This window comes from Paenibacillus ginsengihumi DSM 21568, assembly GCF_000380965.1.
Classification (GTDB): Bacteria; Bacillota; Bacilli; order Paenibacillales; family NBRC-103111; genus Paenibacillus_G; species Paenibacillus_G ginsengihumi.
In genome coordinates this window covers 57,404-115,074 of sequence record NZ_KB905554.1, presented here as the reverse complement: position 1 = coordinate 115,074, position 57,671 = coordinate 57,404, and the positions used below count along the sequence as shown (strand labels likewise).

At 59.4% G+C, this 57,671-nt stretch carries 49 protein-coding genes (2 of these 49 running past the window's edge); 10 read left to right on the top strand and 39 right to left on the bottom strand.

Features of this window, described 5'->3' with window-relative positions; translation table 11 throughout:
- Positions 1-194: the 5' end (the start) of a hypothetical protein gene (locus tag F591_RS0105950; RefSeq protein WP_019533675.1), read on the bottom strand. Its footprint begins 265 nt before the window's first position; 194 of the gene's 459 nt are visible here — the first part of the coding sequence; the start codon lies at positions 192-194; its stop codon lies off the left edge, out of view.
- Positions 195-581: 387 nt separating this feature from the next.
- Between F591_RS0105950 and F591_RS0105945 the strand changes: the two genes are divergently transcribed.
- The 5 genes from F591_RS0105945 (at position 582) to F591_RS0105925 (ending at position 3,474) form a co-directional block, all read left to right on the top strand.
- Positions 582-959, top strand: a complete 378-nt coding sequence (locus F591_RS0105945; protein ID WP_019533674.1) for a YhjD family protein — start codon at positions 582-584, stop codon at positions 957-959.
- Positions 956-2,200, top strand: a complete 1,245-nt coding sequence (locus tag F591_RS0105940; protein ID WP_019533673.1) for a DNA polymerase IV — start codon at positions 956-958, stop codon at positions 2,198-2,200. Before F591_RS0105945 ends, F591_RS0105940 begins: the two co-directional genes overlap by 4 nt.
- Positions 2,197-2,532, top strand: a complete 336-nt coding sequence (locus F591_RS0105935; RefSeq protein WP_019533672.1) for a YolD-like family protein — start codon at positions 2,197-2,199, stop codon at positions 2,530-2,532. The genes F591_RS0105940 and F591_RS0105935 overlap by 4 nt, the downstream gene beginning before the upstream one ends.
- A 78-nt stretch (positions 2,533-2,610) precedes the next feature.
- Positions 2,611-2,871, top strand: coding sequence for a hypothetical protein (locus F591_RS27480; RefSeq protein ID WP_019533671.1), 261 nt, complete (start codon positions 2,611-2,613; stop codon positions 2,869-2,871).
- Positions 2,872-2,967: 96 nt separating this feature from the next.
- The gene (locus F591_RS0105925) at positions 2,968-3,474 is read left to right on the top strand and encodes a Crp/Fnr family transcriptional regulator (protein ID WP_019533670.1); all 507 of its coding nucleotides are present in this window, start codon (positions 2,968-2,970) and stop codon (positions 3,472-3,474) included.
- Positions 3,475-3,647: 173 nt separating this feature from the next.
- On the opposite strand, the gene hmpA is transcribed toward F591_RS0105925, so the two are convergent.
- The 6 genes from hmpA to F591_RS0105895 all read right to left on the bottom strand — a co-directional run bounded on the left by hmpA (position 3,648) and on the right by F591_RS0105895 (position 10,573).
- Positions 3,648-4,889 (bottom strand): NO-inducible flavohemoprotein, encoded by a 1,242-nt coding sequence (gene hmpA, locus F591_RS0105920; protein ID WP_019533669.1) that lies wholly within the window; start codon positions 4,887-4,889, stop codon positions 3,648-3,650.
- Between the two features lie 165 nt (positions 4,890-5,054).
- The gene (locus tag F591_RS0105915) at positions 5,055-5,342 is read right to left on the bottom strand and encodes a stage VI sporulation protein F (RefSeq protein ID WP_019533668.1); all 288 of its coding nucleotides are present in this window, start codon (positions 5,340-5,342) and stop codon (positions 5,055-5,057) included.
- A gap of 97 nt (positions 5,343-5,439) precedes the next feature.
- On the bottom strand, positions 5,440-7,488 hold the full coding sequence (recG, locus tag F591_RS0105910; protein ID WP_019533667.1) for an ATP-dependent DNA helicase RecG: 2,049 nt from the start codon (positions 7,486-7,488) through the stop codon (positions 5,440-5,442).
- Between the two features lie 10 nt (positions 7,489-7,498).
- The gene (locus tag F591_RS0105905) at positions 7,499-8,350 is read right to left on the bottom strand and encodes a DegV family protein (protein WP_019533666.1); all 852 of its coding nucleotides are present in this window, start codon (positions 8,348-8,350) and stop codon (positions 7,499-7,501) included.
- 10 nt (positions 8,351-8,360) lie between these two features.
- Positions 8,361-10,148: a DAK2 domain-containing protein gene (locus tag F591_RS0105900; protein WP_040741149.1), complete on the bottom strand. Its 1,788-nt coding sequence runs from the start codon at positions 10,146-10,148 to the stop codon at positions 8,361-8,363.
- Positions 10,149-10,210: 62 nt separating this feature from the next.
- On the bottom strand, positions 10,211-10,573 hold the full coding sequence (locus tag F591_RS0105895) for an Asp23/Gls24 family envelope stress response protein (protein ID WP_019533664.1): 363 nt from the start codon (positions 10,571-10,573) through the stop codon (positions 10,211-10,213).
- Positions 10,574-10,782: 209 nt separating this feature from the next.
- Here F591_RS0105895 and rpmB point away from each other — a divergent pair, with 209 nt between their 5' ends.
- A complete protein-coding gene (gene rpmB, locus F591_RS0105890; RefSeq protein WP_019533663.1) occupies positions 10,783-10,971 on the top strand; it encodes a 50S ribosomal protein L28 in 189 nt (62 codons plus the stop codon).
- A gap of 73 nt (positions 10,972-11,044) precedes the next feature.
- Here the strand turns inward: rpmB and spoVM are convergent, their stop codons facing one another.
- From spoVM to F591_RS0105775, 22 genes are all read right to left on the bottom strand, one after another.
- Positions 11,045-11,128: a stage V sporulation protein SpoVM gene (gene spoVM, locus F591_RS27475; protein ID WP_019533662.1), complete on the bottom strand. Its 84-nt coding sequence runs from the start codon at positions 11,126-11,128 to the stop codon at positions 11,045-11,047.
- Between the two features lie 245 nt (positions 11,129-11,373).
- A complete protein-coding gene (locus F591_RS0105880; protein ID WP_019533661.1) occupies positions 11,374-11,622 on the bottom strand; it encodes a hypothetical protein in 249 nt (82 codons plus the stop codon).
- Positions 11,623-11,635: 13 nt separating this feature from the next.
- A complete protein-coding gene (gene rpe, locus F591_RS0105875) occupies positions 11,636-12,295 on the bottom strand; it encodes a ribulose-phosphate 3-epimerase (protein WP_019533660.1) in 660 nt (219 codons plus the stop codon).
- 2 nt (positions 12,296-12,297) lie between these two features.
- Positions 12,298-13,212, bottom strand: a complete 915-nt coding sequence (rsgA, locus tag F591_RS0105870; RefSeq protein ID WP_019533659.1) for a ribosome small subunit-dependent GTPase A — start codon at positions 13,210-13,212, stop codon at positions 12,298-12,300.
- Positions 13,213-13,234: 22 nt separating this feature from the next.
- Positions 13,235-15,388 (bottom strand): Stk1 family PASTA domain-containing Ser/Thr kinase, encoded by a 2,154-nt coding sequence (pknB, locus tag F591_RS0105865; protein WP_019533658.1) that lies wholly within the window; start codon positions 15,386-15,388, stop codon positions 13,235-13,237.
- A 6-nt stretch (positions 15,389-15,394) separates the two neighbouring features.
- Positions 15,395-16,165: a Stp1/IreP family PP2C-type Ser/Thr phosphatase gene (locus F591_RS0105860; protein WP_019533657.1), complete on the bottom strand. Its 771-nt coding sequence runs from the start codon at positions 16,163-16,165 to the stop codon at positions 15,395-15,397.
- An 8-nt stretch (positions 16,166-16,173) separates the two neighbouring features.
- Entirely contained in the window at positions 16,174-17,238 is a 1,065-nt protein-coding gene (rlmN, locus tag F591_RS0105855) for a dual-specificity RNA methyltransferase RlmN (RefSeq protein WP_019533656.1), read from the bottom strand.
- Positions 17,239-17,302: 64 nt separating this feature from the next.
- The gene (gene rsmB, locus F591_RS0105850) at positions 17,303-18,700 is read right to left on the bottom strand and encodes a 16S rRNA (cytosine(967)-C(5))-methyltransferase RsmB (RefSeq protein WP_019533655.1); all 1,398 of its coding nucleotides are present in this window, start codon (positions 18,698-18,700) and stop codon (positions 17,303-17,305) included.
- Positions 18,697-19,641, bottom strand: coding sequence for a methionyl-tRNA formyltransferase (fmt, locus tag F591_RS0105845; protein ID WP_019533654.1), 945 nt, complete (start codon positions 19,639-19,641; stop codon positions 18,697-18,699). Before fmt ends, rsmB begins: the two co-directional genes overlap by 4 nt.
- Positions 19,638-20,129 (bottom strand): peptide deformylase, encoded by a 492-nt coding sequence (def, locus tag F591_RS0105840; protein ID WP_019533653.1) that lies wholly within the window; start codon positions 20,127-20,129, stop codon positions 19,638-19,640. Before def ends, fmt begins: the two co-directional genes overlap by 4 nt.
- A 51-nt stretch (positions 20,130-20,180) precedes the next feature.
- On the bottom strand, positions 20,181-22,712 hold the full coding sequence (gene priA / locus F591_RS0105835) for a primosomal protein N' (RefSeq protein ID WP_019533652.1): 2,532 nt from the start codon (positions 22,710-22,712) through the stop codon (positions 20,181-20,183).
- A 1-nt stretch (position 22,713) separates the two neighbouring features.
- A complete protein-coding gene (gene coaBC, locus F591_RS0105830) occupies positions 22,714-23,919 on the bottom strand; it encodes a bifunctional phosphopantothenoylcysteine decarboxylase/phosphopantothenate--cysteine ligase CoaBC (protein ID WP_019533651.1) in 1,206 nt (401 codons plus the stop codon).
- Between the two features lie 642 nt (positions 23,920-24,561).
- The gene (gene rpoZ / locus F591_RS0105825; RefSeq protein WP_026326400.1) at positions 24,562-24,777 is read right to left on the bottom strand and encodes a DNA-directed RNA polymerase subunit omega; all 216 of its coding nucleotides are present in this window, start codon (positions 24,775-24,777) and stop codon (positions 24,562-24,564) included.
- 1 nt (position 24,778) lies between these two features.
- The gene (gene gmk / locus F591_RS0105820) at positions 24,779-25,417 is read right to left on the bottom strand and encodes a guanylate kinase (protein ID WP_019533649.1); all 639 of its coding nucleotides are present in this window, start codon (positions 25,415-25,417) and stop codon (positions 24,779-24,781) included.
- Entirely contained in the window at positions 25,407-25,667 is a 261-nt protein-coding gene (gene remA / locus F591_RS0105815) for an extracellular matrix/biofilm regulator RemA (protein ID WP_009672664.1), read from the bottom strand. The genes gmk and remA overlap by 11 nt, the downstream gene beginning before the upstream one ends.
- 66 nt (positions 25,668-25,733) lie before the next feature.
- A complete protein-coding gene (locus F591_RS0105810) occupies positions 25,734-26,612 on the bottom strand; it encodes a YicC/YloC family endoribonuclease (RefSeq protein WP_026326399.1) in 879 nt (292 codons plus the stop codon).
- 24 nt (positions 26,613-26,636) lie between these two features.
- Positions 26,637-28,544 (bottom strand): bifunctional homocysteine S-methyltransferase/methylenetetrahydrofolate reductase, encoded by a 1,908-nt coding sequence (locus F591_RS0105805; RefSeq protein WP_019533647.1) that lies wholly within the window; start codon positions 28,542-28,544, stop codon positions 26,637-26,639.
- A 31-nt stretch (positions 28,545-28,575) separates the two neighbouring features.
- Positions 28,576-29,412 (bottom strand): diaminopimelate epimerase, encoded by an 837-nt coding sequence (dapF, locus tag F591_RS0105800; protein WP_019533646.1) that lies wholly within the window; start codon positions 29,410-29,412, stop codon positions 28,576-28,578.
- A gap of 1,143 nt (positions 29,413-30,555) precedes the next feature.
- Complete coding sequence (locus tag F591_RS0105790) at positions 30,556-32,592, bottom strand: beta-galactosidase (protein ID WP_019533644.1); 2,037 nt, start codon at positions 32,590-32,592, stop codon at positions 30,556-30,558.
- Positions 32,593-33,009: 417 nt separating this feature from the next.
- Positions 33,010-34,302, bottom strand: coding sequence for an ABC transporter substrate-binding protein (locus F591_RS0105785; RefSeq protein WP_019533643.1), 1,293 nt, complete (start codon positions 34,300-34,302; stop codon positions 33,010-33,012).
- Between the two features lie 55 nt (positions 34,303-34,357).
- Entirely contained in the window at positions 34,358-35,155 is a 798-nt protein-coding gene (locus tag F591_RS0105780; RefSeq protein WP_245580987.1) for a carbohydrate ABC transporter permease, read from the bottom strand.
- A gap of 54 nt (positions 35,156-35,209) precedes the next feature.
- Positions 35,210-36,112 carry a carbohydrate ABC transporter permease gene (locus F591_RS0105775; protein ID WP_040741146.1) on the bottom strand — a complete coding sequence of 301 codons (903 nt, stop codon included), beginning with the start codon at positions 36,110-36,112 and terminating at the stop codon, positions 35,210-35,212.
- A gap of 297 nt (positions 36,113-36,409) precedes the next feature.
- Between F591_RS0105775 and F591_RS0105770 the strand changes: the two genes are divergently transcribed.
- Together F591_RS0105770 and F591_RS0105765 are read left to right on the top strand one after the other, a co-directional pair.
- Entirely contained in the window at positions 36,410-38,128 is a 1,719-nt protein-coding gene (locus tag F591_RS0105770; protein ID WP_245580984.1) for a cache domain-containing sensor histidine kinase, read from the top strand.
- Positions 38,109-39,734, top strand: coding sequence for a response regulator transcription factor (locus F591_RS0105765; protein ID WP_019533639.1), 1,626 nt, complete (start codon positions 38,109-38,111; stop codon positions 39,732-39,734). Before F591_RS0105770 ends, F591_RS0105765 begins: the two co-directional genes overlap by 20 nt.
- Before the next feature lie 139 nt (positions 39,735-39,873).
- Here the strand turns inward: F591_RS0105765 and F591_RS0105760 are convergent, their stop codons facing one another.
- The 6 genes from F591_RS0105760 to yicI all read right to left on the bottom strand — a co-directional run bounded on the left by F591_RS0105760 (position 39,874) and on the right by yicI (position 49,387).
- The gene (locus F591_RS0105760) at positions 39,874-41,547 is read right to left on the bottom strand and encodes an ABC transporter substrate-binding protein (RefSeq protein WP_019533638.1); all 1,674 of its coding nucleotides are present in this window, start codon (positions 41,545-41,547) and stop codon (positions 39,874-39,876) included.
- A gap of 71 nt (positions 41,548-41,618) precedes the next feature.
- Positions 41,619-42,527 carry a carbohydrate ABC transporter permease gene (locus tag F591_RS0105755; protein WP_019533637.1) on the bottom strand — a complete coding sequence of 303 codons (909 nt, stop codon included), beginning with the start codon at positions 42,525-42,527 and terminating at the stop codon, positions 41,619-41,621.
- Between the two features lie 16 nt (positions 42,528-42,543).
- Positions 42,544-43,461: an ABC transporter permease gene (locus F591_RS0105750; RefSeq protein ID WP_245580986.1), complete on the bottom strand. Its 918-nt coding sequence runs from the start codon at positions 43,459-43,461 to the stop codon at positions 42,544-42,546.
- A gap of 145 nt (positions 43,462-43,606) precedes the next feature.
- The gene (locus F591_RS0105745) at positions 43,607-45,169 is read right to left on the bottom strand and encodes a response regulator transcription factor (protein WP_019533635.1); all 1,563 of its coding nucleotides are present in this window, start codon (positions 45,167-45,169) and stop codon (positions 43,607-43,609) included.
- Positions 45,166-46,953, bottom strand: a complete 1,788-nt coding sequence (locus tag F591_RS0105740) for a cache domain-containing sensor histidine kinase (protein WP_019533634.1) — start codon at positions 46,951-46,953, stop codon at positions 45,166-45,168. The genes F591_RS0105745 and F591_RS0105740 overlap by 4 nt, the downstream gene beginning before the upstream one ends.
- Positions 46,954-47,059: 106 nt before the next feature.
- Positions 47,060-49,387: an alpha-xylosidase gene (gene yicI, locus F591_RS0105735; RefSeq protein WP_019533633.1), complete on the bottom strand. Its 2,328-nt coding sequence runs from the start codon at positions 49,385-49,387 to the stop codon at positions 47,060-47,062.
- 156 nt (positions 49,388-49,543) lie between these two features.
- On the opposite strand from yicI, the gene F591_RS0105730 reads away from it, so the two are divergent.
- Complete coding sequence (locus F591_RS0105730) at positions 49,544-50,452, top strand: AraC family transcriptional regulator (RefSeq protein ID WP_019533632.1); 909 nt, start codon at positions 49,544-49,546, stop codon at positions 50,450-50,452.
- Here the strand turns inward: F591_RS0105730 and F591_RS0105725 are convergent.
- Complete coding sequence (locus F591_RS0105725) at positions 50,449-53,238, bottom strand: calcium-translocating P-type ATPase, SERCA-type (RefSeq protein WP_019533631.1); 2,790 nt, start codon at positions 53,236-53,238, stop codon at positions 50,449-50,451. The two genes, F591_RS0105730 and F591_RS0105725, sit on opposite strands and share 4 nt — an antisense overlap.
- 230 nt (positions 53,239-53,468) lie before the next feature.
- Between F591_RS0105725 and F591_RS0105720 the strand changes: the two genes are divergently transcribed.
- Entirely contained in the window at positions 53,469-55,244 is a 1,776-nt protein-coding gene (locus F591_RS0105720) for an Rqc2 family fibronectin-binding protein (protein ID WP_019533630.1), read from the top strand.
- A 283-nt stretch (positions 55,245-55,527) separates the two neighbouring features.
- On the opposite strand, the gene galU is transcribed toward F591_RS0105720, so the two are convergent.
- The 3 genes in view from galU to F591_RS0105705 are tightly spaced (at most 2 nt apart) and all read right to left on the bottom strand, a layout consistent with a single transcriptional unit that may run on beyond the window.
- Complete coding sequence (galU, locus tag F591_RS0105715; RefSeq protein WP_026326396.1) at positions 55,528-56,406, bottom strand: UTP--glucose-1-phosphate uridylyltransferase GalU; 879 nt, start codon at positions 56,404-56,406, stop codon at positions 55,528-55,530.
- A gap of 2 nt (positions 56,407-56,408) precedes the next feature.
- The gene (locus tag F591_RS0105710; protein ID WP_019533628.1) at positions 56,409-57,299 is read right to left on the bottom strand and encodes a PHP domain-containing protein; all 891 of its coding nucleotides are present in this window, start codon (positions 57,297-57,299) and stop codon (positions 56,409-56,411) included.
- Positions 57,290-57,671: the end of a selenium metabolism-associated LysR family transcriptional regulator gene (locus F591_RS0105705; RefSeq protein ID WP_019533627.1), read on the bottom strand. The gene runs 530 nt beyond the window's last position; 382 of the gene's 912 nt are visible here — the last part of the coding sequence; its start codon lies beyond the right edge, outside the window; it ends in the stop codon at positions 57,290-57,292. Before F591_RS0105705 ends, F591_RS0105710 begins: the two co-directional genes overlap by 10 nt.

Genomic DNA, 57,671 nt, shown 5'->3' with positions numbered 1-57,671 from the left:
GCTTCGCGGACGTAGATGACATAGCAGCCGGTCTCCACCGCCGCGGACGTTTTCTCGAACACTTGGCCTTCTTTCACGAAATAATCGCATGCCAAACGCAGAGCCGCCTCGTCGCGCCCGATTCCGTCATAATAGTACAGAATCGGAAATTCGGCAACCCCTTCCGCATATAACCGATATTCCAATCGAGCCAAACCCACAACTCCTCTCATCGACGATGTACATTAATACGCGCGAGCGGCGAATTGGCTCCTAGGCTGATCGGCCTATTTTTGCCCTGAGCTGCCGGGACGAAGGGCGAGGAAAAATTTTCCCCCTCTTGAAATGCGAATATTTGTTCTGTATGCTAAATAAACTAGAACATATGTTCCTATTTATTCATCCTGCTGCCCGCACCGTCAGGCAAAAAGCGGCCGGTTACCGGAAGAGCCGCCGCGCGATTACGGCCCATGGAAAAAGATTCGCATCGTGTTCGGGCACTCGAGTATGGAGCAGCCACATCCATGGAGCAGCATTTTCGTCTATTATGCTCCATGCTGCGGGAAAGTGCCGAATGAGGAGTTAGGCGGGAGGCTGATTGCATGGCACAGGCACCCTTGGAGACGGAAGGCGACCTCCAATTGATCAAAGAGTACATTTTGCTCCCTATGCTTTTGGACGTGCTGGAAAGGGATATTCAAGCATTAGGGACAGTAAAGCTCAAGATGGACGTTGTATATGTAAAGGCCTTGCGGTCTGCGCAAAATGTAATTACGGCAGACATTGCGCTGCTTCGGAAACGAATGCGCGGCAGAGGAATAAAGGTGTACGAGCAGCAGCGAACCGAATGGGGCATTGAGGCCCGTTATTTGTGCCGGGGCTATCATCACAGCTTCTCGATGCTTTGGGGGTTGGTGAAAGCGGAGCTTAGTCAATATTTGAGCAAATATCTCAACGTCGACTTAAGGAGCAGCCTATGAGAAGCAATCGCCAAGGTCGAATCGTCATGCTGGCGGATTGTCAATCCTTTTACGCCAGCGTTGAAAAAGCCGCCCATCCCGAGTATGAAGATCAACCTGTTGTTGTGGCGGGAGACCCGGCCCGTCGCTCCGGGATCGTCCTCGCCGCGTGCCCCCTGGCCAAGCAGCATGGTGTTACTGCAGCAGAGAGGCTTGGAGAGGCGCTTGCCAAATGTCCTGATCTGGTGGTCATTCGTCCTCGCATGGAGGAATATATCAAGGTATCCTTGCAAATTACGAAAATTTATCAATCCTACACCGACTTGGTAGAGCCGTACAGCATCGATGAACAGTATTTGGATGTCACGGGAAGTTTACAGCTTTTTGGCGGTCCTCATGAGATTGCGAAGAGCATTCAGGATAAAGTCATGAAAGAAACGGGCGTTCGGGTACGCATTGGAATTAGCGAAAACAAGGTGCTCGCCAAAATGGCATGCGATAATTTCGCCAAACGCAATCATTCGGGCATTTCCCATCTGCCTGTGGAAAAGCTGCCAGCCATGCTTTGGCCGCTGCCGATTCATCAGATGTTTATGGTGGGGTCCCGGATGTGCCGGCATTTAACGAGCATGGGGATTTATACGATTGGCCAGCTGGCTCAAACTCCCCTGGCCAAATTAAGAGCCAAGTGGGGGGTGAACGGCGAAGTGCTGTGGCTCATTGCCAACGGCAAGGATCATTCCCCGGTAACTCCAGGCACGCACGATTTGCAAAAAGCGATCGGCCATCAGATGACTCTTCCATTCGATTACCGGGAGCTTGACGACATCATGGTTCCCCTGTTAGAGCTCGCCGAGTTAGTATGTCAGCGAACCCGAATGAAAGGCTATATGGGCTCGGTCGTTTCCGTAGCTTGTCAAGGAGCCGACTTTGACCGCCCTTCCGGCTTCTACAGACAAATGAAATTACCCGACCCGACGAATCTGACGGATGAGGTTTTCCACGCCGCGAAAAAACTGTTTAAACGACATTGGGATGGGCTGCCCATTCGCAAAATCGGGGTCACTTTAAGTCAATTGGTCAGCGATCGGGAATATCAGCTCACTTTATTCGATAACCGCGAAGTCAAGTTAGCGCTGGAAAGAACGACTGACCGAATCAAGGAGAAATACGGAAACGCCGCGATCATGCGCGCCTCTTCTTTAAAAGCTGCGGGCCAGGCGCGGGATCGGGCGCAAAAAATTGGAGGACATTATAAATGAGTAAAAAGCTGCAAGGAAACGGTCTGTTCGAATCGTCCAGAATGATGCTTCCGGAGCATAAGGAGGCTTACATTCGGCACCAGCAAAATTTGCGAAAAAACGCGCGGCCGCAATTGGATGATCAGGAGATGGAACGCATATCCATGCTCCTTTCTGAATCGATGCTTTGCAAAAAAGAAGTGGAATTGGCATTATTCAAGGAATTTGAAATCTCCAGATTAACAGGAATCATAACAAAAATCGATCGGCAGCGAAAAAGCGTCAGGCTTGCCCAGGAAAATGATTATGTATGGGTGCAGGTAGCGGATATTATGGATGCTGCGCTGAAATAATTTCATAGCGAAACATCGAGCCAAGCGATGCCGCGCCGCAAGCTCACGCTGCACGCTGCCTTTAAGAAGTATTCCATTATGGGCATTATTGTGATCGGTTCAATCGCATTGACGATTTTGATGTTGATCGCTTTATTGGTTTTTATCGGAAATCGAATGTCGAACAAGTTAAGTGCCAATAAGAAGAAATGGTGGCTCATTGCTCATGTAATTTTTGTTATGGCGTACTTTGCCGGATTGCTGGGAGAACTTGTAATGGCCGTTTCGACTACGCTTGCCCATTTTGAAGAGCATATTTACGCAGCCCATTGTATATCTTGTTCTTCGACAATTTCCTGATTATACCTGGCGGCTTCGGTTGTTTAATAACGGGAATTTGGCTTGCCGTCCGCACTAACTGGGGACTTGTCAAATCAGGAAAGGTGACCTTCAGCTATGCGCCTGAATAAAGGCGAAATTTTGTTCCGGCAAGGGGAGACCGGACCGCTGTACCGCGTCAGCAGCGGACTCCTTAAAATACTCCGGGTGCACGAGGACGGCAATCCGATCCTCGTCAACATCATCGTTCCGGGAGAGGTGATTCCGCACCATTCGCTCATCTCTCCCAAGGAATACCACGGCACGGCCGTAGCGCTCGTCGCCTGCGAGATCGAAACGATACCGTCCCGCGAATGGTACGCGGAGCTGGAGGGCAACGCGGCCAAATGCCGGGAGGTTGCCCTGCTGCTGCAGAGCAAGCTCCGCATGATGCAGAAGCGCATCGACCAGCTGACCCAGATGACGCCGGCCGCCAAGCTGGACAAGCTCGAGCGATGGTTCGAGACCTACATCTCCCCCGCCTCGCTGACGGAGGTGCTGACGCAGGAAGAGATCGGCCAGCTGATCGGCCTGCGCCGCGAGACGGTCAACCGGCTGCTGCGCGAGCGGAAGCAGGCTCGGTAGCGCAAGCGGCAGGCTGGCCGAACTGGCGCAAAGCCTCGGCGGCCGCCCGCCATGCCCCGCCAATGTTCAGCGCCGAAAGCGAAAAGAACCTCCTTACCGCAATCAAAGCGGCAAGGAGGTTCTTGCATCGATGCGTCGCAGCGGATAAGCCGCCGGCCATACCCTCGGCTTCGTCAGCGCCGGACCGCCTGCTCTTCTTCCAGAAGCTGGCCTTGGGGGCCGAAAAATTCGTAGCGAATATCATTCTCCCGCACGCCCAGGGCGAGAAGCTGCCGATACATGGCGGCCATGAACGGAGTCGGGCCGCACAAGTAGACCCGGACGTCTGCCTGCGGCACGACGCTCCGCAGCCACTCTGCATCGATCAAGCCTTCCTTATCGTAACCGCCGGCAGCGCGATCCTCCTCGGTCGGCGACGAATAAGCGTAGTAGACGCGAACATTCGGGCACCGGGCAGCAACTTCGTTCACCTGCTCCTTCAGAGCGTGCACGCTGCCGCGCAGTGCTGCGTGAATGAACGTGATCGAGCGGTCCGAAGGCTGCTCCGCGAGCGTGTTCAGCATGCTGACCAGCGGGGTGAGTCCGACTCCGCCGCTCAGCAGAACGATCGGGCGATCGTCTTCGGCGTCGAGCGTAAAATCGCCGGCCGGAGCGCTGAGCTGAAGAACGTCCCCTTCGCGGACCGATGTATGCAAATATGTGGACACTTTGCCTGCCGGCTTGCCGTCAGCGGCATCCTCGCGCTTGACCGTAATCCGGTAATAAGGACGCCCGGGCGCATCGGACAGGCTATATTGGCGAATATGCGTATATTGCTCGCCGGGCATCTCCGGCTTGACGCTCACATATTGGCCGGGAACGAACCGCGCCAGCGGACCGCCGTCCTGCGGCACCAGATAGAACGAAGTGATCGTCTCGCTTTCCCGCTCCTTGCGCTGCACCACGAACGGGCGGAAGTCCGCCCAGCCACCTTCCTGCTGCTCGGCTTGTCTGTACATCTCGGCTTCGACCGAAATAAAGACGTCCGCAATGACGCCGTACGATTCGGCCCAAGCCTGGATGATCTCGTCCGTCGCGGCATCGCCGAGCACTTCCTTGATCGCCGCAAGCAGATTTTCGCCGACAATCGGGTACTGCTCCGGCCGGATGCCGAGGCTGCGGTGCTTATGAGCGATCTGTCTGACGGCAGGAAGGATCGCCTCCAGGTTGTCGATATGCGCCGCGGCGGCATAGACCGCTCCCGCCAGCGCCTCGGGCTGGCGGCCGCGATGCTGGTTGGCATGGTTGAATATGTTCAGAAGCTCCGGATGATTGGTGAACAAACGCTTATAAAAGCATTTCGTAATCGCCGTGCCGTGCTCGGCAAGCACCGGCACCGTCGATTTGATCACGGCGATCGTCCTCTCGTTCAGCATACGTCATTCACACCTTTCGGGTTGTTATAAACCCAGTATACAGGCGGGGATACGCATGCTTTGTGATTTCGATCACACGAAATAAGAACAGATCATGACATCAGCGCTTTCCGACCAAAGACAACCGCCGATTCGCCGCGTGCCCCCCATCTCCCGCTTTCCGAGTTAGCGGAACATGCCCCACAGCTTGATCAAATGAAACGTGTTGTTCGGGTCGATCTTTTGCGAAATGACAAAGCTGACCAGATGCTCCTTCTGCTGCGGCGTCATCGATTCGCCCAGCAGGGAACTCAGCTGGTCGACGAAACGGCGCACCTTGGTCCGGTCCTGCAGATCGTACTTGGTCACGCCTTTCATCATCATTTTGACTCTTTCCTTGACCGCCGGATTTTTCAGTTTGAATTTGATCCGCTCTACCTGGACCGGATCGAAGCCGTATTTCACATAACTCATGCCAGGCACCTCCGCTCGTCTTGCCGATTGGACTTACTGTAGTCATACAGTAAAGTCTATGACGAAGGGCTCGGACATGTGTACCTATTTTATGGGATTAGTCCAACAGCTCGTTATCGAAAATGTGCTCCCGCTGCAGGAACTCCCGCAGCGGCGCATAGACGGGCGCCGTCCAGAAATCGGGCCGCTGCACCAGCTCCGCCGCGTCGTCGCGGGCAAGCTCCATCTGCTCGAAGTCGGCGGCCGGGTCCGCCAGCTTGAATTCGGGCAAGCCGCTCTGCTTCGTTCCGAAGAAATCGCCGGGCCCCCGCAGCTCCAGATCGCGGCGGGCGATCTCGAAGCCGTCGTTCGTCTCGGTCATCGCCTTCATCCGCTCCTTGCCCGTCTCGCTTTTCGGATCGGCGATCAGCACGCAGTAGGATTGATGCTCGCCGCGGCCTACCCGGCCGCGCAGCTGGTGCAGCTGCGACAAACCGAACCGGTCGGCGTCATAGACGACCATCAGCGTCGCGTTCGGCACGTCGACGCCGACCTCGATGACGGTCGTCGAGACGAGCACGTGCAGCCTTCCTTCGCTGAAATCGCGCATCACCTCGTCCTTCTCGGACGGATGCATCCGGCCGTGAAGCAGGCCGACGCGGCATTCCGGAAGGGCGAATTGCAGCTGGGCATGCACGTCGATCGCGTTCTGCACGTCCAGCTTGTCTGATTCCTCGATCAGCGGGCAAATGACGTACGCCTGACGCCCGGCCGCCGTCTCCCGGCGGATGAAGCCGATCACGCGGTCCAGCATGCTGTGGGCGACCGCATACGTCTTGATCGGCTTGCGTCCTTGCGGCAGCTCGCGCAGCGTCGAGACGTCCATATCGCCGAAGGCGGTGATGGCCAACGTCCGCGGGATCGGCGTCGCCGTCATCGTCAGCACGTCCGGGTTCATCCCTTTGCGCCGCAGGACGCTGCGCTGCTGCACGCCGAAGCGATGCTGCTCGTCGGTGACGACGAGACCGAGCTGGCGGAAGAACACATCCTCCTGAATGAGCGCATGGGTCCCGACCACGATATCGACCAGCCCCATCTGGATCGCTCCGAGCGTCTCGCGCCGCTGGCGGTCCGTCAGGCTGCCGGTTAAGAGCGCCGTCTGAATGCCGTACGGCTCCATCAGCCGGTCGAGCGAGCGCTTGTGCTGCTCGGCCAATATTTCCGTCGGCACCATGAGCGCCCCCTGATAGCCCGCCTTCACCACGGCGAACAGCGCCGCCGCGGCGACGACCGTCTTGCCTGAGCCGACATCGCCCTGCAGCAGACGGTTCATGCAGTACGGCTGCTGCAGATCGTGGAGAATTTCCGCCAGCACCTTCTTCTGCGAGTCCGTCAACCTGAACGGCAACGCACGCACGAAGGCGCGGACGGCCGGCAGATCGACCGGATGCGCGACACCGTCGGCGCGGCTGCGGTTCAGCGCGCGGTAAGCCTGCATTTTCAATTGAAACAGGAACAGCTCCTCGTACACCATCCGCCGCCGGGCCAGCTTGCCCTGCTCGACATTGCCCGGGAGATGAAGCAGCGTCACCGCCGATCGCCGGGGCGGCAGCTTGTATTTCTGCGTCAGCTCGGGCGGCAGCACCTCGGCGATGGCGGCGGAGAATTGGGCGAGCGCCTGGCTCATCGTTTGGCGCATCCATTTTTGCGTAAGACCCGCGGTAATGGAATAAACAGGCTGCAGCGTGCCCGTTCGGGAGGGGCCTTGGCCGGGAAATTCGACCTCCGTCACGTTCAGCTGCAGCCTTCTTTGATCCCACTTGCCGGTAAGCACGATCTCCTCGCCGGTCCGAAGCTTGTCCTTCAGATAATGGCGGTTGAACCACACAGCCGTGATGAACAGCGGGTCGACGACGACCTTGCAGGTCATCCGCGACTTCGTCCGCCCGTACATCTGCAGCTGCGGAACGCCGACGATGGTGCCCTGCACCGTGATCTTGTCCCCGTCCTTCACGTCCGACCAATCGCGGAGCGTATAGTCCTCGTAGCGGAACGGATAATGGTCGAGCAGGCGCCCGACCGTGTCCAGTCCGAGCGCCAGCAGCTCCTGGGCTTTCTTGCCTTTGACGCCTTGCACCTGCGTCACCGGAATATCGTACAAATTCATAGTCTCGTCCTCACGCCGGGTTGGCGAACACGGCGACGGTCCCCGGACCGACATGCGCTCCGACGACCGGACCGATGTTCGTATATTGCACCGATCTCACGTCAAAATGCGGCCGGATCGAGGCGTACACCTCTTCCGCTCCGGAACGGGCGTTCGTATGCGCCATCATCAAATGCACCGGACGGTCTCCGAGCTCCTTCTGCAGCAGCTCGATGACGCGCGCGACCGCTTTTTTGCTGCCGCGCACTTTATCGACCGAATAGACGATGCCTTCGTCATTGATGGACAGAATCGGCTTGATGTTGAGCAAAGAGCCGACCAACGCCGCCGCCTTGCCGATGCGCCCGCCCTTCTGCAAATACTCCAGCGTGTCGACCAGAAAATAGAGTCTCGTCTCCGCCCGCAAACGGCCGACAAGCTGGACGATTTCATCCTTGCTCTTGCCTTCCCGCGCCGCCTTGGCCGCTTCGACGGCGAGCAGGCCGATCCCGTACGACGCGGAGCGGGAATCGACCACCGCAATATCCGGCCCGCCATCCATCATGGATGCGGCCAGCTGGGCCGATTGATACGTGCCGCTGAAGGCGGCAGACAGGTGGATCGATACGATCGACCTCGCGCCCTCCTCCGCCAGCTTGCCATAGACGTCCATAAATTCCGCGGGAGACGGCTGCGACGTCGTCGGCAAGCCGCCAAACGACGGCAGCCTGTCGTAGAATTGCTCCGCGCTCATATCGACGGCGTCGCGATACGATTCGGAGCCGAACAATACTTTGAGCGGCACCATCCCGATGCCCAGCTCCCGCCGAATGTCCGCGGGAATGTCGGCGGTGCTGTCCGTTACGATGCGAACTTGCTGCAATCCGCTCACCTCATTCCGCAGATATAATGTAGTAATACAGCGGCTGACCGCCGCTATGCACTTCCAGCTCCAGCTCGGGATACGTCTGCTCCACGTACTCGATCAGCCGGCGCGTCATGTCCTCCGACGCATCCTCTCCGGAATACAAGGTGACGATCTCCGCCCCGCTTTCGGCCATCCGGTCGATGAGCGAGCGGCAGGAAGCGACGCAATCCGGCTCGGAGACGACGATCTTCCCGTTGTGGATGCCAATGTAATCGCCCTGCCGAATGTCCATGCCGTCCATCTGCGTATCGCGCACCGCATAAGTTACCTGGCCGGACTGCACCTGCTGCAGCGCCTGCTGCATCTCATCGGCGTTCTCCTCGGGAGCGGCGTGCTCCTGAAAGGCGAGCGCCGCGGCGATGCCCTGCGGGATCGACTTGCTCGGAATCACGATGACCTGCTTGTTCTCCACAAGCTCGACCGCTTGCTGCGCGGCCATAATAATATTCGAATTGTTCGGCAGCACGAACACCGTCTGGGCGTCCACCTTGCCGATCGATTTCACGATATCCTCCGTGCTCGGGTTCATCGTCTGGCCGCCGGGCAATATTTCGTCCACCCCGAGGCTGCGGAAGATGGCGGAGATGCCTTCGCCCGCCGATACGGCGACAAAGCCGTACCGCTTGGCCGCCATTGCCGCCTCCTGCTTGACCGCCATTGCCGCCTCCTTGGGAAGATCGGCGGCGGAAATGTGCAGCCCCGGCGCTTCCTCGCGCAGCAGATGGGCATGCTGATCGCGCATATTCTCGATCTTGATGCGGCTGAGCTCACCGAACGTCTGCGCATGGTTCATGACGCTGCCGGGATACTCGGCATGAATGTGCACCTTGACCAAATCTTCGTCGGCTACGACGAGCAAAGAATCGCCAAACTGCGACAGCTCGCGGCGAAAGCGCTCCTCGTCGAACGGGCGGCCGGCCAGCTTGGCCGGATTCAGCGTCACGATAAATTCGGTGCAATAGCCGAATTCGATGTCTTCCGTCGCCAGCTTCGCCTGCGCTCTCCCGGGCTCCGCTCCATGCTCATAAGCCGCGGGAAGCGGGCGCTCGGCTTCAAAAGAGACGTCGATCGACTCCGTGCCGAAGGCGGCATAGGGCACGCCCGGCAGTTCCGGCTCGCCCTCGAGCGCTTCCAGAGCGGAGGCGAAGCCCTCGTAGATGTATATCAGACCTTGACCGCCGGAATCGACGACCCCGACCTGCTTCAGAACGGGCAGCAGCTCCGGCGTTCTGGCCAGCGCCTCTCCGCCCCCTGCCAGCACCTCGCGCATCACGACGCCGACATTGCTCGTCCGCTTGGCGACGTGCCCCGCGCGCTTCGCCGCTTCCTTGGCCACGGTCAAAATCGTGCCTTCGACCGGTCTCACGACCGCCTTGTAAGCCATATCGACGCCGCTCTGCAGCGCCGCTGCGAACAGCCGCGCATCGGCGGATTCATGGTCGGCCACCGCTTTGGAGAAACCGCGGAACAATTGGGACAAGATGACGCCGGAGTTCCCGCGCGCGCCCATGAGCAGTCCTTTGGCGAGCGCTTCGGCCGCCTTACCGAGATGCTCCGATGGGCGTCGGCGCAGCTCTTCCACGCCGGACGTCAGCGTTAAATTCATGTTGGTGCCGGTATCCCCGTCAGGGACGGGAAAGACGTTCAGCGCGTTCACCTTGTCCGCATTCGTCTTGAGCTGCAAGGCCCCGGCCTCCACCATTCGGATAAAATCGTTGCCGTTAATATTTAAGCGCTTTCCCAATAAAACCATTCTCCTTCCTGCAATGAACCCTCCCGGCGCCCGCTGCCCGGCGCCGGACTGCCGCTTCAGCTTTATTGTGCGATTCGTACCCCCGCTACGAAAATATTGACGGCTTCCACCTGCAGGCCGGCGACTTCGTTCAAGACGTATTTCACCTTCGTCTGGACGTTGTGCGCGACCACGGAAATTTTCGTGCCGTAACTGACGACGATATATAAATCAATGACAAGCGCCCCTTGTTCGCTGCGCCGCACCTCGACGCCGCGGCTCAAGTTGTCCTTGCGCAAGAGTTCGGCAATGCCGTCTTTGAGCTGATTGCGAGAAGCCATTCCGACCAATCCGTAGCAGTCCAAAGCCGCAGAGCCGGCCAGTAAGGCAATGACTTGATCGGTAACGTAAACCTTGCCATATTCTGTTTCCAGTTCGATAGCCATCGCGAACAGCTCCTTATGTATAGTTTAGGATGGTCACATCTTATTGTACTATAATGAGACAAAGAAATAAACAAACGCGGCCTTGACCGCCGGCAAGCCAAATAGATTGCATTGACGCGGCATTTTAAGCTGTGATATGATGGATAAGTGTGTTTTTTAGTGTGTTCGACCGCCTGCGGTCATTGGAACTTGTAAGGAGGTGTAACTCGATGTCCCGCAAATGTTTTATCACTGGCAAAGGACCAGGCACCGGCAATCACGTGTCTCATGCCAACAACAAGACGAAGCGCACTTGGGGCGTGAACGTTCAGAAAGTCCGCATCCTCGTCAACGGTAAGCCGAAGCGTGTATGGGTAAGCACGAAGGCTTTGAAATCCGGCAAGGTTACTCGCGTGTAAGCTTTGCGGCTTACAGACAAAAAGCACCTGGTTCAGGTGCTTTTTTTAGTTTGCGGCCGCCGCGCTTTAAGGATCATCCGTTTTTGCTGAACGTGTTCAGGATCGCCTTGACAAACCCGCCTAAAAATTTAGGAAGCTTGATGGTGTAAAATTTCATTGCCTTTCCCTCCTCCAAGTTCTGCCTGGCCCGATTTCTCGCCATCCTCCCGCCTCGGGGGCTTCATCCCGGCACAACCCCCTGATTGCCGCATGCTTCAATATATTCGCCTTTCACTCAAAATGTTCCCATACCTTATACCCGCCGACAAGGCGGATAAAGACAAAAAAGGCTACAAAAGCAAGCTCACTTTTGTAACCATGTTATTCCGGCCGCAGGCCGTTTATGCATCTTTATGTATTCGCTCATAACGGCGGCATTTGCTGCATAGCCACGTATACGGCATAAATGAAAGCGAAAATGAAGTAAAGCACAATCGTGACGGAAATGAAGGCGATGCGCATGCCGAGAGCTTCATAACGCTTGAAAAAATGAATCCCCGCATAGAGCGCCCCCAAAGAAAAAAAGTAGCGGAACAAATCCTCAATCTGCGAGAACAAACTGAGCAGGGCTGCGCACAGCAGGCTGTAGCCGATCACCGCTAACGCTCTCATCGCTAACAATACCTCACTCCTCCCGGCCGCGAATGCGCCGAATCGCCTCGGCCCGGTCCGGCTCATTGAACACCGCATTGCCTGCGACCAGCACATTGGCGCCCGCTTCGATCACCTGCCTGGCCGTATGCTCATTGATCCCTCCGTCGACTTCAATGTCGATATGAGATAACCCGCGCTCGTTCAGCATGCGGCGAAGCTCCCGGATTTTGCGCAGCATGGCGGGGATGAACTGCTGCCCTCCGAAGCCCGGGTTCACCGTCATCAGCAAAATCAGATCAGGCTGCTCGTCCAATACGTAATCGAGAACGGCGAGCGGCGTCGCCGGATTCAGCACGATTCCCGCCTTGACCCCCTGCTCCTTAATAAAGCCGACCGTCCGGTGAAGATGCGTGCACGCCTCGACATGCACCGAAATCAAATCCGCGCCCGCCCGGGCGAAGGCGGGAATGTACCGGTCCGGCTGCTCGATCATCAGATGGACGTCGAGCGGAAGCGCGGTGACAGGACGAATGGCCTCCACCACCAGCGGGCCGATCGTCATGTTCGGAACAAAGTGGCCGTCCATCACGTCAACGTGAATCCAGTCGGCCCCGCCCTTCTCCACATCGGCAATTTCCGCGCCAAGCCTGGAAAAGTCGGCAGACAGTATAGATGGTGCTATCCGCAGCAAGACTAGTACCTCCTTTTCTTCTCTTTCATTTCTTCGAGAAATTGCACGTAATGATTGTATCGCGAGGCGGCGATCAAGCCTTCTTCCTTGGCCGCCATGACCCGGCAGCCCGGCTCGTGCCGGTGCAGGCAGCCGCGAAAGCGGCATTCCTCCGCATATGGCGCGAATTCGCGGAAGCAGGCGGACAGACCGTCCGCTTCCACGTGAAGAAAATCAAGCTGGCTGAACCCCGGCGTGTCGGCCACCAGGCCGCCGCCCGGCAGGCGGACAAGCTCGACGTGACGCGTCGTATGCTTGCCTCGTCCGAGCTTCATGCTGATCTCGTTCGTCTCCAGCCGCAAGCCGGGTATGAGGGCGTTCAGCAGCGAAGATTTGCCGACGCCCGATTGGCCGGCGAACACGCCGATGCGCCCCTTCAGCCGCTCAAGCAGCTCGCCGAGACCTGTTCCCAACCGCGAGCTCGTCTCGATCACCGGGTAGCCGATCGATTCGTACAGGCGGCGGACGGCCTCCGGAGCAGCGGAGTCCTCCGCCTCTAGCGCGCCGGCTGCCGACGCCAGATCGCTCTTCGTCAAGCAGATGACGGCGCCGAGGCCGGCGCTTTCCGCATGCACCAGAAACTTGTCCAGCAGCTGCAGATTGAGCGCCGGCTCGGCGACGGCGAACACCAGCACGACGAGATCGACATTGGCCACCGGCGGGCGAATGAGCTCGGAGGAGCGGGGCCGAATCTCGGTCACCGTGCCTTCGCCGTTCTCCGTCAGCTCGAAGCTCACCCGGTCGCCGACCAGCGGCGAGACGCCCCGTTTCTTGAAGACGCCGCGGGCGCGGCATTGGACCGGCTCGCCGGAATCCCCCCCGTCGGGCAATACGTAATAATATCCGCTTAACGCCTTGACGATCAAACCGGTTGGCATGTAAGAAATGCTGCCTCCTGTTTTATTGATTTTGGCTGCCCTCCCGGGCCTCATCGCCTTCCTGCTTCTGCTCGCCTGCCGCCGGCGCTTGGTTCGCCTGGTTGGACTGCCCGTCCTGGGCCCCGCCCTGCGCCGGCGCATGAACGGGCTGCGTCTCCTCCGAACCGCTCTCCCCGGCTTCCGGCGGATTCGTCTCCCCGTTCTTCCAGGCTTCGTAATCCTTATAGGTAATCGTGCGCACGTCCGTCTGCTTCCCGTCCGTCCGAATTTGGATCGTCGCATTTTTGTCCGGCGAGACGACGAGCCGAACCTCTACGTTCTCCGACGCGGTAATATTGCTTAGCGTCGTATATTTATGATTGTCGAACTGCGCATCGCTCAAAATGATCTCGACGGTCGACGGGCGGCCTTGCTGAGCCGGACCGATCGGCACCATGACGGTCATCTGGCCCGCTTCCTCGGGAAAACCGGAGCTGACGACGAGCTTCGTAATCTCGCTTCCTACAGGCACCTGCTCATCCGGCTGAAACGGGAACTGCATGATGACCCGGTCCTTCGGATGCTTGTAGCTCTCCTCGTATTGGATCGCGTCCTTGGCCAGCTTCAGCTTTTTGGCGGCGATCATGTTCTTCGCTTCCTCTTCCGTCGCCCCGATCAGATTCGGCATGGCGACCTTTTCCGGCCCTTTGCTGACCGTCAGCACCACCTTCGCCTCGGCCGGATCGACCTCCGTGTTCGGGTCCGGCTGCTGGGCCGCAACCGTTCCTTCTTCTTCAGGCATAGGCTCTTCCTTCACCTGAATATTGCCCTCGGGAATGCCGAGCGCCGTCAGGGCCAGCTTCGCGTCGGCGAGCTTGCCGCCGATGACGTTCGGTATTTTCTCTTTCTTGCGCCCGTCGCTCACAATCAGGGTGACGGTCGATTGCGGCTTCACCCGAATGTCGGCCGGCGATTGGCGGATAACGACATCCTGAGCCACCGTATCCGAATGTTCGCGCTGAACGGCGGGCTTGAGCTGAGCGTTCGTCAGCAGCTGCAGCGCCTCTTCGAGCGGCTTGTTGACGACGGTCGGAACGAGCACGTCCTGGACGACCCAAGCCTCCTTCACGTACCCGACCAAATACCACATGCCGGCGAGCAGCGACATCAGCACGGCGAACCAGACCGTCGGCTTCACCCAGCGCTTTTGCCGGCGGGGCGGAGCGGCTGCCGCGTCCTCCCCATCCAGCTCGGCTTCCTCCTCGTCCGCTGCGGCGCGGATGTCGTACTGTCCGGGACGGATGGCCGGCATAACCAGCGTCCGCTCCTCGTCGAGCTCGTCTTCATCCGCAAAATCAAGCTTCGGCTCGTTGCGGCGGTGCGGCAGCAAGCTTGTCTCCAGATCGTTCATCATATCCTTGGCCGAGCGGTAGCGCTCGGACGCGTTTTTGCGCATCGCCTTCAGGATGATGTTCTCCACGCTCTGCGGAATGAGCGGATTCACCTTGCGCGGCTCCTCAACCTCTTCCTGCAAATGCTTGAGCGCCACGCTGATCGGGCTTTCCCCGAGGAACGGCAGCCTTCCCGTAAGCATCTGGTACATGACAATGCCGAGCGAGTACAGATCCGACTGCTCCCCGGTCGAGATGCCCTTGGCATGCTCGGGCGAAAAATAATGTACCGAGCCGACGACCGAACCCGTCTGCGTAATCGTCGAAGACGTGACGGCGCGGGCGATGCCGAAATCGGTGACCTTGACCCGTCCGTTGCGTCCGATCAAAATGTTGTGGGGCTTGATATCGCGGTGAATGATCTGATTGTGATGGGCGTGATCGAGCGCGTCGCAAATTTGGCTGGCGATATGCACCGCCTCCTCGACCTGCAGAGGCGCCCGTTCCTTGATCAGCTCGTTCAGCGTCGTGCCCTCGATATACTCCATGACGATATAGTGAGTGTCGTCCTGCTGACCTACATCGTAGATGCTGACGATATTCGGATGAGATAAAGAAGCCGCCGCCTGAGCTTCGCGACGAAAGCGGTGAATGAATTCCTCGTCATGCACGTATTGCTGACGCAGCACTTTGACGGCGATGTGGCGGTGCAATAAAATATCGAGTCCTTTGTACACAATAGCCATGCCGCCGCCGCCGACTTTCTCGAGAATCTCATAGCGTCCTCCCAACCGGCTGCCGATCATTCATTCTCACCCCGCTTCTCCATCGTTATGCCCGGCGCCGTCCCCCGTATTAGAGAGCAGCACCACCGTGATGTTATCGTCTCCTCTCGCATGAAGCGCCTCATTGACGAGAAGCTCCGCTTTTTCCTCCAGGTCGCCCTCTCCCGCAATCAATGCGGCCATCCGCTCGGAATCGACCAGGCTGCTCAGTCCGTCGCTGCAGAGGAGCAGCGTATCGCCGGACTGCCAGGCAATCTCGCGCACATCGACCTCGATGGCCGATTCCGTGCCGAGCGCCCGCGTCAGCACATTGCGCCGCGGATGATGATCCGCTTCCTCGCGGGTAATTTGGCCGTTCCTCAGCAGCTCGTTGACCAGGGAGTGATCCTCGGTCAGCTGCTCGATCCGGCCCGCCCGGACAAGGTAAGCCCGGCTGTCGCCGATATGCGCGATGACTGCGCTCTTGTCGTCCGCCAGCACAGCCACGACCGTCGTGCCCATGCCGTGAAAATGCTCTCTTCCAGAGGCGAACTCGAATATTTGTTCGTTCGTCGTCACGACAGCCGCTTCCAGCAGCGCTTTCCTTGCTTCCGGCGGCACCTCCCGGGTCACCGGCCGCAGCTGCTGCTGAAGCAGCTCGACGGCCATCTGGCTGGCGATATCGCCGGCCTGATGGCCTCCCATGCCGTCTGCCACAATCGCCAGGGACAAGCCGCCGAGATCGTTCACGACGACGGCCCGGTCTTCATTGACCGTGCGCACCCGGCCGATATCCGAGCGATATGCCGATTTGATCATCGCTCCTCTCACCTCGCTCCCGTCTCCATATGCTTCGCCCGCAGCTGTCCGCATGCAGCGGCAATATCGCTGCCCTGCTCCCTGCGGATCGTCGCATTGATCCTGTGCTTCTCCAAGATGCGTTGAAACGCGAAAATGTCGTCCTTCGGCGTCCGCACATAATTCCGTTCGGATACGAAGTTGACCGGTATGAGGTTGACGTGAACGAACGGAAACTGCTGCAGCACGCCAGCCAACTCCTCCGCATGCTCCGGCTGATCGTTCACCCCGCCCATCAGCGCGTACTCGAACGTGATGCGGCGTCCGGTCTTCGCCACATAGTAGCGGCACGCTTCGATCAGGTCGGCGAACGGAAAGCGCCGGTTGACCGGCATCAGCTTCGAACGCAGCGCGTCGTTCGGCGCATGGATCGAGATCGCCAGATTCACCTGCGTGTTCTCGTCGGCGAAGCGATATATATTCGGAACGATGCCGCTGGTCGACACGGTAATGTGCCGCTGGCCGATATTCAGCCCTTTCGGGTGAATCATGACGCGCAAAAACTTCATCAGGGCGTCGTAATTTTCGAACGGCTCCCCGATGCCCATCACGACGATGCTGCTGACCCTCTCCTGCGTGTCATCCAAGAGCTGCTGCGCCTTCACGACCTGGGCGATGATCTCGCCCGGCGTCAGGTTGCGCTTCAGCCCGCCCAGCGTCGAGGCGCAGAACGTACAGCCGATCCGGCAGCCGACCTGGGTCGTCACGCAGACGCTGTTGCCGTAGTTATGCTTCATGATGACTGTTTCAATGGCGTTTTTGTCCGCCAGCTCGAACAGGAACTTGACCGTGCCGTCCTGCGATTTGTATTTGGCGATCTCGGTCAGCGTGACGAAGGCGAATTGCGCCGCCAGCTTCTCTCTCAGCGCCTTGGGCAAATTCGACATCGCCTCGAAGCTCGAAACTCTTTTCACATAGAGCCAATCGAAGATTTGTCCGGCGCGGAAAGCGGGCTCGCCGTTCAGCCGAACCCATTCCTGCCAATCCTCCAGCGTGTAATCGTAGACGTACGGCTTGTTCTCCGTTTGCTCCATCGGATAGATCACAACCTGTATTCAAAAGTGAAAAACCACGTTTATTTTACCACAATGCGGCTGCTTATGCTCGCTTCCTCAGGCGGGCGATGAAAAAACCGTCGGAGCCGTAATCGGACGGCAGGATCTGCACCGCGGCGCCGCCGAGCGCATCCGGCCGCGTTAGGCGAAGCTTATCCGCCTGCGCCGCCCCTTGCGGCGCATCCGGCGCGAACTCGGGATGGCGCCCAAGAAATTCGGCGATCTGCTCCTCGTTCTCGCTCCGCTCGACGGTGCATGTGCTGTATACGAGCACGCCGCCGGGCTTCAGCAGCGGATGAACCGCCTCCAGCAGCTCGCGCTGCACCTCGGCCACCGCTGCGATTTCGCTTTCGCCCTTGGCCCATTTCATGTCCGGCTTGCGCCGGATGACGCCGAGCCCCGAGCAGGGGGCGTCCAGCAATATCCGGTCGAAGCTCGCCGCCGGGAAACGCTCCTGCAGCGTCCGGGCGTCGGCGACGACCGTGCGGATCGAGCGGAGTCCGAGACGCTCCGCCTGCTCGCGGACCAGCTTCTCCTTGTGCTCGTGGACGTCGCAGGCGACAATCTCCCCGCGGTCGCCCATCTTCTCGGCCATATGCGCCGTCTTCCCTCCGGGGGCGGCGCAGCAGTCCAGCACCCGCTGCCCCGGCTGCGGATCGACCCACTCGGCCACGAGCATCGAGCTTTCGTCCTGCACCGAGTACAGGCCGGCGCCGTATTCCGGCGCCAGCGCCATGTTGCCGCCGCCGCGGACGAGCACGCCGCCTGGAGCGACGGGCGACGGCTCCGCCGTCAGCCCGGCCTCCCGTAGCCGCGCGATCAGCTCGTCACGGGTCGTCCGCAGCCGGTTGACGCGGATGCTCGTGTGCGGCGGCTCGTTGTTGGCCCGGCACATCGCCTCGCAGGCCGCTTCCCCGTACTGCCCGATCCAACGGCGCACCATCCACTCGGGATGCGAATGCTCGAGGGCGATGCGCCGGACCGGGGGCAGATCGCCTGGCAGGACGAGCTCGGCCCTGCGCCTCGACACGTTGCGCAGCACCCCGTTCACCATGCCCGATATGCCGGGATGGCCGCGTTTTTTGGCGATGTTGACCGCCTCGCTCACGGCCGCATGGGCGGGGATGCGCGTCAAATAATGCAGCTGATAAAAACCGAGCCGCAGCAGGGCGCGAACCCACGGCTGCAGCTTGTCCATTCCTTTGGCGACGAAGCGCGCCAAATAGTAATCGATCGTGTTCAGCCGCTGGATCGTGCCGTAGACAAGCTCGGTGGCAAGCGCCGCGTCCTGCCGCTCCAGCCGGTACTGCTGCAGCGTCCGGTTCAGCAGCAGGTTGCTGTAGGAGCGGTCCTCCTCCACGCGGACGAGCACATCGAGCGCCGCCTCCCGGGCGCTTCCCTTCCTGCCTGCAGCGCCGCCGCTTGTGCCTCCGCGCTTCACGAGCCCAGCACCGTCCCTGGCTTAAGCTGCCCGCTGCGGGCCAGCGCCGCCGCAGCCATCGCCTTCTTGCCGGCGGGCTGCACTTCCAGCACGGTCAGTACGCCGCGGCCGGTGGCCACGTCGATGCCCCGCTCACCGGCAGCCAGCACGGTGCCGGGCGCAGCGCCTGCCGGGGCCGCGGCGCCGGCAGGCTTGGCGGCTTTCCATATTTTGAGCACGTCGCCGTTCCAGAGCGTATACGCCCCGGGACGGGGATGCAGCGCGCGGGTCAGATTCCAGATCTCCTCCGCCGAACGGCTCCAATCGATCCGCTCCTGCTCGCGGGTAATGTTGGGGGCGTACACGGCCTCCGCTTCGTTCTGGGGCACGGCGGTGACCGTGCCGGCCAACAGGCCGGGAAGCGTATCCAGCAGCAGCTGCGCTCCCGCCTCGCTCAGCTTGCGGAACATCGTGCCCGTCGTGTCGTCATCGCCGATCGGCACTTCGATCTTGCTGATCATATCGCCGGTATCCAGCCCCTCGGCCATGTACATGATCGTCACTCCGGTCACGGCGTCGCCGTTCATGACGGCGTAATGAATCGGCGCGCCGCCGCGGTATTTGGGCAGCAGCGAAGCGTGCACGTTGATGCAGCCGAGCCGCGGCAGATCGAGCACCGCCTTGGGCAATATTTGCCCGAAGGCGGCGGTGACGATCAGATCGGGGCGCCACTCGCGCAGCGCCTCGACGGCTTCGGGCCGGCGCAGCCGTTCGAGCTGAAGCACGGGCAGAGCGTGCTTCTCGGCCTCGACCTTGACCGGGGGCGGCGTCAGCACGCGCTTGCGGCCGACCGGGCGGTCGGGCTGGGTCACGACGCCGACGACATCGCCCAGACCGCTGCCCAGGAGCGCCCGAAGGGAAGGCACTGCGAACTCCGGCGTACCCATGAACACAATTCTCATGCTTCCTCCCGCTCTCTGGCCTCTTTCGCGTCGCTGCGGTACATCGCCTCGGCCAAATCCGTGTACAGCACGCCGTTCAAATGATCGATCTCATGCTGGATGCAGCGGGCGAGCAGTCCGGTCCCTTCGATGACGATCTCATTGCCGTGACGGTCGAGCCCCTTCGCCTTCACCCGCTCGGCCCGGCGCACATCTCCCGTAAGGCCGGGAATGCTGAGGCAGCCCTCCGGCCCGAACTGCTCCCCTTCCCGCTCGATAATCTCCGGATTGATCATTTCGATCAGCCCGTGCTCATCGCCTACATCCATCACGATGACGCGCTTCAAAATGCCGATTTGCGGCGCGGCCAGCCCGACCCCTTCCGCGTCGTACATCGTATCGGCCATGTCCTTCAGCAGCTTGTGAATATTCGGCGTAATTTTGCTGACCGGCTTGCACACCTCGCGGAGAACGGGGTCCGGATCTTTGACAATCATTTTAATAGCCATTCGATAAGGCACCTTCCTTCATAAATCGCAGGTCGTAGCGAAAATCGCAGGTTACATCAAAAACTGCGGATCGACGTCGACGCTCACGCGAAGCTTCTTCTCCTTCACCGAGTCGTCCAATACGGCGACCGCCCGGGCGACAAGCCCCGGTACGTCCGCATCTCCCCGATATTTTATCATGCATTGGAATCGATATCTATCTTTGATGCGGCTGATCGGCGAGGCGACCGGACCGAGCACCTCCAGCCGGGACGCGCTGCCGTCTGCAAGCTGTTCGGCCAGCTCCTTCACCCGGCGCGCCAGCGCCTCCCCGGCCCGGATTAACAGCGCCGGCTGCTCATGCGACAAAGTGACGAGCACCAGGCGATGGTAGGGCGGATAATTGTGCAGCTTGCGCAGCTGCAGCTCCTTTCTCATGAAGCCCATATAATCGTGGCGGCTTGCGCAGGCGATGCTGTAGTGCTCGGGAGCGTACGTCTGCACATACACTTCCCCGGGAAGCTGATGGCGTCCGGCGCGGCCCGCCACCTGCGTCAGCAGCTGGAACGTGCGCTCCGCCGCCCGGAAATCGGGCAGATGCAGCACCGAATCGGCAGCCAGCGCGCCGACCAGGGTCACGTGCGGAAAATCGAGTCCTTTGGCAACCATCTGCGTTCCGAGCAGCACGTCGGCCTGCCGGTTGCCGAACTGCGTCAGCCATTTCTCGTGCGAGCCTTTCTCCGACGTCGTATCGACATCCATGCGGATGACCCGGATGCCCGGAAACAGCTTGCCAAGCTCCTCCTCCACGCGCTGGGTGCCGGTGCCGAAGTGGCGGATGTGCTCGCTGCCGCAATCCGGACAGACCGCGGCTTCCCGCTCCGCGTAGCCGCAGTAATGGCAGCGCAGCGCCCGCGACGTCTGATGATACGTCAGCGAAATGTCGCAATGCGGGCACTGCGCCACGTAGCCGCACGTGCGGCACATGACGAACGTGGCGTAGCCGCGGCGGTTCAGCAGCAAAACGATCTGTTCTTTCCTTTGTAACCGTTCTTCGATCGCTTTATACAACGCCCGGCTGAACATGGAGCGGTTGCCGTCCTTCAGCTCTTCCCTCATATCTATGATATTCACTCTGGGCAGCGGCCGACCCTCTACCCGGTTCGACATCGACAGCAGCTCGAACGGCGGCTCCGCCGCTTCGCCTGGCTGCGGCACAGCTTTCGCAGCACCGTGCCGCTGCGCGGCCGCCTCCGGCGTCGCCCTGTAGATGCTCTCCAGCGACGGCGTCGCCGAGCCCAGCACGACGGCCGCCCCGTGATAGCGGCCCCGCGCGATCGCGACATCGCGCGCATGGTACTTCGGGCTTTCCTCCTGCTTATAGGACGATTCGTGCTCCTCGTCGATAATGATCAGGCCGAGCCGCGTGAACGGCGCGAAGATCGCCGAGCGGGCGCCGATGACGACCTGCACCTGGCGGCGGGCGATTTTGCGCCATTCGTCATAGCGCTCGCCGTGCGACAGCCTGCTGTGCAGCACCGCCACCGCTTCTCCGAACCGCCCCTTGAAGCGGTCCACCATCTGCGGCGTCAGCGAAATCTCGGGAACGAGAACGATCGCCTCCCGGCCCCGGTTCAGACAAGCCTGGATCGACTGAAGATATACCTCGGTCTTGCCGCTGCCGGTCACGCCGTGCAGCAGGAAGACGCGGTGCTCCCCCGCCTCGATCCTGGCCTGAATGCGATCGTACACGTCCTGCTGCTCCGGCGTAAGCGGCAGCGGCGACGTCTTCCGGAACGATCGCGAGGCGTAAGGGTCGCGCTGCACCTCGGCCTCCTCGAGCCGCAGCCAGCCCTTGTCGGCCAGGCTCTTGACCGTGCCTGCTCCGACGTTGAGCGCAGCCAGCAGCTCGGCGAGCCTGACCGGCTCGGGGTGCTGCAGCAAATGCTCCAGCACCTCGCGCTGCCTGGCGGAGCGGGTCGGCAAGGCGGCGAGCCCCTCGGCCAGCCGTTCAGGCTCGGACGGAAATACGGTCAACGCCTTCTTTACCGCGACCCGATCCTTCACCATGCGCAGCTCAATGAGCCGCCCTTCCTCCAGCAGCTGCCGGATCGCCACGACGTCGTTCGGAAATGCAGCCGTCAGCGCGTCCAGCTCCACCGATTCCCTCGCTTCCACATAGCGCAAAATATCGCTGTGAACCGGCAGCTCCAGCAGCGATTGGCCAAGGGCTGCCAGCTCCCCGGGAGCGGCCGCGCGAACGCGCCGCTCGTATTTCGCCTTGAGCGCCCCCGGCAACATCGCCTGCAGCGCCGTCAGCTCGCTGCATATATAGCGGCGGCTCATCCAGCGGGCCAGCTCCACCAGCTCGGCCGTCAGCGGCGGCGTCATGTCCAGCACGGCGGTGATCGGCTTCAGCTTGTCGTTTGGCAGCTCGCTCGTCTCCCGCAGCTCGACGATGAAGCCTTGGACCGTGCGCGGCCCGAAGGGCACGAGCGCCCGGCTGCCGACGGCGGCGACGCCGCGCAGCGAAGCGGGAACGGCATAATCGAACGGCCGGTCGGTTGGGCGGGCGGGGACATCGACAATGACTTTGGCGTACATGCTACTCCCTCTCCCGTTCGAGGCGGGACGCCGCAAGCGCCAGCAGACGCTCCGCCACCTCCCGCTTGCTCATCAGGGGAAGCGCCTCGACGAGCCCGTTCGCATCGAAAATGCGGACGATATTCGTATCGATGCCGAAGCCCGCCCCCGGCTCGGTCACGTCGTTGGCGACCAGCAGATCGCAGCGCTTGCGGCGCAGCTTGTCCAGCGCAAACTCTTCCACCCGGTGCGTCTCGGCCGCAAAGCCGATGACGAGCTGCCGTGTCTTGCGCTCGCCGATAGCCTGCAATATATCCGGATTTTTGACGAGCTTTAGCGTCATTTCTTCTTCCGTTTTCTTTATTTTTTGCTCGAACGTCTGCGCAGGGCGGTAATCGGCGACGGCCGCGGCTTTGATGACGATATCCTGCCCGTCCAGCCTATCCAGCACGGCATCCAGCATTTGGGCGGCCGATTCCACCCGCACCGTCCGCACGCCGCCTGGCAGCGGCGCCGTCGCCTTGCCGGTGATCAGCGTCACGTCGGCGCCCATCGCCGCCGCGGCCGCCGCAATCACATAGCCCATCTTGCCGGACGAGTCGTTCGTCAAATAGCGGACGGGATCGATGCGCTCCACCGTCGCGCCGGCCGTCACGAGCACCCGCTTGCCTGCAAGCGGCCGCCCCCCGCGAAAGAAGGCAGCGACGGCCTCCGCGATCTGCTCCGGCTCGGCCAGCCGCCCTTTGCCGACGTAGCCGCAGGCCAACTGCCCGGTTCCCGGCTCGACGAAGCGAACCCCTCTTTCCGCAAGGATTCGCATATTGTGCTGAACGGCGGGATTCGCGTACATGTGCACATTCATGGCGGGCGCGATGAAGATCGGCGCCGTCGTGGCCAGCGCCGTCGTGCTCAGCATGTCGTCGCCGAGCCCCAGCGCGATTTTCGCGATCATGTTGGCCGTCGCCGGGGCGATCAGGAACAGATCGGCCCGATCGGCGAGATCGATATGGGCGACGACCGACGGGTCCTTCTCGTCGAACGTATCGATCGCTACCGGATTCCTCGACAACGTCTGAAACGTCAGCGGCGCGACGAATTTGGCCGCGGACTCCGTCATGATCACCCGCACGTCCGCCCCGGCCTGCGTCAGCTTGCTGCAAAGCGCAGCAGCCTTATATGCGGCGATGCCACCGCAAACTCCAAGTACGATCGTCTTCCCGCTTAGCATCCGATCTCCTCCCTGAACGTTGTCTGTCTCATTCCTCATAGGCATAGCGCCGGTCCCGCAGCCTATTTTCATCTTCAGATGGCGCGGCGCAAGCCTCCCAAGCCGTGTTCTTTTCAACAGCTGCTTCTTCCCGTGCTGCCCATTCCTGTGCTGTTCCTTCCTGCGCTGTCCCTTCCTGCGCCCCTGCCGAAGCTTCCGAACCTCTAACTTCCGAACCTCTAACGCTGATGACAAAAGCTATTTTGCTGAATTGTACCTTTTTTAAAATGTAACGAAACGTAGTAACGCTATTTGGTCAGAAACGCTGAATCGGGTAGCCCAAAATGCCGAAGTAAGGCTGCTCACTTGCGTTAGAGCCAAATCGAGCGTTTCGAGGGAAATAAGCTCTCTGGCTAGCGTTAGCTTAAGGTTTGCCCGGCAAAACAGCCCCCCTAGGCCAGCGAGCATGAAGAGACACTTCACGTTCTCGTTCGAACTTCACGTGGCGGTATACGCCGACAAATTTTCAACACCGAAGGCGACGACCGACGACGAAAGAAATCGTTCGTCATAGGCGTCTCCCTGATCATTAAAGACGAGTCCTTCGGCCAATAATCAGCATCAAAGCTTTGAAAAAAAATAACAACCGCAAAGGGTTGTTTTTTACTTGAGCGTTTCTTTTGACTGCAGCTTCTCGTAGGAGATTTGTCCCTCGTAAATTTCCTCGAGCGAGAGCCCGACGAACTTGTGCGATTTCTGCTGCTTCACTTCGGTCTTGGCGCCGTCGCGCAGCATGCGCGCCCGCTTGGCGGCAGCCACCACCAGCGAATATTTGCTGTCGACTTTATCGAGCAAACGGTCAATGGAAGGATACAACACGTCACTTCACCTCGGCCATCCAATGTTTGATTTTGTTCACCATGCGATCCTTGCGGCAGTGCTCCGCTGCGATGATCGCTTGAATCCGCGAGCACGCCAAGTCAACCTGATCGTTGACGATGGCGTAATCGTAGTGCTCCATCAAGCGGATTTCCTCCATGGCAACGGACATCCGGCTGCGAATGGATTCCTCGGATTCGGTGCCGCGACCTTCAATCCGGTTCTGCAGCTCATTCATGGACGGCGGCAGCAGGAAAATAAACACTCCCTCGGGGAATTTCTGGCGTACCTTGAGAGCGCCCTGCACTTCGATTTCCAAGATGATGTCTTTGCCCTCGGCCAGCGTATCTTCTACGAATTTGCGGGGCGTGCCGTAGAGATTGCCGACGTATTCGGCCCACTCCAGCATCTGATCCTCATCGATCAGCCGCTGGAACTGCTCTCTCGTTTTAAAAAAATAGTTGACCCCGTCCACTTCCCCTTCCCGGGGCGAGCGGGTGGTCGCCGATACCGAATATACAAGCTCCGGCGCCTTGCCGCGCAGCGCTTTGCATACGGTGCCTTTGCCTACTCCGGACGGGCCGGAGAGCACAATCAGAATCCCTCTCTCCGCAGGGGAAACGTATTGATTACTCGTCATGATCATCGTCCTTGTTGGATAATCGGTGTGCTACGGTCTCTGGCTGTACGGCGGACAAGATCACATGATCGCTGTCCGTGATGATCACGGCGCGGGTTCGGCGTCCGTAGGTCGCATCAATCAGCATGTGGCGGTCTCTCGCTTCCTGAATGATCCGCTTGATCGGGGCCGACTCCGGGCTTACGATCGAAATGATGCGGTTGGCGGATACGATGTTGCCGAAACCGATATTGATTAATTTGATCGCCATGTTGGTTCCCCCTGATATCTTTCTTCAACGAAAGAGGAGATTAAAGAAAGTCTTGTCAAAATAAAACTATTCGATATTTTGAATCTGCTCTCTCATTTTCTCCAGCTCTGCCTTCATATCGACGACAAGCGCCGTGAGCTCCGACAAGTTCGCCTTCGAGCCGATCGTGTTCACTTCCCGATTCATCTCTTGCACAAGAAAATCAAGCTTGCGTCCGACCGGCTCCCTGGCGCGCAGCAGCTCTCCGAACTGGATCGAATGGCTGTGCAGCCTTGTTAATTCTTCGTCGATATTGGCGCGGTCCGCGAACAAAGCGATTTCCATAGCCAGCCTTGCTTCGTCCGGATCCGTCTGCAGCAGCTCGCGCACCCGGGCCTTCAGCTTCTCTCCGTATTCCCGGACGGCTCTGCCCGCCAGCTGCGCCGCTGCCAGGCGATACGATTCCAATGAAGCGAGCCTGGACTCTAGATCGTTCTGCAGATTGGCGCCTTCCTTCTCCCGCATGCTGGCAAGCTGGTCAAGCGCATCGTTCACGCAGTCCAGCAGCGCCCGTTCGATCTCCTCCGCGGGCGCCTCCGGCGCCTCCCGAACGGCAGCCACACCCGGAAGCTCCAGCAAATCGCGAGGCGTCAGCGCATCCTCCAGCCCGTAGCGCTCCTTGAGCTTCGCAGCCGCTTCCACGTATGCGTCGGCCAGCCGCCAGTCGATGCCGACAGCCTGCTCGGCCTCCTTCTCCCGCTCGACCGACAAGAAAAGGTCCAGACGTCCGCGCTTGATGCGCTGCATCACCGCTTTCCTCAGCAGGTCCTCGTAGCTTGCCAGCTCCCTCGGCAGCCGAACGACCACCTCGCAATACCGGTGATTGACCGATTTCAGATCGATATGCAGCGCCATGCCTGCTACGGTGCGGGCTGCTTGTCCGAAACCGGTCATGCTTCGCAACATGGCATTCACATCCATTAACCTATTTTAATTGATTTTCCTTGCCGGTACAAGGGGAATGTCACTGCGTCCAGCCTTTTCCCAGACGTAGCGGGTCAGCTCCACGGTCATCTCGTACGCAAGGAACGGGGTCATCAAATAAATGCCGTTAAAATGCTCCATCGCCGCATCCAGCAGCTCCTTGGCGATCTGCACGCCCATGGAGCGGCCTTCCGGCCCGCTGAGCCCCGCCATGCGCTGGCGGACGTCGTCGGACAGCTGAATCCCCGGCACCTCGTTGTGCAAATATTCGGCGTTGTTGCCGCTCGCCAGCGGCATGATGCCCACGAAGATCGGGATATCCAGATGCCGGGTCGCTTCGCGCAGCTTGCCAAACATCTCCGCATCGTAGATCGGCTGGGTCATGATGTAATCCGCGCCGGCCCCGATCTTGCGCTCGAGCCGCTGCACCGCTTTGTCCAAATATTTGACGTTGGGGTTGAACGCAGCCCCGACGATGAAGCCCGCCTTCTTCTTGAGCGGCTTGCCCGAGAACGCGACGCCTTCGTTCAGCTGCTTGATCATGCGGATGATTTCGAAGGACGTCAGGTCGTAGACCGAGCTCGAACCGGGCAGATCGCCGAACCGGGCCGGATCGCCGGTGACGGCCAGCACATGGTCGATGCCGAGCGCATGCAGCCCCATCATATGCGACTGCGTTCCGATCATGTTGCGGTCGCGGCAAGCGATATGAACGAGCGGGCGAATCCCGATCTTCTCCTTGACGAGACTGCCCAGCGCCAGATTGCTCATGCGCGTAACGGCCAAGGAGTTGTCAGCCATCGTCAGCGCGTCGGCGTGCGCTTCCTTGAGCGCTTTGGCCCCCTGCATGAACTTGGCGATATCGAGATCGCGCGGCGGGTCCAGCTCGACGATGACCGTATGGCGCCGCTTGACGAGATCGACGATCGTCGGCTCGGCAGGCGCCGCCGGCGCCTCCTGCTGGCGCACAAGCGCAATGCCCGGCTCCGTCGGCGCGTCGGCTCCCGCTTCCGCTCCGTCCGCGGCCGCGCCCCCCTCGCGAGGAGTATAGCCGGCCAGGGAGCGGGCCATCGCCTCGATATGCTCCGGCGTCGTCCCGCAGCAGCCGCCGATGATCCGCGCCCCGAGATCGGCGAATTTGCGCGCCGTCTCGGCAAAATATTCCGGCGTGGCAGCATACGTATATCTGCCGTCCACATAATCGGGAATGCCGGCGTTCGGGAAAATCGAGAACGGCGGCGCGCCTTCCATGCCGGCAACCTTCTCCAGCGAGCGCAGCAGCGCGTTCGGGCCGCTGCGGCAGTTGAAGCCCACGATGTCCGCGCCGTGATCCATCAGCCTGCGGAACGCCTCTTCCAAGGGAACGCCGTCCTGCGTATTGCCCGTTCCTTCGCTTGCGAACTGGCAAATGACCGGAATGGCGCTGAGTTGGCGAATCGTCTTGAGCGCGATCAGCAGCTCCTCCAAATCGTAGAACGACTCGAGCAGCAGGCCGTCCACCGGCGTATCGAGCAGCACCTCGATCTGCTGTCTAAGATCTTCCTCGACCTTGGCCGTGCGTACATTTTTTCGCTTGCCCGCGCGGATCGAACCGATCGAGCCGACGACGTAAGCGTCGTCGCCGACCGCCTTGCGGGCCAGCTCGACGCCGGCGCGGTTGATCGCCTCGACCTCCTGCTCCAGCCCGTATTTGGACAGCTTCTCGCGGTTGGCCGAGAACGTGTTCGTCTCGATCAGCCGCGCTCCCGCGTCGTAATACCGCCGATGCACGTCGGCGATGACCTCCGGCTTCAGCAAATTCAATTCCTCGTAGGAAATGCCTACGGGAAAGCCCATCTGGTACAAGTAGGTCCCCATCGCGCCGTCGCCTACCAGCACGCGGCCTTTCAATATTTCTCTCAAATCCGGTTTCACGGAAACGTCCCCTACCTTCCCATGATAAACATTATAACGTGCCTTTAAACACGATTTCCGCCGGTCCTGTCATATACACTCTGTTATCGCGCTCGTCCCACTCGATGAACAAGTCGCCGCCCGGCAGCGAAATCGTCGCCGCCCGCTCCGTCTTGCCGTTCAGCACGGAGGCGACCAGCGTCGCGCAGGCGCCTGTCCCGCAGGCCAGCGTCGGGCCGACTCCCCGCTCCCAGACGCGCATGTCGGCATGCCCGCGGCCGCGGACGGTAGCGAACTCGACGTTGACGCGCCGCGGAAACGTCGGATGGTTCTCCAGCTTCGGCCCCCAGACGTGCAGGTCGATTTCGGCGGCGTCCTCCACGAAAATGACGCAGTGCGGATTGCCCATCGACACGGCCGTAAACCGGAATTCGCGGCCGTCCACCTGAATCGGCTGATCGACAACGCGCTCCTTGGCGATCGTCGTCGGCACGGACAGGCCGTCGAGCACCGGCTCGCCCATATCGACGCGAACCGCGCGCACAGCGCCGCCGTCTACGGTCAGCTGCACCTGCTGCGGCCCCGCTCCGATCGTCTCGATCCGCAGCTCGGTCCGCGACGGATCGACCATCCCGTGGTCATATATATATTTGGCGGCACAACGGATGGCGTTGCCGCACTGCTCCGCTTCCGTGCCGTCGGAATTGATAATGCGCATCATATAGTCGGCCTTCTGTGAAGGCAGCAAATAAACGAGCCCGTCGGCGCCGATCCCGAAATGGCGGTCGCACAGCTTCAGCGCAAGGTCGGACGCGTTCGCAGGAAGCTCCGTATCCCCCGCAAAGACGATAAAATCGTTGCCAAGGCCCTGCATTTTCGTAAAATTCATCGTTTCTCTCCCCAAATCGAACCGCTGTTCTTCGTTAGACCCTATCATATCGCAAAAAGCAAGGAATGCATAGCCCTATTAGCTCATCTCCGCCCCTTTCAGCGTCCTTTGAAAAGGAAAGATCGATTGCTTGGCGGCGCGGCGCAATAAATACCACATTTCCCCTTTGATTTCGGCGAAAAGAGAGGGGATCATGCCTTTCGCACAGCACATTTTGGCTCCACAGCATCCGACGACATAAACTTTGCAGCATACCGCCCAAAATATTGCACGGAATGGACACAATGCAGCATCGCTCCGTCACTTTACACCATTTTATGGATTATATTTAATGAAAAGGAATATTATCCATCATCATTGCAAGCCCGCTCTTGTACTGCGCTTCTAAATTTAAGAAAAACCTTGCTTTGGGCAAGGTTTTCGTACAAATCTATACTTTGCTGCGACCGATACTCAAGCAGCGACCCCTGAACTTCGCATTAGCGCGGCCCCTTCCCAGGTGCATAAGGCGACGAATCCTGCAAAAAATACAACATTTTCCGGCCTCTTCGCACCAGAAGAAGGGTAATGTTGTATTTCGTGCAACAATTTGGGCGAAATTGGCCCCAAACCCGGAAACATCGCTCAAAATGTTGCACAAAGTGCAACATTGAGCCGCAAAGAGGGGTTATTCCCCCGTTTTTGTTGTACAAAATACAACATTTGCTATCTTGAAAATAGCGCCGGGCCCGCGCCCCATTTTCATCTTCTGATGGTGCTGCGCGAGCGGCATGGGCGTCTATCTTGAAAATAGCCCCGGGCCCGCAGCTCATTTTCATCTTCTGATGGTGCTGCGCGAGCGGCATGGGCGTCTATCTTGAAAAATTGGACGGAATCCTCCGGCGAATTTTCAGGCACCGCAGGTGACGACCGATGACGGGAATCGCTCGGCATAGGCCCTCTCCCCGCGGAAGCCGTCTCGTATCCGGCGGGATGCCTGTGGCTCCTGTTTCGATCCGCCGATGGGAGCCTGCGGGACCAGGTCCGGCTCGAATTGGGGGCCGCAGCATCGCTCGAAAGCGCACAGCGGGCATAGCGCCCGTTGACCTCCGAGGCCCGGCGCCGGCAATCAACCGGGGATCCTAAGCCGTCTTCCCTCGCCAATCACTCCGGGTCGGCCGCCCGGGCCAAAATCATTACGCCCCGCCCGGGAATCTTGACCTTCCCGGACACGTCCCGGCCAGTAAGGAGATCCCGCTGCCGGGGACCGATATCCACCGCCGTTTCGTCGGCATTGTGGTTTAACACAAACAGGAAGGAGCTGCCGTCCTTCACGCGCTCCGCGGTCTCGATCCCGGCGGGCGCATTCAGCAGCGGCTCCACCCCCTGCTCCTCGCACACATTGGCGAGAAAGCCTTGAAGAAACGCGGCGTCCGGACTGCTGGCCACATAATAGGCCCGCCCCTGGCCGAAGCGGTTCCTTGTCAGCACGGGACTCCCCTCGTAGTAATCGGCGCCGTATTCGGCGAGAACCTCTGCCGTTTCCGCATGGATGATGTCGCACAGTATTCCGCAAGGATAGCTCCCGTGCAGGGGGCCCCAATTCTCCTTCATCACGATCTCGTTATGCTGGCCCGGCAGAAGCGCATCGATCTCCTCCGCCCAGATGCCCAGCACCTTGCGCAGCTCGCCCGGGTAGCCTCCGAGCGTAACCAGATCGTTCTCGTTCACGATGCCGCTGAAGAAGGTGGTCACGAACGTTCCCCCCTGGGCCACGAACCGCTCTACCCGCTGCGCGAAGCCCGGCTTCAGCATGTACATCACCGGCGCCACAACAACCTTGTACCGGCTCAAATCTTCCTCGACGCCGATGACGTCGGTCTGAATGTTCAATTGATACAAGGCGTCGTAATATTTATGCACTTCATCGACATAATTCAGAGCGATGGACGGCCCGCTTGACAATTCCACTCCCCAGCGGTTTTCCCAATCGTACATAACCGCCGCCCGGGCCCTGGAGCGGGAATCCAGCAGCCGGCCGCCCAGCTGCTGCAGCTCCTTGCCGAGCTCGGCGCACTCGCGGAAGACCCGGGTAAACTCATGGCCCGCATGCTCGATGACGGCGCCGTGAAACTTCTCGCAGGCGCCGACGGAGCGGCGCAGCTGGAAGAACATGACCGTATCCGCACCGCGCGCCACCGCCTGATAGCTCCACAGCCTCATCACGCCCGGACGCTTCGCCGCATTGTAGGGCTGCCAGTTCTGCACGCTCGGCGTCTGCTCCATCAGCATGAACGGCTGTCCGTGCTTGAGGCCGCGCATCAAATCATGAGCCATCGCCGTGAAGCTGACCGGCGTATCCATGGCGGGATAGTTGTCCCAGGAGACAACGTCCATCTCCCGGGCCCATTTGAAATAATCCAGCTGCGGATAGAAGCCCATCAGATTCGTCGTTACCGGAATGCCCGGCGCATGCTTCTTGATCTCATCCCGCTCCAGCTTGTAGCATTCCAGCAGGCTGTCCGATTGAAAGCGGCGGTAATCCAGCGAGATGCCCTGAAAATTGGTGCGATTGCCGTTCCATTCCTCGCTCAAGGCGTTCGGAGCCACGATCTCCTCCCAATCGTAGAAGGTATGGCTCCAGAAGGCCGTGTTCCAGGCGGCATTCAGCTTCTCCAGCGTGCCGTAGCGCCGCCTCAGCCACACCCGGAACTGCCGCTCGCAGTTGTCGCAATAGCAGTAGCCTCCATATTCATTAGACACATGCCACGCCGCGAGCTGCGGATAATCCTTGTAGCGCTCCGCCAGCTTGCCGGCCAAGAGTCGAGCGTATTTTCGGTACGTCGGGCTGTTCGGACAGGAATTGTGGCGCCCGCCGAATTTGCGCTTGCGTCCCTCGTAGTCGACGCGGAGCACATCGGGGTATTTGCGGGCCATCCAGGCCGGATGCGCGCCGGTGCCCGTTGCCAGACAGACGAACATGTTCTCCTCGGCCAGCCGGCTTAAAATATCATCCAGCCAGGCGAAATCGTAGCTCTCCTCGTCCCGCTGGATTTTCGCCCAGGAGAATACGTTGACCGTCGCCACATCGATGCCGGCCAGCTTGAACATCCGCATATCTTCCTCCATCGTTGCCTTGTCCCACTGCTCCGGGTTATAATCTCCGCCATACCATATTTTAGGAAGTTTCCCGTTAATCATCTCGATTCCTCCATCCAAATAGACGCTGATAACGATCGAATCCTTCGGCCATCGGCCGCCAACTCCGCTTGCTGAAATTTAGCTGCTCATGCACGCTCGCAGCCGCTTCAATGAGCTTCGCCAGCTACAGCGACCCAGAGCGATTCAGGGCGATCCCCGGCATTTACCGACGCGCGGGCCGCGTTGCACCGGCGAACAGGCGGACTCTCCGGCGCTTTTCGAGCGATCTTGGCGATGACACCCGCAGTTTTGAGGCCACGTAACGGCAAGGCGCGCTGATCTCCGGCGCTTTTCGATCCATCTTGGCGATGACGCCCGCAGCTTTGAGGCCACGTAACGGCAAGGCGCGCTGATCTCCGACGCTTTTCAAGCAGGAGACAGCGCGCCTTGTTCACTGCGCAGACCGGGAATGAGCCGTTATTTTTTCAGGCTGTCCCAGGAGGCCTGCATATCTTCAAGCATTTTCTTGACGTCGGATTTGCCCGCGAAGTACGCCTGCATCGAGCCGGCGAATTCCTGCGCCACGCCGTCTGGGAACTTGGCGGAATGCTTCTCCAGCACTTTGCCGACTTTGACAAACTCGCTGACGGAAGCGCCCAGGTCGCCCATATCCTCCGGCGTCGATTCGATCGATGTCAAGGCCGGGATAAACTTGAATTTTTTCACGATATACTCTTTCCCGATATCCGAGGTGACGAACCAGTTCAGGAAAACTTTGGCCTCTTCCTTCACCGGCGAATCTTTGTGGACGACGAGGTTTGACGGCACGCCTACGTTCAGCTTGTCGTTCTCCTCCGCATTGTCGCCAAGCGGCATCGGCAGGAAGCCAAGGTTCAGATCCGGATTGATGGCGTCGATCTCCGTCTGGGCCCAGTTGCCGTTTTGCATCATCGCCGCTTTTCCCGTCGCCAGCAAGGAAATTCCCGTGTTGTAGTCGGTGGTCAGCGGGTTTTTGTTGCCGTGATCCAGCGTCAGCTTCATCAGCTTCGCCCATTCTTCAAAATATTTGTTGCCGACAAACGTCGCCGTTCCTTCATTCAAGCCTTTAATAAAGGCGTCGGGATCGTCCTGCAGCGCGAACGCCGGGTTGATGCCCTGGTTGCCGAGCAGCCACCATTCCTGATAGGCGTTGGCAAACGGCGTGACGCCGATCGCCTCCAGCTTTTTCGCTGCTTCCTCCAGCTGGGAATACGTTTTGGGCAGCTCCGTAATGCCCGCTTGCGCGAACAGGTCTTTGTTATAAATGTAGCCCCAGCCTTCGAGGTTCATCGGCATGCCGTACACTTTGCCGTCCTTGGTCATCGGCTTTTTGGCCATGTCCACCAGATCGGCTACCCACGGCTGATCGGACAAATCCTCAAGCCGGTCGAACCACATTTCCATCTCCGCATATCCGCCGTTGGAGAAAATATCGGGCGCATCGCCGGAGGCGAATTTCGTCTTCAAAGCGGCGCCGTAGTCAGCGCCCCCGCCCACAGTCTGAATATCCAGCTTGATGCCCGGATGCTCCTTCTCAAAGGCTACCTTCAGCTCGTTCAGGCCGTCGACGATTTCCGTTTTGAACTGGAAGATGGTGACGGTCTTCACTTCGCCCGAATCCGGGCTGCTTGCGCCGTTTCCTGCCTCCGGCTTGTCTCCGCATCCGGCCAGCGCAAGCGAAGCCGCCAGCGGCGCGATGAGCGATAGCTTCCATTTGTTCTTGTTGTTCATGTCGTTGCCCCCTTAACCTGATGATTTATTATGATGTTTCATAACATCCTCGGTATCAACCTTTGACGGACCCGGCCGCCACGCCCTCGACAATATAGCGCTGCAAACACAGGAAGAAGATGATGATCGGCAATATGCCGAGCACGAGCGCCGGCAGCGCCAGGTCCCACTGTTTGGAATACTGCCCGAAGAAAGCGAACGTCGCCAGCGGAATCGTCCGCAGCTCGGGACTTTGCAAAATCAGCGACGGCAGCAAATAGTCGTTCCAGATCCACAGGCAGTTCAGGATGATGACGGTGACCATCATCGGCCTTAGCATGGGCAGGATAATTCTCGTAAATACGCCGAAGGAGCTTGCGCCGTCCACCGTAGCCGCTTCTTCGATCTCCATCGGGATCGATTTGACAAAGCCGTGGAAGAGAAACACCGACAGCGGGATGCCGAGCCCCATATAGGCGAGAATCAGACCGGCCATGCTGTTGTTGATGCCGAGCCCGTTGATCACCTTGAGCAGCGGGATCATAATCGACTGGAACGGGATGACCATGGCCGAGACCATCATCATGAACACGATCCGGTTGAAGCGCGTATCCGCCCGCACCAGCCGGTAAGCGGCCATCGCGCTGAGCAGGGCGATCAGCAGATTGCTGACGACCGTAACGATCAAGGAATTGGTGAAGGCTTCAGGGAATCGCGTCATCTCCCATGCCCTGGCGTAGTTGCTCCAGTTGAACCGGCTCGGCCAGTCGGCTGCGTTCACCATAATATCGCCGAGCGTCTTAAGCGAGTTGACCAGCAGGAAGTAAAAAGGCGACAGGAACAGCAGCGCCACTGCGACGATGACCGCCTGCATGACGACGGCCGCAGCCGATGCGGAGGCTTTGGCTTTAGCTTTGACTTTAGCCATTTAAGCTTCGACCTCCTTGTTCTTCGTCAGACGAACCTGAATAAGCGTGATGATCGATACGACGACGAAGAAGATGAGCGCCTTGGCCGTGCCGAGCCCGTACCGGTTGTTCAGGAAAGCCTCGTTGTATACGTTCATCGCCAGCGATTCCGTCGAACGGAAGGGCCCGCCTTTGGTCAGCGACAGATTCAGGTCGAACATTTTGAACGACCAGGAAATGGCCAGGAACAGACAGATCGTTACCGCCGGCATGATCAGAGGTACAATGATGCTTGTAAGCATTTGAAAACGGCTCGCTCCGTCGATCTCGGCAGCCTCCAGCACTTCCTTCGACACATTGTTGATCGAGGCGATATAAATCACCATCAAATAGCCCGAGGAATGCCACACAAAGACGAGAATGATAGCCCAGAAGCCGGTGATCTCGTCCCCCAGCCAGGGCAGCTGGAAGAAGGCAAGCCCCGTCACCTCGCCCAAGGTGGCGAAGCCTTTGATAAAAATAAACTGAAAAATAAATCCGAGCAGCAGGCCGCCGATCACGTTCGGCATAAAGAAGATCGTCCGCAGCCAGTTGCGCCCCTTAATATTTTTGGTCAGGAAATAAGCCAGGAAAAAGCCGACCAGGTTCGTTAACACGACGCCGACCGCCGTAAACCGGGCCGTGAACCAGAAGGAATCCGCGAAAGCGCGGTCATCCGTGAAAATCCGCTTGAAATTGTCGAGCCCGACCCATGTCACCGTGCCCGATACGCCGTTCCAGTCGGTAAAGGAGTAGTACATCCCCATCGCAAAAGGAACGATGATCGTAACGGCGAAAAACAGCAGAGCGGGACCGACATAAACCGTTTGCTGCAGCAAAGAAGACGCTCTTCTTCTATTCACCCGATCCCCTCCATTCTCCATTATTTCTCTCGCAGCCGCCGATGATCGTCGAGCCGTTCCGTCATCGGCCGTCATCCCCGGTTGCCAGACATTGCTTGCGATCATCACCAATGATCAGGATAGTTCCATTATGCTAATATTAGAGACTGGGGACTACCATCGGATGTGAACGAAATGGTATAGAAAATTGATCGGCGGGTGAAACGGTTGCTAAATTGGAACAGCATACGCACCAAATTGATGGCTTTAATGATCTTGGCTGCCATCGTACCTACCACGTTCTCGATGATCATCAGCTATAGGATCACAACGAATTCCGTGAAGGAGCGTGCGGTGGTCGAAAATATGAACCTCCTCTATCAGGGACGGGTCAACCTGGAGAACGATCTGGAGGAGCTGAACCGCAATTCGCTGACCGTATACTCGGACCCGGAATTTTTCCGCAGCCTGCATTACAGCCACCAAAATATTAATGCCAGCGGCAGGCAATCGGCCACCTTGCAGTCCATCCATCACGCCATGAGCGGGACCAGGCAGGTCTATCTGTACGTGGACGGCCAGATGGAGGCCACCCTGTTCGCGCAGGATATCGCCCGCCGCACAAGCGATGTCGAGCTTTACCATGAAATCCCCGACCTCGGGGAGCGGGCACTCTATATCCAGCCTCCGCATCCCGTGCACACCTACGGCTTCCAGCTGGCGTATCCGTACCAGAGCGACCGGAAGGTCTTTACGCTGTACAGGGCCATTCAGCGCGTGCCCGACGCCGAACGGCTCGGTCTGCTGGCGATCGATCTGGACCTGACTTTTTTCAGCCGGATCGGCAACCAGCTGTTCCAGCCCGAGCACGAGCGTCTCTATATTTTGGGCGAGGAAGGGCATGTGATGTTTGCCGGAGACGACCGCCTGATCGGCCAGCCTATCCAGGAGGACTGGTACAGCCGCATCAAGGAGTCCGGCGAAGCGTCGGGGCATTTTGAACAAGGCGGCAACATTTACCTGTACAATACGATTCACACAGCGATCAGCCATTGGACGATGGTGAAAGAAATCCCTTCCTCCTACCTGCTCGGCAGCGCGGAAAAAGCGGCGTTTATCAATATTTTGTTATTGGCGGTATCCTTGCTGGTCATCATCGCCGCCACCGTCTGGATATCCATTCACATTACGGCGCCGATCCGGGAGCTTGTCGGGCTGATGAGCCAGGTCAAAAGCGGGCGCATGACCGTGGACATCTCCTCGGAGCGCAAGGACGAGATCGGCATATTGCACCGCCGGTTCGGCAGCATGATGGATACGATCAACAATCTGATTTTGCGGGAATACAAGCTGAAGCTCGCAAGCCGGACCAATCAGCTTCGCGCCCTGCAGGCCCAGGTCAATCCGCACTTCATGAACAATGCGCTGCAGACGATCGGGACGCTGGCGCTCGAGCACAATATGAAGCGGATTTATTCGCTGATCTCCGCCCTGGCCCGGATGATGCGCTACAGCATGTACAATACGGGCAAGCCGGTGCCGCTGGCTGCCGAGCTGGACCATATCAAGGATTATATAGAGTTGCAAAAAGAAAGATTTGAGAATCAGTTTGACTTCCGCTACGATGTGGATGAGTCGACTTTGCCCGTGGCCATCCCGAAAATGCTCATTCATCCGCTGGTTGAAAACTACTTCAAGCACGGAATGAATCCGCTGGCGGAAGACAATTATCTCTCGATCCGCAGCCGGCGCGTATCCGCGGACATTATCCAGATTATCGTCGAGGACAACGGCAGCGGCATGCCGGAAGACAAGCTTGCTGCACTCAAGGAGCATATGCTCCGGATGGAGCAGCCGGAGCAGGAGCCGCTTCCGGCATCGGCCGAGGACGAGCAGCCCTTCGGAAGCGGGATCGGGCTCGTCAATATTATGACCCGGCTAAAGCTCTACTACCGGGGCAAGTCCAATTTCAGCATGGACAACATTCAGCCGCACGGCTTCCGTGTTATGCTGACCATCAATGTGGAAGGTGAACCAGATGAAGGCGTTGATCGTTGATGACGAGAGCCGGGTCCGCAAAGCGGTCAGGCTGCTCGTCCATTGGGAAGAACACGGCATCACCGATATCCGGGAAGCGGCCAACGGAATGGAGGCGATCGAGCTGATCCGGCAGGACCCGCCGCACCTGGTGCTGATGGATATGCTGATGCCCTTGAAAAACGGCCTGGACTTGATGCAGTGGATTCACGACCATCATCCCGGCATCAAATTTATTGTGATCAGCGGGCATGACGACTTCGAATTTGTGCGCAATACGATCTGGTACAGCGGCACCGATTACATTCTGAAGCCGATCGACGAGGCCGTCATCAATCAGGCGGTCGGCAAGGCGGCCGCCGCCTGGCAGGCGGAAGAGCGGGAGCGCGCCGCCTCCCGGCAGCAGCATGTCCAGGTGAACGAGTATCGCCCGGTCTATTCGCAGAAGCTGCTCACCAGCCTGATCGACGACCCCGGCGCCCGTTCCCAGGCCGCAAGGCGATTGAGGGATGAACGGATCGTTCCGGAGCAGACCGGCGAAATCCGGCTGGCCGTGCTGCAGATCGATCCGGCGGATTCGGGACTGCACGAACGGTTCGGCCATCATCTGGATTTGCTGATGTTCGCGCTTCTGAACATCTGCAACGAATTTTTGCAGAGGGACCGCTGCGGCGTTGCATTCCGGTATTTTGGCGCTCTGCACAAGATCGTTATTCTCGTCTGGCAGCAGCCGGACAAGCTGCCGGTCCGTCTGCAGGAGATCAACGGCGGCATCCATCAGACGCTGGGGCGATACATGCACTTCGGAATCAGCCGGGCCGGCCGCTACCCTGCGGACATGCCGGAGCTGTTCGCGCAAAGCGTGGCCTGCCTGAGGACGCGCGATTTGACCGTGCTTAATCATTTCATCCATGACGGCGAAGCGGGGAGAAGCGAAAGCGGGGGAGTGCAGTTTAACCAATATGAGGACAAGTGGAAGCTCGCCATCCTCAGCGGCCAGCCGAATCTTATCGCAGAGGCGGTCGGCGAGTGGGTCGCGGCCATACGCCAAAGCGGCGCCGTCACTCCGGAGCTGCTGGACCGCTGGGACCGGGATATCGAGCGCTGCTTCATTCTCATTATTCACGAGGCGGCCCACCCTTCCCCGGAAGCCTTGTTAAAGGCGCATAAAGCGGGAAGCGCGGCCATCCAGCGGCCCAGCCCGGACAAATATATGTTCTCTTACGCCGAGTGGCAGCAGTATTGGGAAGCATCGGCCCGGCGCCTGGCTGACGCGCTGCAGTCCCTGAAGCAGACCGGCCAGGACCTGATTCACGACATCACCGTATATATTGAGCAGAACTATCAGAACGAATTGACGCTGTATGACATCGCCAACCGGTTTCACATAAGCCGGGAATACATTTCCCGCAAGTTCAAGCAGCGGCACCAAACGAACATTCCGGAATATATCAACCGCATCCGCATATCCAGGGCGAAAATACTGCTGCAAAATCCCGGCCTGAAAATGGCGGCCGTCGCGGAAATGGTCGGGTTCAAGAACGAAAAATATTTCAGTCTCGTATTCAAGAAGCTGGAGGGCATCTCGCCCAAGGAATTCCGCAAGCTGCACGGCAAGGAAGGATAGCGAATAGCGAATACCGTTTGCGCGGCGGCGCGGTGAACCTCGTTGAACGCCGGCATCGCTCGCCGCTTTAGAACGCGCGTTCCCGCTCCCCGGCGTCCGGGAGCGCTGTCGCCGGGGAGCCTTACGCAGCATCCTATGCTCAGCCGTTCCACAGCTTCACGCGCTGGCGGACGATCTCCGAGTATTCCTGCTCCATCTTCTCCGCGCCCGCCTCGTTCAGCTCTTGAATAAAACGGTCGTAGAGCTGGTCGAACTTCGCCGGGTCCGCAAGGATGATTTCCGGAATGCGCTTGCGGGTAATTTCCTCCACTTTCTTGTACGTAATATTGACGTTCGAATCGGCCGGCACCGGGATGTTGTACGCGGCGCCCCACGGCTTTTCTTCGAATTGATCGGCTTTCGGCCACAAATCTTTCCACATTTCCACGCCGTACGCCTTGAGCGTCGCTTTCGCCGACGGCGTGTAATTTTCCTTGATCTGCTCAGGGTAGTTCGTTGTAAAATAGTTGCCGGTCGAATCCTTTACGCCGTCGCCGTAGCGCGCCGACAAGCTGTAATAGAGCCCGATGCCCGTTTCCTTGGTAAAGTTGGCGCTGTCGTTGATTTTCCGCTCCTGAATGTCCTCCGGAATGACACGTTTGCCATCCACGACATGGTAGTGCTCGCCTTCGATTCCCCAGTTGTTCAAAATTTGCCCTTCCTCGGAAGCCAAATAATCCAGGAAGCGGATGATGCGAACCGGGTCCTTCGCCGATGTGGTGATGCCTACACCCCAGCCGGCCGCGTAACCTGCGCTTTGGAAGGAGGCATCCTTCGTCGTTTCGTCCAGCTGAATCGGGAATCGCGCATAGGTGCGGTTCTCCTTGCCGGCCTTCCGCAGCGCGTTGGTCGCGTTGCCGAATCCCCAATCGGCGTCGATGAGGCCGAGGACGCGGCCTGAAGAAATTTTGGCTTCGTATTGGTCTGTTTTTTGCACGAAAGCTTCTTTATCCAGCAGGCCGATATCGTTCATATGATTCAGCCAGCGGAAATAATCTTTTTCTTCGGGGCGCTTGTAATGCAGCTTCGCTTCATACGTTTTCGGATCGATATAATATTCGCCGTCATCCGACGCTCCCGTAGCGATAAACGCCGGATTCGTGACGGAAATCATAATTCTCCAGCCGTCCGCGTTCAGCGTGAGCGGGATGGTCGGCTGGCCGTCAATCACAGGATGGTTCTCATAGTATTGTTTCAGCGCATTTTCATAATCCTTGACCGTTTTGAGCTGCGGATAGCCCAGCTCCTTCAGCACCTCGTGCTGGATTTGGAACGTGCCGCCGGCATCGAAGGGCTCGTGGCCAACCGCATTCAGCGTAGGCAGCACATAGATCGCCTCGTCCTCGTTGCTCCACTTCAACCGGTTCATATATTCGCCGTAAACCTTCTTCAGATTGGGCGCATGCTGCTCGATCAGCTCGGTCAAGTCGATAAAGGCACCCGCATCCACGAACAGGTTCGCATCGCCTTTGGCGAACACGAGATCCGGATATTCGCCGCTGGCTACCATCAGCGGCAGCTTCTGGTTGGAGTTGTCGACGGCGAATTCGGCCTTGACCGATACGCCGGTCTTTTCCGTCAGTTTCCTGCCGACCGCATCCTGCATGTTGTTCCAGTTCGGGCTCGGGTCAGCGCTGTAGAACGAGATGGTCATCACCTCCTGCGAGTTCCCTTGCCCCTGGCCGGCGCCGCCGTCGTCGCTGCAGGCGGCAAGCGCCAGCGCGGACAGCAGCGACACAGACCGCAGCAGCGAAATCCTTTTCTTGCGTTTCATCGCTTTTACCTCCTCGGCAAATGAGATGTGTACCGACGCCCGGCCCTGTTCATATCGCTTAGGGCGCGGCTTTAGCTTTTGACGGCTCCAAGCGTCATCCCCTTCACAAAATAGCGCTGCAGGAACGGATAGACGAGCAGGATGGGGACCGTAACGACCATCGTAATGGCCATCCGGATCGACTCAGGCGATACCTGCTTCACCACTTCGGCGATGTTCTGCCCCGATCCCAAGCTGCCGGTCTGGCTCTGCGTATTCTGAAGCACCTTCATCAGCTCGAATTGAAGCGTGGTCAAATGAGGCGACTGACCGTTATACAAATAGGTGTCAAACCAGGAGTTCCATTGGCCGACCGCCACAAACAGGGCGATGGTCGCCAGCACCGGCTTGCACAGCGGCACAATGATTTTGTAATAGATCATAAAATCGCCCGCCCCGTCCAGCTTCGCCGATTCCTGCAGCGAATAAGGCAGCCCGTCGATATAAGAGCGGATCACAAACACGTTGAACGCGCTGACCATGCCGGGAATGATATAGACCAAAAAGGAATTCATCATGTTCAAGTCGCGGATCAGAATAAATACCGGAATCAAGCCGCCCGAGAAATACATCGTCAAGGCCAAAAAGACGGACATGAATTTCCTTCCCTGGAAATCCGTGCGGCTGAGCACATAACCGAGCATCGTTCCGCTCAGCAGACCGAGAAAGGTGCCCGTTACCGTGCGGAGAACGCTAATTTTGGCGCCGGTCAGCAGGCTTTCGTATTGGAGAAGCTGAGCGTAGTTTTCCAGGGTGAATTCCCGCGGCCATATGTGAATCCCCCCTCGCACCGCATCCACGGAGTCGTTCAAGGATATCGCCAGAACATGTAGGAACGGGTATAAAGTAACAATCATAACGAGCGTCATGAAGGTATAGTTGACCAGATCGAACAACCGGTCCGAGAGCGAGGGCTTGAATGCCGCTTTTGCGCGAGCCATGCCGCTTCCCGCCTCCTCACATCATGGAATGCTTCGTAAATTTTTTGAACAGGCCGTTAGCCGCCAGCAGCAAAATAATGCTTACGATGGAGTTGAACATGCCGATCGCCGTGCCGAAGGAGAACCGTCCCATGCCGAGGCCGTAGTTCAGCGCGTACAGATCGAGCACCTCCGAATAATCGACGACCAGCGGATTGCCGAGCAGAAACTGCTTCTCGAAGCCGATGCTGATCAGATGGCCGATCGACATAATGAGCAGGATGGCGATGGTCGGGGCAATGCTCGGCAGCGTAATATGCCAAATCTGCTGGAGCCGGCTGGCGCCGTCCACCTTGGCGGCGTCGAACTGCTCCTGGTCGATGCCCGCAATCGCCGCGAGGTATATAATCGCGTTCCAGCCCATCTCCTTCCACAGGTCCGAGCCTGTGACGATGTACCAGAACCAGCTGCCCCGGGCCATGAACTGGATCGGCTGATCGATGATGCCCAGCGCCATCAGCAATTGATTGACAGCGCCTCCGTCGACGGACAGCATTTTGCTGACGATTCCCGCTACGACGACCCAGGATACGAAGTGCGGGAGATAAGAAACCGTCTGAACCGTTCGTCTGAATGCGCTTCCACGCAGCTCGTTCAGCAGCACGGCGAATGCAATCGGAACGGTAAATCCGACGACCAGACCCATCAGACTCATCGCCAGTGTGTTGCGCAGCACCAGATAAAACTTCTCGTCCGTGAACAGGGCGACGAAGTGATCGAGACCGACCCATTGCTGCTCGAAAATCCCTTTTCCCGGCCTGTAATTTTGGAATGCCATCAACCATCCCCATACCGGCAAATAGTTAAAAATAAACACAACGACGATGAAGGGCAGCGACATGGCGTACAATGTTTTCTGCTCCTTGAAGATGGTCCAGAAGCTTTTCTTGCGCATGGCGGCAGGCCGGGATTCGCTCCTCGTGGCTGTTACCGTTTTCAAAAAGTCCCCTCCTTTCCCGGATATCTTGATCATAAACGAAGCGGGAGGCGGGAAATACCCGAAGGATTTCGCCAAAAATCATATAGAAATTAGACATTGCCTACGGCTGCGGCTCCTTGCGGTAATGCGACGGCGAGGTGCCGACATATTTTTTGAACTTGCTGTGAAAATAGTCCACATTGGCGTAGCCTACCTTCTCGGCGACCTGGTACACTTTCATGCCCTGCTTGAGCAGCTGCTTCGCTTTGGAGATTCTCACCTTGTCCAGATAGGTGTTGAAATATTCCCCTGTCGCATTTTTAAACATTTTGCCCAAATAGGCGCTGCTGTAGTTAAACACCGATGCGAGCGTCTCCAGCTTCAGGTTGTCGCTGTAGTTTCGGTGAATGAGCTCCACAATCCGCTTCATGTCCTGATCATGTCCGCCCTTGCCGGCCGCTGGCGACAGCTCCTCCAGGCAATAGGCGCAATGGCGGCACAGCTGCTCGGCGGTGCGCTGCCGGTATATGGCTGCAAGGCGATCCGAATAATGGGTGGCGCGAGCCCCAAGCTCCGCATCATGGAGCGCCAGCTTGTGATAGATGGCTGCCAGAAGCTCCGCAAACGCCTGCTTCATCCTCTCTTCCGTATAACCGTCCCGCGCCATGGCGCAAGCGGCGGAGCGGATCAGCTTCCGCTGCGCCTCCTTGCTGGCCGTATCTACGGCATAGTAGAGCTGCCTCATATACCGCTCCGCGCAGTAGCTTTGCTCTTCTTCCGCGGCGTGAGCGGCATCGCTGGCGAACCGGACCGAGAAGGACGACAGCAGCTCCGCCTCCGGATAGAAGAAGCGGCTGCGCAGCAAGTCCTCGGCGGTGCGGCACGACAGCGCAATGTCCTCCAGCCTGCGCACCGGCTCGCCGGCCGCCGCCCGGAAGGCGGTGTCGGCCTGCTTCGCCGCCTTCTCGATAAGGCGGTACATCGCAGCGCAGGCGAATCCCGTCCTGAGCGGCTGCGGCAGCAGCATGCCGACATAGGAGCGGTACGTAAACACCGCCCCGCCTCCCTGCTCCTCAACCGCTTCGCCCAGCGCCCGCTTCAGCCGCCCGTCCGCAGCCGCCGGCCCGTCCGGCGATTCCTGCCCCAGGACATCAATCAGCAGCACTTGATAACGCTCCCAGTTCAGCCCCAGGCGGGCCGCTTGCTCCAGCATCGCCGCATCGATAGCCGCTTCCTCCGCTAGAAGCGACTGGATCAGCAGCTCCCGGGTCACCTCCGCCGCCTTCCTCCCGACGTCCCTTAGCCACTCCTGCTCGATCGCCTCCTTGATCGCGACCAAATGTCCGGCAAGCTCCGCTTCATCCACCGGCTTCAGCAAATATCCGTCAACCCGCTGGGAGATCGCCTTGCGGGCGTAGTCGAACTCGGCATAACCGCTCAAAATCAGCAGATGAATGCGGGAATCCACCGCCCGGACCGCTTCGATCAGCGCCAGCCCGTCCATCCCGGGCATGCGGATATCGACCAGCATCAGAGCGGGCCTGTGAAGCCGGTGCTTCTCCAGCGCCTCCTGTCCGTTAGCGGCCGTATCCGCAACCCGGTAGCCAAGCTCGTTCCACGGGACGATGCTTTTCAGCCCTTCGCGCAATTTAGGCTCGTCGTCCACGATCAGCACGTCGATCATCGCTTTATCCCCCTTAGCGGTATGCAAAAATGTATGCGGGTTCCTCTGTTCCGCTCGCTCTCGATGCGCAGGCCGGCTTCCCGGCCGTAGGTCAGCTGCAGCCTGACATGCACGTTTTTGAGGCCGACCCGCTCCCCTTCCTGTTCTTCCTCGGCCTCCAACAATGCGCGAATCGCCGCGAGCCTGCCCGGTTCGATGCCGACCCCGTCGTCTTCCACGGATATCCGGACGCTGCCGTCCGCCGCAGTTACCTTGACGCTGACCGTCGTCCCGCCCTGCTTCTGGTCCATCCCGTGAATGACCGCATTTTCCACAAGCGGTTGAATGATCAGCGGCGGGATTCGGACCGCGGCAGCTTCGGCGTCAGCCTGAACCGCGAATGCGAGGCGCTCCTCGTAGCGGAACTTCTGAATATCGAGATAGCATAACACCATGTCGAGCTCTTCCCGGATCGTCGTCATTCCACTGCCTACCTCCAAATTGCTGCGCATCAGCTTCCCGAGCAGGCGGACGACTCTGGCAATTTCGGCCTCGCCCTTGATATGGGCTTCCATTCGGATGGACTCCAGCGCGTTGAACAGAAAGTGGGGATTGATCTGGCTGGCCATCATTTTAAACTTGATTTCGCTTTGCTTCTGCTCCAGCAGCCTCTTCTGCCGGTTGGATTCCTGCACCTTCCGCATCAGCTCGTTAATGCTCGCGACCATGGCATTGAATTGGCGCGCCAGCTGCCCGATCTCATCGTTGCCGTCGATCTCCATCGCGACCCCGAGATTGCCCGTGCCGACCTTGGTGATATGCTTGCTCAGCCGCAGCAGCCGGTTGGAAATCAGGTGCGAAAAGCCGTAAATCAGCAGCAGCGCAAGCAGCAGGCTGACGAGGATGACGGTCATGGCAAGCCGGTTAATCCGATTGGCCTCCTGGACAATGCTCTCGATGCCGAAGATGGAAATAATCCGCAGGCCGTTCGCCCCCGGCTCCGTGCTCAGCGGTTCGATCAGCACCTTGGAAGCCTTGTTGTTAATGACCGATTCGTAGCTCCCTTTCGGATTGTAGATGACGCCGCGCTCATCCTGAATTTCCGCCAGCGATTTTCCGTACAGTTCCGGAAGATTGGAGGCGACAATATGGTTTTTGCCGTCGACGATGAACGTATCGAACGCCTCCTGCGTCAAAATCGTGTTCAGCATGTCGGCATTCACGTTGATCACCAGCACCCCCCGGTTGTCCTTGCTCCCGAGATCGACGCCCCTGATCAGACTGAGGTATTGCCGCTGATCCCGCTCATCGGTGATATAGTCCCATTGAATGAGGCCAATGCGGCTTCTGGCGTTGATGTACCAATCCGCCTGCTCGATCTCCGGGCTGGGATGAATAAACTGCCAGTTGTTCAGCATCGTCTCGTTATCGCTGTAGAAGCGGATGTTCGCAATTTCTTTGTACATCTGCACCGCCTGCTGCAAATCGGGATATCCCCTGTAAGCGACGAACACGTCGTAAACGCTCTCATATCGGCGGTTAACGACATTTTTGAGCCTTTGATCGTAGGACAGCCGGTAGGACAAATCATCCGCCACATTGATGGTTTCGGTTACCCGCTTTTTGACCCGCTCCACATTTTGGCAAGCTTGTTCCAGCGCGCTGTCGAAAGCGAATTTCCGCAGCTCGCTCGTCAGGAAAACGCCGACGATCGCCACAGGTACGAAGACGACGATCACAAAGGAAACGATCAATTTATTCCGGATTCTCATGTTATTCACAAGCCGAACGATAATGGATAGCATAGGCTGCCGCTCGCTCCTGTCCTGCAGATGGAACAAGCCCGGCGTCAGCTTCGCGCTGAATCCGGGCTGTTATCCTCCTGTTATGAACCCCGCTGTCACCCGGGCCCTAAGCTTTCACAATGACCGTAAAAGAAAATTCATGCCGGCCGACGGCGATCTTGACGGCTCCTTCCGCCAATTCGGCCCCCTCGCCCTGGACCGCTTCGATCTCCCCTGCGCCGTGCAGCTTCACGGAGAAAGGCTTGCCGACGCCCGCGCCGGTGAAGGCGATGCGGTTTCCGTCGCGGCTGGCGCGGACTACAAGCTCGCGGGCGCCCTCCATGCTGTGCAGCGCGGTCTCTGCCGCCTTGCCGTTCTCCAGCTCGTAGAGATGAAGCTCCGCGCCAGCCGCGTAATCGTAGTCCGGACGGCTGTCGCTTGTGCCAAGCGCCACGAAGGAGTTGCTGCGGACAAACAGCGGCAATCCCAGGAAGCCGTACGTTTCCTTGCGCCACGCCCCTCCATCCGCCGTCTCGCCGGTCAAGAGATGCGTCCAGCGCCCGTGCGGCAAGTAATACGTCACCTCGCCGCTTTCGCTGAATACCGGCGCCACGAGCAGCGAATCGCCGAGCATGTACTGGCGGTCGAGCATTTCAACGGCCGGGTCTCCCGGGAACTCCAGGAACATGGCGCGCATGCACGGAATGCCCCTCTCCGCGGCCTGAACCGCGGCGCTGAACAAATACGGCATCAGCCTGCATTTGAGCTTGGTGAAGAAGCGCGCGACGTCGACCGCCTCCTCGTCATAGGACCACGGCACCCGATAGGAGCTGCTGCCGTGCAGGCGGCTGTGGCTCGACAGCAGGCCGAAGGCCAGCCAGCGCTTGAAGACGTGCGCGGGCGCCGTATTTTCAAAGCCGCCGATATCGTGGCTCCAGAAGCCGAAGCCGCCCAGCCCCAGCGACAAGCCGCCGCGCAGGCTTTCCGCCATGGACTCGTAATCGGCGTAGCAATCGCCGCCCCAGTGGACCGGGAACTGCTGTCCGCCCACCGTGGCGGAACGGGCGAATACCGCGGCCTGCTTCGGCCCGAGCTTCTCCTCGAGCACGCCAAACACGACCTTGTTGTACAGCAGCGTGTAATAGTTGTGCATTTTATGCGGGTCGGAGCCGTCATAATAGACGACGTCGGTAGGGATTCGCTCGCCGAAGTCGGTTTTGAAGCTGTCGACCCCCATGTCGACCAGCTCGCGCAAGTACCCGGCAAACCATTCGCAGGCCGCCGGATTCGTGAAATCGACCAGCGCCATGCCCGGCTGCCACATGTTCCACTGCCATACGTCGCCGTTTTCTTTTTTGACCAGGTAGCCCCTGTCCTTGCCCTCCTCGAACAGGCGGGAACGCTGGGCGATGTACGGGTTGATCCATACGCAAATTTTCAGGCCTTTGTCCTTGAGACGCTTCAGCATCCCCTGCGGATCAGGGAACACCTCCTCGTCCCACTGAAAATCGGTCCAGTTCAGCCCTTTCATCCAGAAGCAGTCAAAATGGAATACGTGCAGCGGAATGTCCCGCTCCAGCATGCCGTCCACGAAGGAATTCACCGTTTGCTCATCGTACCGGGTAGTGAAGGAGGTGGAGAGCCACAAGCCGAAGCTCCAGGCCGGCGGCAGCGCCGGTCTTCCCGTCAAAGCCGTGTATTTGTCGAGCACGCCTTTCGGGTCGGGGCCGTCAATCACGAAGTATTCCAGCGATTCTCCCGGAACGCTGAACTGCACCTTCTTCACCTTCTCCGAAGCGACCTCGAAGGAGACGCGATCCGGCTGGTTGACAAATACGCCGTAGCCCTTGTTCGTGATGTAAAACGGAATGTTCTTGTAAGCCTGCTCCGAGCTGGTGCCCCCGTCTTTATTCCAGATGTCGACCGATTGGCCGTTCTTGACGAACGAAGTGAAGCGCTCGCCGAGCCCGTATACCCACTCGCCGACGCCGAGATCCAGCTCCTCGCGCATATAGGTCTGCCCGGTATGTTCCACGATATGAGCCATCGATTTGAAGCGGCTGCCCGTAAGGCGCTCCTGCCCGCGATAAAAATGAACCGACCACTGCGGGCCCTTCCGAATCGCCACGCTCAGATTGCCGCTGCGTAGCACCGCCTCGTGCTCGTTCTCCTCAATGACGACATGCTCCCCTTCGTTCTTGTTCAGCCGGAAGGCCGGCCCGCGGTCGCGAACGCCCGCGTAGTGGATCAGCTTCACTCCGATGACGTCCGGAGCCGGGGAATGAAACTGAACGGTGATCAGCTGCGCGTTGATCGTCGCGCCCCGTCCGGGAATCGGCGCCGTGGACGCGTAGGCGACCAGCGTGTGTCCCTTGACCGCACAATCGTACGCCTGAACCGCCCCTGCCACGGAAAACCCTTCGCGAATAAGCCAGTTGCCGTCGGTAAATTTCATGACAAAACCGTCCTCCCTTGATGCTTGATGCGTTATAATTGTCATTATACTGATCGATTTTAGGCATTTCTAACAATATCCGATTGCTTTATAGCACGATTTTGATGAAAATGAAGCCAAAGCTTCACCCATTCAAGCTGGAAGGGGAGAACGAGAATGGACCAGACACTGCGCCAATCGCTGCAGGAAAACCAGAAGCACGGAAGCGAGCGCTTTCCGTTCGCCGCTTACCGCTATCATTTCCCCCCCGGCGCCCATGTCGTCGATTCGCATTGGCATAAGGAGGCGGAACTGTTCTGCGTGCTGGAAGGCGAGGTGTTGTTTCAGATCGATACCGAGTTTTTTCCGCTGCGGGCCGGCGAGGCGATCTTTATCGACGGCGGCGAAGTCCACACAGGGCATGCCCTGGGGGAGCGGGGCTGCCGCTTTTGCGCGCTGGTGTTCGATCCCGCCATGCTCGCCAGCGCCCGGTACGATGCGGTGCAGGAGCAGCTGATTGTCTCGCTGCACAATAAAACGGCAACGCTGCCCCGCTGGATGCGGCCTGAGACGGACGCCCCGCTGCTGGCGCATATTTCCGCGATGATGGCTTTAAGCCGAGATACTCCTCCCGGATATGAAGCGGCGCTGAAAGGGCATCTCTACCTGATGCTGTACGAAGCGGGCGCGGCCGGCCGGCTGGAGAACCGCAGCCGGAGCGGCGCCGAGAATACCGTCCGGACGGAGCGGCTGAAGAAGGTGATCGCGCACATTCAACAACACTACCACCGGCCGATCCGGCTCGGCGAGCTGGCGGAGCTGATCCCGATGAGCGAGGGCCAGTTTTGCCGCTTTTTCAAGGCGATGACCGGGCAAACTCCGGTAGATTACATCAACTCCTACCGCGTCAGGCAGGCGGCGGAGCTACTGCGCCAGCCGGAGCATAAAATATCCGACATCGCGCTGGATGTCGGATTCGGGCATATCAGTTACTTTGTCCGCGTGTTCCGCAAAATCATGCTGTGCACCCCGTCGGAATACCGCAAGAAGCTGCGGCAGAGCCTGCGGGGCGCGAGGAGCGATTAACGCGCCGCCGGCCCGATCGGCTTCGGACCGGAGCCGTAGGACGCGCGCCGGCGCTTGCCTTGCGAGCCGCTCCATACGCTGCCGAGGCCCATCAGGAAGGTCGGTATCCCGGCGAAGACGAGCACGATAAGCCAGTCGTACAGGCCGAGCGGCACCGTTTTGAAAATCGGCTGCAACTGCTCCACATAGAGCGCCGGCAGCATCAAGAGCAGCGAGGACGCCACCGCCAGCACGAGCCACTTGTTCTGCAGCGGATTGCGGTGGAAGATCGAGCGGGAGCTGCGGCAGTCGAACACGTGAATGAGCTGGGCCAGGACGAGCGTGGCGAAGGCGACCGTTTGCGCTTTGGTCAGCGCCGCAGCGCTGCCGTCGCCTTGGCGGAGCGCGATCCAGAAGGCGGTCAGCGTGCACAGGCCGATCAGGATGCCGCGGCTAATAATTTTCCAGCCGAGCCGGCGGGCAAAAATGTTTTCCTTGGCCGGGCGCGGCTTCTGCTGCATCAGATCCTTCTCCGCCTGATCGACGCCGAGCGCCATGGCCGGCAGGCCGTCGGTCACCAGATTGACCCACAATATTTGGATTGGCACGAGCGGCAGCGGCATGCCGGCCATCATCGCCAGGAACATGGTCATGATCTCGCCGACGTTGGAGGCCAGCAAATAGCGGATGAATTTGCGGATATTCTCGTAGATGCCGCGGCCTTCCTCGATCGCAGCCACGATCGTGGCGAAGTTGTCGTCGCTGAGCACGAGCGCCGACGCCTCCTTGGAGACGTCCGTGCCGCTGATGCCCATGGCGATGCCGATATCGGCCGCCTTGATCGCCGGCGCGTCGTTGACGCCGTCCCCGGTCATGGCCACGACGTGGCCGCGCCGCTGCAGCGATTTGACGATGCGCAGCTTATGCTCGGGCGACACGCGGGCATACACGTACACGTTGTCCACCCGCTTGTCGAGCTCGTCGTCGTCCATCTGGCTCAGCTGCTGCCCGTTCAGCGCCAGCCCGTCCGGCGGCATGATGCCGAGCTGCGCGGCGATCGCCTCGGCGGTCGTCTGATGATCGCCGGTAATCATGACGGTCCGGATGCCGGCCCGCTTGCATCTCACAATCGCGTCCCGCACTTCCTTGCGCGGCGGGTCGATCATTCCGGTCAAGCCGACGAACACGAGCTGGCATTCGAGCTGCGGGTCGTCCAGTCGCTGCTCCGACGCCTTCAGCTCGCGGTAGGCGAGCCCGAGCACGCGCAGCGCGTTTTTGGCCATGCCCTCGTTCGCCGCCAGCACCTTTTGCTTCAGCGTCGGGGTGAAAGGAATGACCTTGTCGTCCCACAGCACGTAGGCGCACTGCTGCAGCAGCACGTCGGGCGCCCCCTTCGTCAGCAGCATGCGTCCGCCTGAATGCTCGACGACGACCGACATCCGCTTCCGCTCCGAATCGAACGGCAGCTCGCCGATGCGGCGGTACTGCGACTCCAGCGCTCCGGCGGTCAGCCCCGCCTTCGCGCCGAGCACGACGAGCGCCCCCTCGGTCGGATCGCCCTTGATGCTCCAGACCGAGCCGCCCTCGGCCTTTTTCTTCTTGCCTTCGGGCTTCTCCTCTTTGTGCAGCGCCGCGTTGTTGCAGAGCACGGAGATTTGCAGCAGCCGGCGCAGCATCTGATTGTTGCGGAGATCGGCCTGCACGCCGCCGCTCACAATCTCGCCGTACGGCTCGTACCCGTCCCCGCTCACCTCCAGCACCTGTCCGCCGAGCCACAGATGGGTGACGGTCATTTTGTTTTGCGTCAGCGTGCCGGTCTTGTCCGAACAGATGACCGAAGCGCAGCCGAGCGTCTCGACGGAAGGCAGCTTGCGCACGATCGCCTTGCGCTGGATCATGCGCTGCACGCCAAGCGCCAGCGCGATCGTGACGATGGCCGGCAGCCCTTCGGGAATGGCGGCGACGGCCAGGCTGACGCCGGCCAGAAACATGCCGTACGGCTCCTGCCCGTGCACGATGCCCGCGACCACGACCATCACCGTCAGCATCAGCGCGACGACGATCAAAATTTTCCCGAGCTGCTCCAGCCGGTGCTGAAGCGGCGTCTCCGTCGCCTCGGTATTTTGGATCAAATCGGCGATTTTCCCCATTTCCGTCTCCATGCCGGTGCGGACGACGACGCCTTTGGCCGTGCCGCGGGTGAGCAGCGTGCCCATAAAGCCCAAATTGCGCTGGTCGCCGAGCGGAACATCGTCGCCAGCCAGCGGCTCGGCCGATTTGGCGACGGGCACGGATTCTCCCGTAAGCGCCGACTCCTCGACATGGACGCCGAACGCCTCGATGAAGCGGATGTCGGCGGGAATGCGGTCGCCGCTCTCCAGCAGCACGATGTCGCCGGGGACGAGGCTTCTTGCCGGCACCAGCTCCGCCGCGCCGTCGCGCAGCACCTTGGCGCTCGGCGCCGACAGCTCCTTGAGCGCGCGCAGCGAACGCTCCGCCCGGAATTCCTGGACGAAGCCGAGAATGCCGTTCATGACAATGATGGCGATAATCGTGATGGCGTCGAGGTACTCGCCCAGCAGGCCGGAGATCAGCGTCGCCCCGACGAGCACCAGCACCATGAAATCTTTGAATTGGTTCAAAAACAGCGTAAGCGGCGATACGCGCTGCCCGTCGGCCAGCTCGTTCGGTCCGTGCGATTCGAGCCGTTTGCCCGCTTCTGCCGAAGTCAAACCTTTGGACGGATGGGTTCCGGTCGCTTCTAAAGCTGCTTCGGCCGAAAGCTGATACCACTTCTTCTGACTCATCGGTTTTTCTCCCTCCCAAAAGGTCGTCTAGGCTAAATGTATTCAGACAAGCCGGAAATTAGCACACAAGACTTGTCCCGGAAGCGACGAAGCGGCCTTTTTGCGGAAAAACTTAAACTTTCGGCGAAAATATGGCATGATAGTGGTTAGCGCCGCCGGGGAACGGTCTTGGGGCGCGCGTTGTTCAATAAATAATCTTGTGTATCGTATAGAAACGGAGTTGTTGATATATGGCATTTGACGGTTTGGTCGTGCACAGCCTGGTCCGGGAGCTGCAGGCGCTGGTTGGGGGAAGGATCGGCAAGGTGCATATGCCATCGGCAAACGATATTGTGCTCAATCTGCGCGCCGCGGGGGGCGGCGTCAAGCTGCTCTTGTCGGCCAACCCGACGTACCCGCGCGTTCACGTCACCGAGCAATCTTTTGTCAACCCGCTTGAGGCGCCGATGTTCTGCATGCTGCTGCGCAAGCACTGCGAGGGCGGCATCGTGGAGAGCATCACGCAGCCCGGGCTGGAGCGCATCGTCGTGATCCGGGTGCGGCAGCGCGACGAGCTCGGCGATCTCAGCACGAAATCGATCGTGATCGAAATTATGGGCCGGCACAGCAACATCATTTTGCTCGATCCGGCGAGCGGACAAATATTGGACGGCATTCACCATGTCACCCCTGCGGTCAGCAGCCATCGCGTCGTGCTGCCGGGAAGCGCCTATGTCGCCCCGCCGGAGCAGCACAAGCGCAACCCTCTCGAAACAGAGCGGGAAGCCTTCGTCAAGCTGCTCGGCGAGGCCGCGCCCGAAGGAGCGGCGGCTGCAGACTGGGAGCGGGCTATCGTCCGGCATTTCAGCGGCATCAGCCCGCTGGTCGCAAGGGAGATCGTATACCGCGCGGGAATCGGACAGCCCGTCGCCGCAGAGGCAGGCGGCGGCGCAGATGCGGCGGGCCGGCTGTGGGACAGCTTCCGGGACATCATGGAGCAGATTGCGCAAGGGAATGCGGAGCCGAATATATGCGAGCAGCCCGCCAGCGGCAAATCGTTCTTCTCCGTCGTCCGGCTGAGTCATCTGCAGGGCGAGCCGCGTTCGTACGCATCGGTCAGCGCCTGCCTGGAAGCTTATTACGGCGACAAGGCGGAGCGCGATACGGTCAAGCAGCGGGCTTCCGATATGATCCGGCTGCTGACGAACGAGCGAGTCAAAAATGTCAAAAAGCTGGAGAAGCTTCGCGAGACGCTGGAGGAGGCGGGAGAGGCGGACAAATACCGCGTCGCGGGAGAGCTGCTGACCGCTTCCATGCACCTGTTCGCCAAGGGCGACAAAGAGGTGGAAGTGATCGACTATTACGACGAGCAGCAGCGCACGGTGAAGCTCGCGCTCGATCCGCTGCTGACCCCGTCGGAAAACGCGCAAAAATATTTTAAGAAGTATGCGAAGCTGAAAAACAGCCTGTCCGTCGTCAAGGAGCAGATGAGCCAGGCCGAGGCGGAGATCGTCTACCTGGACAGCGTGCTGCAGCAGCTTGCGAGCGCCGGCATGGCGGATATCGAGGAGATTCGCGACGAGCTTATCGAGCAGGGCTATATGCGCAGCCGCGGCAAGAAGCTGCGCCGCAAAAAAACGGGCGGCAAGCCTTCGCTGGCCTGCTACACCTCTAGCGAAGGCATCCCGATCTACGTCGGCAAAAACAATACGCAGAACGAGTATTTGACGAACCGGCTGGCCCATCCCGGGGACACGTGGCTGCACACGAAGGATATTCCCGGCTCGCACGTCGTCATCCGCAGTCCGGAGTTCGGCGAGCCGACGCTAAGCGAGGCCGCGATGCTGGCCGCTTATTTCAGCCAGGCCAGGGAATCGAGCCGGGTGCCCGTCGATTATACGCGGATTCGCCACGTGCGCAAGCCGGGCGGAGCGAAGCCCGGGTTCGTCATCTACGACCATCAGAAGACGCTGTTCGTTACTCCGGACCCCGAGCTGATCAAGCGTCTGCCGGTCAGCCAGAAATAAACCGGGGGCGGCCAGCGAGCCATGAGCTACAATCTCGTCTCTAACGCCAGTGACGAACGCTATTTTGCTGGTCGTACCTTTGGCCCCTTCAGGACCGCCGGTGCAGGCAGCTTGACGGCGAGCCCTCGCGGGCATGACAGGCTATCGGCCAAGGCGATTGGCGGCTTCCCCAATGGCAAAAAAGCGCAGAGCCCCTCGCTTCCCGCCGCTGTTCCATAGGCGAAAAAAAGAGAGATTCTGCGCTTTTGCTGCTGGCTGTTCTCGCTGGAGCCCGCCCGGCTCGCTACGATTCCCAGCCGCTTACGAGCTGCTGCAAGTAAGCCTTGAGCTCATCCTTCAAGCCTTCCCGCCGCAGGGCGAATTCGATCGAGGCTTCGATATAACCGAGCTTGTCGCCCACGTCGTACCGCTTCCCCTCGATCGGGTATGCGGCCATGCGCTGCATGCCGTTCAATACGCGCAGCGCGTCGGTCAGCTGAATTTCCCCTCCTCTACCGGGAGGCTGCCGCTCCAGGATGCCAAAGATTTCCGGGGAAATGATGTAGCGGCCGATCACCGCCAAGTTCGACGGGGCCCGGTCCTTGTCCGGCTTCTCCACCAGATCGTCCACCGGTATAAAGTCCGCATCGCCGCCGGCCCCCGGCGAGACGATCCCGTATTTGTCAACGTCGGACCATGCCACCTCCTGCACGGCAACAACCGACGTTTCGGTCTTCTCGTAAACGTCGATCATTCGTTTGAGGCACGGCGGATCGGCCTCGATAATGTCGTCGCCCAGCAGCACCGCAAACGGCTCGTGGCCGATAAATTTGCGGGCGCACAGCACGGCGTGCCCGAGGCCGAGCGGTTCCTTCTGGCGTATGTAATGCACGTCGGCCAGCTCCGATACGGAGCGGACAATGGACAGGAGCTCCTCGCTCCCCTTCTCCTCCAGCATCGCCTCCAGCTCGACGGACTTGTCGAAATGATCCTCGATCGCCCGCTTGTTGCGTCCTGTGACGATCATAATATCCTCAATGCCGGATGAGATCGCTTCCTCCACAATATACTGAATCGCCGGTTTGTCTACGATCGGCAGCATTTCCTTCGGCTGCGCCTTCGTCGCCGGCAGGAAACGGGTTCCGAGCCCTGCCGCAGGAATAATCGCTTTGCGTATGCGCATCGTCACGCTAACCTCCCCCTCCGTCGATATAATTCGTGAATCACCGCCGCATCGATTTTTCTGGCGCCGATCGGCGCGTGAAAGACGACGCCGTTCCGTTCGCCGTGGTAGTCGGAACCGGCCGTTATGGCCAGCCCGAGCGACGAGGCCAGCCGGACATATGCGGCTTCCTGCTCCGGCGTATGATCCGAATGATACGCCTCCAGCCCGGCCAGCCCCGCGGCAGCCAGCTCCGCAACGATCTCGTCCATGGAATACAGCCCGGGATGAGCCAGCACCGGCGCCCCGCCGGCCTCGCGAATCCACTGGATCGCCGTCGCCGGATCGATGCGCGGCGGATTGACATAGGCTGCCGCGCCTTTGGCCAAATAGCGGTCGAACGCGTCCTGCATGTCGGCGGCATAGCCTTTGCGCACCAAGGCGTCGGCGATATGAGGCCGGCCGATCGTATCGTCCTGCCGCTTGACCGAGGCCAGCGAATCGATCACATCCTGCATCGCGATGTGCACGCCGAGGGCGTTCAGCCGCTCCACCATCATCTCGTTGCGGCGTTCCCGCACGGCCCGCAGCTCGCTCAGCCGCGCCAGAAACCGCTCGTCGCCGGGATCGATCCAGTAGCCGAGCACATGAATATCCTGTCCGCCGCACGCAGTGCTGATCTCAACGCCAGGCACGACGGTCACGCCGAGGCGCTCCCCTTCCGCCAGCGCTTCCGCCACGCCGTTCACCGTGTCGTGGTCCGTTACGGCCATGGCCGCAAGGCCGGCCTCCTTGGCCAGGCGAACGTTGTCCCTTGGCGGGCGGGTTCCGTCGGAAGCCGTCGTATGCGTATGCAAATCCGCAAAGCTCATCGCCCATTCCGCCTCTCTTTCGCTTTTGATCGTTACAGCCATTGGCTTAAATCCTTCTCTCTCAGAAACGTCATGAAGGTTACCGCCGAAATCGGCAATAAAGTGGAATTCAAATAAATGGCGTTAAAGCTGCGCACGAACCGGACGCCCTCCACGTCTTTGACAAGCAGCACGCCCAGCGCGGATTCGTGCTTCACCGACGATTGCGACAAGACGGAAAGCCCAAGTCCCGCCTCCACCGCCGATTTGACCGCCCCCGTGCTGCCGAGCTCCATGACGATGTTCAGAGCGCCGATATCGCAGCCCGCTTTCGCAAGCTCCTCCTCCATCACTCTGCGCGTGCCCGATCCCTGCTCCCGGAGCACGAACGGATACCGCACCAGCTCCTCGATCGTAATGCGCTCCTGGCCGGCC

Coding starts and splice junctions, on each gene's coding strand:
- F591_RS0105945 (WP_019533674.1), top strand. CDS start 582: ATGGCACAGGCACCCTTGGAGACGGAAGGCGACCTCCAATTGATCAAA.
- F591_RS0105940 (WP_019533673.1), top strand. CDS start 956: ATGAGAAGCAATCGCCAAGGTCGAATCGTCATGCTGGCGGATTGTCAA.
- F591_RS0105935 (WP_019533672.1), top strand. CDS start 2,197: ATGAGTAAAAAGCTGCAAGGAAACGGTCTGTTCGAATCGTCCAGAATG.
- F591_RS27480 (WP_019533671.1), top strand. CDS start 2,611: ATGGGCATTATTGTGATCGGTTCAATCGCATTGACGATTTTGATGTTG.
- F591_RS0105925 (WP_019533670.1), top strand. CDS start 2,968: ATGCGCCTGAATAAAGGCGAAATTTTGTTCCGGCAAGGGGAGACCGGA.
- hmpA (WP_019533669.1), bottom strand. CDS start 4,889: ATGCTGAACGAGAGGACGATCGCCGTGATCAAATCGACGGTGCCGGTG.
- F591_RS0105915 (WP_019533668.1), bottom strand. CDS start 5,342: ATGAGTTATGTGAAATACGGCTTCGATCCGGTCCAGGTAGAGCGGATC.
- recG (WP_019533667.1), bottom strand. CDS start 7,488: ATGAATTTGTACGATATTCCGGTGACGCAGGTGCAAGGCGTCAAAGGC.
- F591_RS0105900 (WP_040741149.1), bottom strand. CDS start 10,148: ATGGTTTTATTGGGAAAGCGCTTAAATATTAACGGCAACGATTTTATC.
- F591_RS0105895 (WP_019533664.1), bottom strand. CDS start 10,573: ATGGCTATCGAACTGGAAACAGAATATGGCAAGGTTTACGTTACCGAT.
- rpmB (WP_019533663.1), top strand. CDS start 10,783: ATGTCCCGCAAATGTTTTATCACTGGCAAAGGACCAGGCACCGGCAAT.
- spoVM (WP_019533662.1), bottom strand. CDS start 11,128: ATGAAATTTTACACCATCAAGCTTCCTAAATTTTTAGGCGGGTTTGTC.
- F591_RS0105880 (WP_019533661.1), bottom strand. CDS start 11,622: ATGAGAGCGTTAGCGGTGATCGGCTACAGCCTGCTGTGCGCAGCCCTG.
- rsgA (WP_019533659.1), bottom strand. CDS start 13,212: ATGCCAACCGGTTTGATCGTCAAGGCGTTAAGCGGATATTATTACGTA.
- pknB (WP_019533658.1), bottom strand. CDS start 15,388: ATGATCGGCAGCCGGTTGGGAGGACGCTATGAGATTCTCGAGAAAGTC.
- F591_RS0105860 (WP_019533657.1), bottom strand. CDS start 16,165: ATGATCAAATCGGCATATCGCTCGGATATCGGCCGGGTGCGCACGGTC.
- rlmN (WP_019533656.1), bottom strand. CDS start 17,238: ATGGAGCAAACGGAGAACAAGCCGTACGTCTACGATTACACGCTGGAG.
- fmt (WP_019533654.1), bottom strand. CDS start 19,641: ATGAGAATTGTGTTCATGGGTACGCCGGAGTTCGCAGTGCCTTCCCTT.
- def (WP_019533653.1), bottom strand. CDS start 20,129: ATGGCTATTAAAATGATTGTCAAAGATCCGGACCCCGTTCTCCGCGAG.
- priA (WP_019533652.1), bottom strand. CDS start 22,712: ATGTACGCCAAAGTCATTGTCGATGTCCCCGCCCGCCCAACCGACCGG.
- coaBC (WP_019533651.1), bottom strand. CDS start 23,919: ATGCTAAGCGGGAAGACGATCGTACTTGGAGTTTGCGGTGGCATCGCC.
- gmk (WP_019533649.1), bottom strand. CDS start 25,417: ATGACGAGTAATCAATACGTTTCCCCTGCGGAGAGAGGGATTCTGATT.
- remA (WP_009672664.1), bottom strand. CDS start 25,667: ATGGCGATCAAATTAATCAATATCGGTTTCGGCAACATCGTATCCGCC.
- F591_RS0105810 (WP_026326399.1), bottom strand. CDS start 26,612: ATGTTGCGAAGCATGACCGGTTTCGGACAAGCAGCCCGCACCGTAGCA.
- dapF (WP_019533646.1), bottom strand. CDS start 29,412: ATGAATTTTACGAAAATGCAGGGCCTTGGCAACGATTTTATCGTCTTT.
- F591_RS0105790 (WP_019533644.1), bottom strand. CDS start 32,592: ATGATTAACGGGAAACTTCCTAAAATATGGTATGGCGGAGATTATAAC.
- F591_RS0105785 (WP_019533643.1), bottom strand. CDS start 34,302: ATGAACAACAAGAACAAATGGAAGCTATCGCTCATCGCGCCGCTGGCG.
- F591_RS0105780 (WP_245580987.1), bottom strand. CDS start 35,155: ATGCAGGCGGTCATCGTCGCAGTGGCGCTGCTGTTCCTGTCGCCTTTT.
- F591_RS0105775 (WP_040741146.1), bottom strand. CDS start 36,112: ATGGAGAATGGAGGGGATCGGGTGAATAGAAGAAGAGCGTCTTCTTTG.
- F591_RS0105765 (WP_019533639.1), top strand. CDS start 38,109: ATGAAGGCGTTGATCGTTGATGACGAGAGCCGGGTCCGCAAAGCGGTC.
- F591_RS0105760 (WP_019533638.1), bottom strand. CDS start 41,547: ATGAAACGCAAGAAAAGGATTTCGCTGCTGCGGTCTGTGTCGCTGCTG.
- F591_RS0105755 (WP_019533637.1), bottom strand. CDS start 42,527: ATGGCTCGCGCAAAAGCGGCATTCAAGCCCTCGCTCTCGGACCGGTTG.
- F591_RS0105750 (WP_245580986.1), bottom strand. CDS start 43,461: ATGCGCAAGAAAAGCTTCTGGACCATCTTCAAGGAGCAGAAAACATTG.
- F591_RS0105745 (WP_019533635.1), bottom strand. CDS start 45,169: ATGATCGACGTGCTGATCGTGGACGACGAGCCTAAATTGCGCGAAGGG.
- F591_RS0105740 (WP_019533634.1), bottom strand. CDS start 46,953: ATGCTATCCATTATCGTTCGGCTTGTGAATAACATGAGAATCCGGAAT.
- yicI (WP_019533633.1), bottom strand. CDS start 49,387: ATGAAATTTACCGACGGCAACTGGCTTATTCGCGAAGGGTTTTCCGTG.
- F591_RS0105730 (WP_019533632.1), top strand. CDS start 49,544: ATGGACCAGACACTGCGCCAATCGCTGCAGGAAAACCAGAAGCACGGA.
- F591_RS0105725 (WP_019533631.1), bottom strand. CDS start 53,238: ATGAGTCAGAAGAAGTGGTATCAGCTTTCGGCCGAAGCAGCTTTAGAA.
- F591_RS0105720 (WP_019533630.1), top strand. CDS start 53,469: ATGGCATTTGACGGTTTGGTCGTGCACAGCCTGGTCCGGGAGCTGCAG.
- galU (WP_026326396.1), bottom strand. CDS start 56,406: ATGCGCATACGCAAAGCGATTATTCCTGCGGCAGGGCTCGGAACCCGT.
- F591_RS0105710 (WP_019533628.1), bottom strand. CDS start 57,299: ATGGCTGTAACGATCAAAAGCGAAAGAGAGGCGGAATGGGCGATGAGC.